61 protein-coding genes and 1 pseudogene (2 of these 62 cut by a window edge) are annotated in these 53,225 nt (G+C 70.2%); 30 read left to right on the forward strand and 32 right to left on the reverse strand.

Going from position 1 to position 53,225, the window contains the following annotated elements:
* Both IE325_RS42085 and IE325_RS42090 read left to right on the forward strand, forming a co-directional pair.
* Positions 1-61, forward strand: partial view of an undecaprenyl-diphosphate phosphatase gene (locus IE325_RS42085; RefSeq protein WP_190075484.1) — the final stretch only. Its footprint begins 815 nt before the window's first position; 61 of the gene's 876 nt are visible here — the last part of the coding sequence; the start codon falls outside the window, past its left edge; it ends in the stop codon at positions 59-61.
* A gap of 128 nt (positions 62-189) precedes the next feature.
* A complete protein-coding gene (locus tag IE325_RS42090) occupies positions 190-369 on the forward strand; it encodes a hypothetical protein (protein WP_078916819.1) in 180 nt (59 codons plus the stop codon).
* 13 nt (positions 370-382) lie between these two features.
* Here the strand turns inward: IE325_RS42090 and IE325_RS42095 are convergent, their stop codons facing one another.
* On the reverse strand, positions 383-736 hold the full coding sequence (locus tag IE325_RS42095) for a VOC family protein (RefSeq protein WP_190075485.1): 354 nt from the start codon (positions 734-736) through the stop codon (positions 383-385).
* A 357-nt stretch (positions 737-1,093) separates the two neighbouring features.
* Between IE325_RS42095 and IE325_RS42100 the strand changes: the two genes are divergently transcribed.
* Complete coding sequence (locus tag IE325_RS42100; protein ID WP_190075486.1) at positions 1,094-2,029, forward strand: hypothetical protein; 936 nt, start codon at positions 1,094-1,096, stop codon at positions 2,027-2,029.
* An 18-nt stretch (positions 2,030-2,047) separates the two neighbouring features.
* Here the strand turns inward: IE325_RS42100 and IE325_RS42105 are convergent, their stop codons facing one another.
* On the reverse strand, positions 2,048-3,325 hold the full coding sequence (locus tag IE325_RS42105) for a hypothetical protein (RefSeq protein ID WP_190075487.1): 1,278 nt from the start codon (positions 3,323-3,325) through the stop codon (positions 2,048-2,050).
* 193 nt (positions 3,326-3,518) lie between these two features.
* On the opposite strand from IE325_RS42105, the gene IE325_RS42110 reads away from it, so the two are divergent.
* Positions 3,519-4,004, forward strand: a complete 486-nt coding sequence (locus IE325_RS42110; RefSeq protein WP_190075488.1) for a nuclear transport factor 2 family protein — start codon at positions 3,519-3,521, stop codon at positions 4,002-4,004.
* Positions 4,005-4,074: 70 nt separating this feature from the next.
* Complete coding sequence (gene lnt / locus IE325_RS42115) at positions 4,075-5,658, forward strand: apolipoprotein N-acyltransferase (RefSeq protein WP_190075489.1); 1,584 nt, start codon at positions 4,075-4,077, stop codon at positions 5,656-5,658.
* Here the strand turns inward: lnt and IE325_RS42120 are convergent.
* Both IE325_RS42120 and IE325_RS42125 read right to left on the reverse strand, forming a co-directional pair.
* Positions 5,582-6,487: a Gfo/Idh/MocA family protein gene (locus IE325_RS42120; RefSeq protein WP_190075490.1), complete on the reverse strand. Its 906-nt coding sequence runs from the start codon at positions 6,485-6,487 to the stop codon at positions 5,582-5,584. The genes lnt and IE325_RS42120 overlap by 77 nt on opposite strands.
* On the reverse strand, positions 6,459-7,685 hold the full coding sequence (locus IE325_RS42125) for an FAD-dependent monooxygenase (RefSeq protein WP_190075491.1): 1,227 nt from the start codon (positions 7,683-7,685) through the stop codon (positions 6,459-6,461). The genes IE325_RS42120 and IE325_RS42125 overlap by 29 nt, the downstream gene beginning before the upstream one ends.
* 85 nt (positions 7,686-7,770) lie before the next feature.
* Here IE325_RS42125 and IE325_RS42130 point away from each other — a divergent pair, with 85 nt between their 5' ends.
* From IE325_RS42130 to IE325_RS42140, 3 genes are all read left to right on the forward strand, one after another.
* The gene (locus IE325_RS42130) at positions 7,771-8,397 is read left to right on the forward strand and encodes a TetR/AcrR family transcriptional regulator (protein WP_190075492.1); all 627 of its coding nucleotides are present in this window, start codon (positions 7,771-7,773) and stop codon (positions 8,395-8,397) included.
* A 19-nt stretch (positions 8,398-8,416) separates the two neighbouring features.
* Positions 8,417-8,929 (forward strand): DinB family protein, encoded by a 513-nt coding sequence (locus IE325_RS42135; protein WP_190075493.1) that lies wholly within the window; start codon positions 8,417-8,419, stop codon positions 8,927-8,929.
* Between the two features lie 113 nt (positions 8,930-9,042).
* Positions 9,043-9,525 (forward strand): hypothetical protein, encoded by a 483-nt coding sequence (locus IE325_RS42140; protein ID WP_190075494.1) that lies wholly within the window; start codon positions 9,043-9,045, stop codon positions 9,523-9,525.
* A 12-nt stretch (positions 9,526-9,537) separates the two neighbouring features.
* Here IE325_RS42140 and IE325_RS42145 read toward each other — a convergent pair whose 3' ends face one another.
* The 7 genes from IE325_RS42145 to IE325_RS42175 form a co-directional block, all read right to left on the reverse strand.
* On the reverse strand, positions 9,538-9,993 hold the full coding sequence (locus IE325_RS42145; protein WP_190075495.1) for a hypothetical protein: 456 nt from the start codon (positions 9,991-9,993) through the stop codon (positions 9,538-9,540).
* Between the two features lie 517 nt (positions 9,994-10,510).
* Positions 10,511-11,194, reverse strand: a complete 684-nt coding sequence (locus tag IE325_RS42150) for a uracil-DNA glycosylase (protein WP_190075496.1) — start codon at positions 11,192-11,194, stop codon at positions 10,511-10,513.
* Positions 11,195-11,314: 120 nt separating this feature from the next.
* Positions 11,315-12,895: an ABC transporter substrate-binding protein gene (locus IE325_RS42155; RefSeq protein ID WP_190075497.1), complete on the reverse strand. Its 1,581-nt coding sequence runs from the start codon at positions 12,893-12,895 to the stop codon at positions 11,315-11,317.
* A gap of 207 nt (positions 12,896-13,102) precedes the next feature.
* Positions 13,103-13,870, reverse strand: a complete 768-nt coding sequence (locus IE325_RS42160) for an SDR family oxidoreductase (RefSeq protein WP_190075498.1) — start codon at positions 13,868-13,870, stop codon at positions 13,103-13,105.
* Between the two features lie 12 nt (positions 13,871-13,882).
* Entirely contained in the window at positions 13,883-14,644 is a 762-nt protein-coding gene (fabG, locus tag IE325_RS42165) for a 3-oxoacyl-ACP reductase FabG (protein WP_190075499.1), read from the reverse strand.
* Between the two features lie 102 nt (positions 14,645-14,746).
* Positions 14,747-15,196 (reverse strand): DUF3037 domain-containing protein, encoded by a 450-nt coding sequence (locus IE325_RS42170; protein WP_190075500.1) that lies wholly within the window; start codon positions 15,194-15,196, stop codon positions 14,747-14,749.
* Complete coding sequence (locus IE325_RS42175; RefSeq protein ID WP_190075501.1) at positions 15,193-15,957, reverse strand: HipA family kinase; 765 nt, start codon at positions 15,955-15,957, stop codon at positions 15,193-15,195. Before IE325_RS42175 ends, IE325_RS42170 begins: the two co-directional genes overlap by 4 nt.
* A gap of 218 nt (positions 15,958-16,175) precedes the next feature.
* Here IE325_RS42175 and IE325_RS42180 point away from each other — a divergent pair, with 218 nt between their 5' ends.
* A complete protein-coding gene (locus IE325_RS42180; protein ID WP_190075502.1) occupies positions 16,176-16,658 on the forward strand; it encodes a Rieske (2Fe-2S) protein in 483 nt (160 codons plus the stop codon).
* On the opposite strand, the gene IE325_RS42185 is transcribed toward IE325_RS42180, so the two are convergent.
* On the reverse strand, positions 16,645-17,292 hold the full coding sequence (locus IE325_RS42185; RefSeq protein WP_190075503.1) for a cysteine hydrolase family protein: 648 nt from the start codon (positions 17,290-17,292) through the stop codon (positions 16,645-16,647). The two genes, IE325_RS42180 and IE325_RS42185, sit on opposite strands and share 14 nt — an antisense overlap.
* Positions 17,293-17,436: 144 nt before the next feature.
* Here IE325_RS42185 and IE325_RS42190 point away from each other — a divergent pair, with 144 nt between their 5' ends.
* A complete protein-coding gene (locus IE325_RS42190; protein WP_190075504.1) occupies positions 17,437-17,904 on the forward strand; it encodes a pyridoxamine 5'-phosphate oxidase family protein in 468 nt (155 codons plus the stop codon).
* 31 nt (positions 17,905-17,935) lie between these two features.
* On the opposite strand, the gene IE325_RS42195 is transcribed toward IE325_RS42190, so the two are convergent.
* Positions 17,936-18,838, reverse strand: coding sequence for a LysR family transcriptional regulator (locus IE325_RS42195; protein WP_190075505.1), 903 nt, complete (start codon positions 18,836-18,838; stop codon positions 17,936-17,938).
* A 74-nt stretch (positions 18,839-18,912) separates the two neighbouring features.
* On the opposite strand from IE325_RS42195, the gene IE325_RS42200 reads away from it, so the two are divergent.
* Entirely contained in the window at positions 18,913-19,863 is a 951-nt protein-coding gene (locus IE325_RS42200) for a DMT family transporter (protein ID WP_373315342.1), read from the forward strand.
* Between the two features lie 8 nt (positions 19,864-19,871).
* On the opposite strand, the gene IE325_RS42205 is transcribed toward IE325_RS42200, so the two are convergent.
* Both IE325_RS42205 and IE325_RS42210 read right to left on the reverse strand, forming a co-directional pair.
* The gene (locus tag IE325_RS42205) at positions 19,872-20,609 is read right to left on the reverse strand and encodes a hypothetical protein (protein ID WP_190075507.1); all 738 of its coding nucleotides are present in this window, start codon (positions 20,607-20,609) and stop codon (positions 19,872-19,874) included.
* Between the two features lie 157 nt (positions 20,610-20,766).
* On the reverse strand, positions 20,767-22,098 hold the full coding sequence (locus tag IE325_RS42210) for an aminotransferase class I/II-fold pyridoxal phosphate-dependent enzyme (RefSeq protein WP_190075508.1): 1,332 nt from the start codon (positions 22,096-22,098) through the stop codon (positions 20,767-20,769).
* A gap of 36 nt (positions 22,099-22,134) precedes the next feature.
* Here IE325_RS42210 and IE325_RS42215 point away from each other — a divergent pair, with 36 nt between their 5' ends.
* Positions 22,135-22,818: a pyridoxamine 5'-phosphate oxidase family protein gene (locus tag IE325_RS42215; RefSeq protein WP_190075509.1), complete on the forward strand. Its 684-nt coding sequence runs from the start codon at positions 22,135-22,137 to the stop codon at positions 22,816-22,818.
* Positions 22,818-23,450, forward strand: a complete 633-nt coding sequence (locus tag IE325_RS42220; protein ID WP_190075510.1) for an FMN-binding negative transcriptional regulator — start codon at positions 22,818-22,820, stop codon at positions 23,448-23,450. The genes IE325_RS42215 and IE325_RS42220 overlap by 1 nt, the downstream gene beginning before the upstream one ends.
* A gap of 46 nt (positions 23,451-23,496) precedes the next feature.
* Here IE325_RS42220 and IE325_RS42225 read toward each other — a convergent pair whose 3' ends face one another.
* The 3 genes from IE325_RS42225 to IE325_RS42235 form a co-directional block, all read right to left on the reverse strand.
* A complete protein-coding gene (locus IE325_RS42225) occupies positions 23,497-24,453 on the reverse strand; it encodes a DMT family transporter (RefSeq protein WP_190075511.1) in 957 nt (318 codons plus the stop codon).
* A 177-nt stretch (positions 24,454-24,630) separates the two neighbouring features.
* Positions 24,631-25,635 (reverse strand): EamA family transporter, encoded by a 1,005-nt coding sequence (locus IE325_RS42230; protein ID WP_190075512.1) that lies wholly within the window; start codon positions 25,633-25,635, stop codon positions 24,631-24,633.
* Between the two features lie 103 nt (positions 25,636-25,738).
* On the reverse strand, positions 25,739-26,299 hold the full coding sequence (locus IE325_RS42235; RefSeq protein WP_229912454.1) for a Clp protease N-terminal domain-containing protein: 561 nt from the start codon (positions 26,297-26,299) through the stop codon (positions 25,739-25,741).
* Positions 26,300-26,497: 198 nt separating this feature from the next.
* Between IE325_RS42235 and IE325_RS42240 the strand changes: the two genes are divergently transcribed.
* Positions 26,498-26,707 carry a hypothetical protein gene (locus IE325_RS42240; protein WP_190075576.1) on the forward strand — a complete coding sequence of 70 codons (210 nt, stop codon included), beginning with the start codon at positions 26,498-26,500 and terminating at the stop codon, positions 26,705-26,707.
* A gap of 114 nt (positions 26,708-26,821) precedes the next feature.
* Positions 26,822-27,253 (forward strand): type II toxin-antitoxin system Rv0910 family toxin, encoded by a 432-nt coding sequence (locus IE325_RS42245; RefSeq protein WP_190075514.1) that lies wholly within the window; start codon positions 26,822-26,824, stop codon positions 27,251-27,253.
* 106 nt (positions 27,254-27,359) lie between these two features.
* Here IE325_RS42245 and IE325_RS42250 read toward each other — a convergent pair whose 3' ends face one another.
* On the reverse strand, positions 27,360-27,980 hold the full coding sequence (locus tag IE325_RS42250) for a PadR family transcriptional regulator (protein ID WP_190075515.1): 621 nt from the start codon (positions 27,978-27,980) through the stop codon (positions 27,360-27,362).
* Between the two features lie 166 nt (positions 27,981-28,146).
* On the opposite strand from IE325_RS42250, the gene IE325_RS42255 reads away from it, so the two are divergent.
* Together IE325_RS42255 and IE325_RS42260 are read left to right on the forward strand one after the other, a co-directional pair.
* Positions 28,147-28,611 carry a DUF6188 family protein gene (locus IE325_RS42255; protein WP_268256394.1) on the forward strand — a complete coding sequence of 155 codons (465 nt, stop codon included), beginning with the start codon at positions 28,147-28,149 and terminating at the stop codon, positions 28,609-28,611.
* A gap of 249 nt (positions 28,612-28,860) precedes the next feature.
* On the forward strand, positions 28,861-29,310 hold the full coding sequence (locus IE325_RS42260; protein ID WP_229912455.1) for a DUF2199 domain-containing protein: 450 nt from the start codon (positions 28,861-28,863) through the stop codon (positions 29,308-29,310).
* Between the two features lie 1,076 nt (positions 29,311-30,386).
* On the opposite strand, the gene IE325_RS42265 is transcribed toward IE325_RS42260, so the two are convergent.
* Both IE325_RS42265 and IE325_RS42270 read right to left on the reverse strand, forming a co-directional pair.
* Positions 30,387-31,283 (reverse strand): aminoglycoside phosphotransferase family protein, encoded by an 897-nt coding sequence (locus tag IE325_RS42265; protein ID WP_190075574.1) that lies wholly within the window; start codon positions 31,281-31,283, stop codon positions 30,387-30,389.
* Between the two features lie 150 nt (positions 31,284-31,433).
* Positions 31,434-32,225 (reverse strand): class I SAM-dependent methyltransferase, encoded by a 792-nt coding sequence (locus tag IE325_RS42270; protein ID WP_190075518.1) that lies wholly within the window; start codon positions 32,223-32,225, stop codon positions 31,434-31,436.
* A gap of 128 nt (positions 32,226-32,353) precedes the next feature.
* On the opposite strand from IE325_RS42270, the gene IE325_RS42275 reads away from it, so the two are divergent.
* Positions 32,354-33,169, forward strand: coding sequence for a PhzF family phenazine biosynthesis protein (locus IE325_RS42275; RefSeq protein WP_190075519.1), 816 nt, complete (start codon positions 32,354-32,356; stop codon positions 33,167-33,169).
* A 15-nt stretch (positions 33,170-33,184) separates the two neighbouring features.
* Here the strand turns inward: IE325_RS42275 and IE325_RS42280 are convergent, their stop codons facing one another.
* Positions 33,185-33,964, reverse strand: coding sequence for a CPBP family intramembrane glutamic endopeptidase (locus tag IE325_RS42280; RefSeq protein WP_308437712.1), 780 nt, complete (start codon positions 33,962-33,964; stop codon positions 33,185-33,187).
* A 215-nt stretch (positions 33,965-34,179) separates the two neighbouring features.
* On the opposite strand from IE325_RS42280, the gene IE325_RS42285 reads away from it, so the two are divergent.
* From IE325_RS42285 to IE325_RS42295, 3 genes are all read left to right on the forward strand, one after another.
* Positions 34,180-35,952 (forward strand): substrate-binding and VWA domain-containing protein, encoded by a 1,773-nt coding sequence (locus IE325_RS42285; protein WP_190075521.1) that lies wholly within the window; start codon positions 34,180-34,182, stop codon positions 35,950-35,952.
* Between the two features lie 123 nt (positions 35,953-36,075).
* Complete coding sequence (locus tag IE325_RS42290; protein ID WP_190075522.1) at positions 36,076-36,498, forward strand: YciI family protein; 423 nt, start codon at positions 36,076-36,078, stop codon at positions 36,496-36,498.
* A complete protein-coding gene (locus tag IE325_RS42295) occupies positions 36,491-37,636 on the forward strand; it encodes an RNA polymerase sigma factor (RefSeq protein WP_190075523.1) in 1,146 nt (381 codons plus the stop codon). Before IE325_RS42290 ends, IE325_RS42295 begins: the two co-directional genes overlap by 8 nt.
* Before the next feature lie 19 nt (positions 37,637-37,655).
* On the opposite strand, the gene IE325_RS42300 is transcribed toward IE325_RS42295, so the two are convergent.
* On the reverse strand, positions 37,656-39,173 hold the full coding sequence (locus IE325_RS42300) for a glutamate-cysteine ligase family protein (RefSeq protein ID WP_190075524.1): 1,518 nt from the start codon (positions 39,171-39,173) through the stop codon (positions 37,656-37,658).
* A 569-nt stretch (positions 39,174-39,742) separates the two neighbouring features.
* Here IE325_RS42300 and IE325_RS42305 point away from each other — a divergent pair.
* Positions 39,743-40,354, forward strand: coding sequence for a hypothetical protein (locus IE325_RS42305; protein WP_190075525.1), 612 nt, complete (start codon positions 39,743-39,745; stop codon positions 40,352-40,354).
* Between the two features lie 430 nt (positions 40,355-40,784).
* The gene (locus IE325_RS42310; protein WP_190075526.1) at positions 40,785-40,991 is read left to right on the forward strand and encodes a DUF5999 family protein; all 207 of its coding nucleotides are present in this window, start codon (positions 40,785-40,787) and stop codon (positions 40,989-40,991) included.
* Positions 40,992-41,189: 198 nt separating this feature from the next.
* Here IE325_RS42310 and IE325_RS42315 read toward each other — a convergent pair whose 3' ends face one another.
* From IE325_RS42315 to IE325_RS42340, 6 genes are all read right to left on the reverse strand, one after another.
* Positions 41,190-42,224 carry an endo-1,4-beta-xylanase gene (locus IE325_RS42315; RefSeq protein ID WP_190075527.1) on the reverse strand — a complete coding sequence of 345 codons (1,035 nt, stop codon included), beginning with the start codon at positions 42,222-42,224 and terminating at the stop codon, positions 41,190-41,192.
* A gap of 57 nt (positions 42,225-42,281) precedes the next feature.
* On the reverse strand, positions 42,282-43,112 hold the full coding sequence (locus IE325_RS42320; protein WP_190075528.1) for a carbohydrate ABC transporter permease: 831 nt from the start codon (positions 43,110-43,112) through the stop codon (positions 42,282-42,284).
* Positions 43,109-44,113: a carbohydrate ABC transporter permease gene (locus IE325_RS42325; RefSeq protein WP_190075529.1), complete on the reverse strand. Its 1,005-nt coding sequence runs from the start codon at positions 44,111-44,113 to the stop codon at positions 43,109-43,111. Before IE325_RS42325 ends, IE325_RS42320 begins: the two co-directional genes overlap by 4 nt.
* A 6-nt stretch (positions 44,114-44,119) precedes the next feature.
* On the reverse strand, positions 44,120-45,415 hold the full coding sequence (locus IE325_RS42330; RefSeq protein ID WP_190075530.1) for an extracellular solute-binding protein: 1,296 nt from the start codon (positions 45,413-45,415) through the stop codon (positions 44,120-44,122).
* 269 nt (positions 45,416-45,684) lie between these two features.
* Positions 45,685-46,923 carry a cation:proton antiporter gene (locus IE325_RS42335; RefSeq protein WP_190075531.1) on the reverse strand — a complete coding sequence of 413 codons (1,239 nt, stop codon included), beginning with the start codon at positions 46,921-46,923 and terminating at the stop codon, positions 45,685-45,687.
* Between the two features lie 6 nt (positions 46,924-46,929).
* Positions 46,930-47,400 carry a cation:proton antiporter regulatory subunit gene (locus IE325_RS42340; RefSeq protein WP_190075532.1) on the reverse strand — a complete coding sequence of 157 codons (471 nt, stop codon included), beginning with the start codon at positions 47,398-47,400 and terminating at the stop codon, positions 46,930-46,932.
* Between the two features lie 269 nt (positions 47,401-47,669).
* Here IE325_RS42340 and IE325_RS42345 point away from each other — a divergent pair, with 269 nt between their 5' ends.
* From IE325_RS42345 to IE325_RS42355, 3 genes are all read left to right on the forward strand, one after another.
* Positions 47,670-48,641 (forward strand): sensor histidine kinase, encoded by a 972-nt coding sequence (locus IE325_RS42345; protein WP_190075533.1) that lies wholly within the window; start codon positions 47,670-47,672, stop codon positions 48,639-48,641.
* Complete coding sequence (locus tag IE325_RS42350) at positions 48,638-49,291, forward strand: response regulator (protein ID WP_190075534.1); 654 nt, start codon at positions 48,638-48,640, stop codon at positions 49,289-49,291. Before IE325_RS42345 ends, IE325_RS42350 begins: the two co-directional genes overlap by 4 nt.
* A gap of 92 nt (positions 49,292-49,383) precedes the next feature.
* Positions 49,384-49,830, forward strand: a complete 447-nt coding sequence (locus IE325_RS42355) for a hypothetical protein (RefSeq protein WP_190075535.1) — start codon at positions 49,384-49,386, stop codon at positions 49,828-49,830.
* A 33-nt stretch (positions 49,831-49,863) separates the two neighbouring features.
* On the opposite strand, the pseudogene IE325_RS46480 reads toward IE325_RS42355, so the two are convergent.
* Both IE325_RS46480 and IE325_RS42360 read right to left on the reverse strand, forming a co-directional pair.
* A pseudogene (locus IE325_RS46480) lies at positions 49,864-50,167 on the reverse strand (hypothetical protein); the annotation flags it as partial.
* Between the two features lie 35 nt (positions 50,168-50,202).
* Positions 50,203-50,562, reverse strand: coding sequence for a fluoride efflux transporter FluC (locus tag IE325_RS42360; RefSeq protein WP_229912458.1), 360 nt, complete (start codon positions 50,560-50,562; stop codon positions 50,203-50,205).
* A gap of 139 nt (positions 50,563-50,701) precedes the next feature.
* On the opposite strand from IE325_RS42360, the gene IE325_RS42365 reads away from it, so the two are divergent.
* The 4 genes from IE325_RS42365 (at position 50,702) to IE325_RS42380 (ending at position 52,955) form a co-directional block, all read left to right on the forward strand.
* Positions 50,702-51,646: an MIP/aquaporin family protein gene (locus tag IE325_RS42365; protein WP_190075537.1), complete on the forward strand. Its 945-nt coding sequence runs from the start codon at positions 50,702-50,704 to the stop codon at positions 51,644-51,646.
* A gap of 165 nt (positions 51,647-51,811) precedes the next feature.
* Positions 51,812-52,006, forward strand: a complete 195-nt coding sequence (locus IE325_RS42370; protein WP_190075538.1) for a hypothetical protein — start codon at positions 51,812-51,814, stop codon at positions 52,004-52,006.
* A 5-nt stretch (positions 52,007-52,011) separates the two neighbouring features.
* Positions 52,012-52,350 (forward strand): ArsR/SmtB family transcription factor, encoded by a 339-nt coding sequence (locus IE325_RS42375; RefSeq protein ID WP_190075539.1) that lies wholly within the window; start codon positions 52,012-52,014, stop codon positions 52,348-52,350.
* A gap of 59 nt (positions 52,351-52,409) precedes the next feature.
* The gene (locus IE325_RS42380; protein WP_190075540.1) at positions 52,410-52,955 is read left to right on the forward strand and encodes a GNAT family N-acetyltransferase; all 546 of its coding nucleotides are present in this window, start codon (positions 52,410-52,412) and stop codon (positions 52,953-52,955) included.
* A gap of 86 nt (positions 52,956-53,041) precedes the next feature.
* Here IE325_RS42380 and IE325_RS42385 read toward each other — a convergent pair whose 3' ends face one another.
* A protein-coding gene (locus IE325_RS42385) for an ArsR/SmtB family transcription factor (RefSeq protein WP_190075541.1) crosses the window boundary here: on the reverse strand, positions 53,042-53,225 show its 3' portion. The gene runs 170 nt beyond the window's last position; 184 of the gene's 354 nt are visible here — the last part of the coding sequence; the start codon falls outside the window, past its right edge — the gene reads right to left on this strand; it ends in the stop codon at positions 53,042-53,044.

A 53,225-nucleotide genomic window follows, 5' to 3' on the forward strand; every position in this document is an offset into this window, starting at 1 on the left:
CATCATCGTCCTGGTCACGGCGGGCGTCCTGAGCCCGCATGCCGCGGAGTCGGCGGGCTGACGCACCTGACCGGCGAGTCAGCAAGGACGCTCGCCGAAACCTCTCCCCGGAAATCCGTGACCAATCACATACGTTGTGCGTAGCCGTCCGGTAGCGCGCTGTCAGTCCTTGCCCCTAGGCTTGTCCGCATGTCCCCCCATTCCTTAGGCCCTGGTTCCGTGCGGTCTGCTGCCGAGGTGAACGAGGAGATCCGTGCCCTGTGGCTGCGCGCGGGCGGCTCGTTGTCCGCTCAGGAGCGCGCGGAGTACGAGCTGTTGGTGGTCGAGTGGGCAGCCGCCATCCGCGGCGAGATCATCGAGGCCGCTTGAAGAGACCCTTCGCTCACACGGGCTGCCACAGCTCCAGCCGATTCCCCTCGGGATCGGTGACCCAGCCGAACCGGCCGACGCCCTCCATGTCCTGAGTCTCCTCGGCCACATCCGCACCCTTGGCGCGCAGCTGCGCGAGCATCGCATCCAGGTCGCGGACCCGGAAGTTGAGCATGGTCCGCTGGGCAGGGGACCCGAAGTAGTCGGTCCCGGACTCGAACGTCGCGAACACCGTCGTCCCTGCCTCCTGACGCCACAGGCCGTACTCGTCCGCGTCCAGGCCCAGACAGTCGCGGTACCAAGCGCTCAGAGCCTCGGGGTCGGTGGCCCGCAGGAAGTATCCGCCGATTCCCAGCACACGTTCCATGACGCCATCCTGCCAGGACGACGCCAGGACGGACCCGACACCACACCATCGCCCTCCGCGCGCGAACCCGGTGCCCGGGAACCGGCTCCGGTCTCAGGGAAAATGCGCACGTGCCTGACCGATCTCCCGCGATATCCGCACCCTCGCCCCTGCCATCCGTGACCGCCCGGCAAGCGCATGCGCTCGCCGGCGACATGGCGGAGAGCTTCGCCTTCGGTACGGCCACGGTCGTCATCGGCGGCGCCGGCACGGTCATCCTGGTCGAGGCCGGGGACACCCCTCGGCGAGAGCGGCGTATGGAACGCCGACGAGGTCCGCCTCCTCGGCCACGCGCCGACGCCGGTCAGGAAGCGGCTCATGGAGGAACCCTGCGCGCCGGGCACACACGAAGCGGCCCTGCCTGTCCATCTCGTCGTCCGAGTCCCGGAAGGCCTCGTTCGTCTCGGCACCGGATCGGTCGCCCGAGCCGCGACGGAACTACGCCCGGGCGAGACCGAGCATGTCCTCACCAGTTGCACCCTGCGGCTCCGTTCCCCCTTGCGCAAAGCCGACCTGGACCGGGTCCGCCCGCTCCTCCCCCGGCCGGACCTGCCAAGTCTGGAGTGGCTCGCCCACGTCAACGACGATCGGGCAACGGCGCTCGAACAGTTCGTCACCGGCTGGTATCCCGCCGTGCCGGAGGCGCCCGAGCCGCCGTCCATGCGGCCGCCCGCCCTCGATCTACCGGAAGAGCTACGGCAGTTCCACCGACTGGCAAGGCAGCGCCCCCGCGCCATGGGAGTGCAGAACCGGATCCTCGCCGCTTCCGCCCGTCTGACCGATCCCCTGGGGGAGATGCTCGTCCTCGGCGAGGAGAACCAGGGCGGGTTCTACTGGTCGGTGCCGTGGACACTCGAAGGCGCCGAAGCGGATCCGGTCGTCTGGTTCCGTGAGTATGACGAGCCGCCCATCGCCGAGCAGGAGCCGCTCAGTGGTTTCCTCCTCCAATTCTCGCTGTACGAGGCCGCCATGGGCGCCGACTTTCTGGCCCTGCCGCGTCGGCTCACCGCGCGGCAGGCCGACCGGATCACCGCCGGGCTGCTCCCCGTCCCCCTGCGCCCGTTCTGGCCCGGGGCACCCACACGCTTCTACGTGGCGCCGGGACTCGTCCTGCACATCTCCGACGAAGGGGACGATGACGGGGACGGAGAGGGGGACGGGGCCCGCTTCAGCGCCTGGGCCGGCGCCCTCCATCGCAGTGCCCTGGCGCCGTTGGCCGACGCACCCGTCGAGTGGACGCGGTTCGACGGCTGAGGCCCTCTGTGCGACCGGTCAGCCCAGCAGGTCGAAGGCCTCGCGGTAGTCGTCGTAGGCCTCGCCGTACTGTTTGGCGGCGACGAGGAACATGGAGCGGTCGGTCAAGGCCTGCCCCAACACCCCCTGGCTTTCCGCCGTTTCCGCCATGTCGGCGTATCGGCGCGCGAGTGCGACGTTCTCGTTGAAGATCGGGCGGAGCGGCTTGAGGATGCGGTAGTTGCGGTTCTCCCGGTGGACGGCCGTCCGGATGGTGAGCCTTCGGTGCAGGGCCACCAGGGCGGGAAGGTGCTCGTGCGGGGCCGTTTCGGTCGCCTCGTTCTGGTCGGCGACCTCGGCCTCGAGGCGGGGCAGGCTGTCGAAGTAGGCCCGCTTGATGTCGGGTGACCAGTCGAGGAACGTGAAGCCGAACGCGGGCGCCGGCGCGCCCTGCACCGGCAGGGGCTCCGCCGTCCTGCCCGAGAGGGCGTACAGAGTGGTCCACCAGGTCAGGATGTTGCTCCAGCTCTTGCGCTCCCCGGTGCTGTCGAGCTCGGTGAGGAGGGCGAGCGCCTCCTGCCGGGCCCCGCGGGCCTCCGTATGGTGACCGGCTCGGTCCAACATCCCGGCCTGGTGGACCAGTTGCCAGGTCACGATGGCCAGTGCCGTGCCGTCCTCGGCGAGTTCGGCACGGCCGGCGTCCACGATCTCGGCGAAGGCGCTGAGGGCCGCCTCCCGGTGACCGGCGGCATCCAGCTCCGCCGCCCATGACAGCAGGGACCAGAAGGAGACCTGCCCCTGGTCTTCCGAGCCGGCGGCCCGCACCAGCTTCCCGCAGAGCTCCGCGGCCTCCTGGTGATCGCCGTTCTCGGCCAGTGCCGTGGCCAGAGGTCCGCTGCCGTACAGGGGACTCGGTACTTGTCCGTGCGCGAAACCCCACTCCCCGGCCGCGGCCATCTCCTCGCGGACGGCGAAGCCCTCGGTCCGTCGTCCGGCGGCATACAGCCCGTGCTGGTACGCGGACAGAGCCCGCACAAGCAGCTCGGTCCGCCGGGGATCGCCCGCGTCGATGCGCCGTGCCGTGGCGGCCGCCTCGGCGTGCCGTGCCAGTCGTATCTCCGGCCGGTCCCGGATCTCGGGCGCGTATCCGTAGGACAGCAGTGCCTCGGTCAGCTTGGGCACATAGGTCAGCGGACTGACCGACGAAAGCACCCGGTACGCCTCGACCTCCTGGTCGAGGGCCGGTCGGCTCGATCCGAGCAGCAGTGTGCGCGCCCGCAGTACCGCGTCATGGTCGATCTTGTCGGTGAGATCCATGGCGGGAATTGTGTGAGCCGGAGAAGAGCCTGGACAAGGCCGCTGAGCTGTGCGTTCAGTCCTACGAAAACGTGCTGTGAGCTGTCATGATGGAGACGGTTTCACCCCTGTGCGGCTCGGCCCGCCGGGGCGGCACGGGAATATCACCGTCCGCCCTCTTGGCTCCGTGCACCTCATGCCCAACACTGAGCCGATGACGCAGCGTGTGGAACTCGCCACCCTCAGGGACCGGCTGGCGGTAGACGGAGTGATCACCGACTACGCGGTGGCCGTGGACGACGGCGACTGGCCGGCCTACCGGAGCCTGTTCACCGCCGACGGGCGCGCGGACTACCGCTCGGCCGGGGGGATCGAGGGGGACGCCGGAAGCATCGCCTCCTGGCTCGCGGAGAGTCTCGGCATGTTCTCGATGCGCCAGCACCTCATCGTGAACCGGCGGGTGCGCTTCGGAGTGCTGGACCAGGACACCGGCGACACCGCCCGGGTGCAGGCCGACTACGTCAATCCGATGCGGTTCGCCGGGGACGGCGACGGCTCCTCGGCCCCCGACTTCGTGTGCGGCGGCCGGTACGCGTTCGGGCTGCTGCGGACGTACGAGGGCTGGCGGCTGCGCGAGGTCGTCGTCCAGGAGAAATGGCGCCGGCTGCCCGAGCGGACCGCGCCCGCGGTGATCGACTGAGCGGACGCCCACTGTCCCGTTGTCAGTGCCTGCGAGCACACTGGTAGGACCACGGGGTAGGAGGCGATGGATGAAGACGATCAGCCGCTGGCTCGCCTCGCCATGGCGGCGCTCGCTCGCCGCCACCGCGGCCGGTGCGCTACCGGTGCTCGCCTTCCCCCAGCCGTCGCTGTGGTGGTTCGCGTACGTCGCCCTCGTCCCGTGGATCGCCCTGATCCGTACCGCGCCGACCGCGAAGCGGGCGCTGTACGACGGCTGGTGGGGCGGGTTCGGCTTCATGCTGGCGATGCATCACTGGCTGCTGCCGAATCTGCATGTCTTTACGTTCGTCATCGCCGCCCTGCTCGGCGCCTTGTGGGCTCCTTGGGGCTGGCTGGTGCGGCGTTTCCTGGCCGCTTCGAGACCGTCCCCTGGCCGGGTGGCGGCGGCGCTGATCGTGCTGCCGTCCGGTTGGCTGATGGTGGAGATGGTGCGTTCCTGGCAGGGGCTCGGCGGGCCGTGGGGTGTGCTGGGCTCCAGTCAGTGGCAGGTGGAGCCCGCGCTGCGGCTGGCCTCGGTGGGCGGGGTGTGGCTGATCAGCTTCCTGATCGTGGCCGTCAATGTGGCGGTCGCGGTGCTGGTGACGGTACGTACGGCCCGGATCACGGCGGTGGCGGGGCTCACCGCGACGGCCGTGGCGACCTCGGCCGCCTGGGTGTGGTCCCCGCGCCCGGACGTCGAGGACCGGGTCCGGATAGCCGTCGTACAGCCCGGGGTCATCAAGGGCGCGGACACGGCCGACCGGCGTTTCGACCGGGAGGTGCAGCTCACCCGCGAGCTGGCCGGTCAGGGTGCCGACCTGATCGTCTGGGGCGAGAGCAGCGTCGGCTTCGACCTGGACGACCGGCCCGACTTCGCCCGGCGGCTGGCGGCGCTCTCGCGCGAGACGGGGACGAACATCCTGGTCAACGTGGACGCACGGCGCTCCGACAAGCCCGGCATCTACAAGAGCTCGATCCTCGTCGGCCCGGACGGCCCGACCGGGGCGCGCTACGACAAGATGCGGCTGGTCCCCTTCGGGGAGTACATACCGATGCGCTCGATGCTGGGCTGGGCCACCTCCGTGGGCCGGGCGGCCGACGAGGATCGCAGGCGCGGCACCCAGCAGGTCGTGATGGACGCCGGGCACGGGCTGAGGATCGGCCCGATGGTCTGCTTCGAGTCCGCGTTCCCCGACATGAGCCGCACTCTCGCGGACGACGGCGCCGAGGTGCTGATCGCCCAGTCGGCGACGTCGACGTTCCAGCAGAGCTGGGCCCCGGAGCAGCACGCCTCGCTGGCCGCGCTGCGCGCCGCCGAGACCGGCCGCCCGATGGTGCACGCGACTCTGACCGGGGTCTCTGCCGTGTACGGGCCGAGCGGGCAGCACATAGGCCCCTGGCTGGGCACGAGCGAGAGCGGCAGCGCGGTCTACGAGGTGCCGCTGTCCGGGGGCGTCACGCCGTTCGTCCGCTTCGGCGACTGGGTGGCGCTGGCCGCGCTGCTGATCGTCGCCGCGTGGTGCGCGGGCGAGGGCATCCGGATCCTGCGGCCCCGGCTCAGGCGGTCCGCTCCTGAACCGCACGCACGACCCGCTCGCACAACTCGTGAGTCGCCAGCGCGTCCCGGGCGCTGAGCACCTTGCCCGCGCGCACGGCGTCGAGGAAGGTGAGCACCGTCTGCTCGATGCCGCGCTGCCGGGCCACCGGCACCCAGTCACCGCGCCGGCGCAGGGTCGGCTGGCCCTTGTGGTCGATGACCTCGGCGAGGTTGAGGACCTGGCGCTTGGTGTCCTGTCCGGACACCTCCAGGATCTCCTCGGCCGAACCACTGAGCCGGTTCATCACTCCGAGCGCGGTGAAGCCGTCCCCGGCGAGCTGGAGCACGAGATGGTGCAGCAGCCCGCCCTCGACCCGGGCGCGCACGGTGATGTCGTCGATCGGGCCTGGCACGAGGAAGCGCAGTGTGTCGACGACGTGGATGAAGTCGTCGAGGATCATCGCGCGGGGCTCCTCCGGCAGCCCGATCCGGTTCTTCTGCATCAGGATCAGCTCACGCGGATGGTCGGCGCACTGCACATAGCCGGGGGCGTACCGCCGGTTGAAGCCGACGGCGAGGCTCACCTCGCGCCGCTCGGCGAGCGCCACCAGCCGCTCGGAGTCGGCGAGCCGGTAGGCGAGCGGCTTGTCGACGTACGTCGGTACGCCCGCCTCGAGCAGCCGGGTCACGATCTCCGGGTGCGCGACGGTCGGCGCGTGCACGAAGGCGGCGTCGAGGCCCTCGGCGAGAAGCGAGTCGAGATCCGTGTGCCGTTGCCCCGCCGGGAGGTGGTGGGCGTCGGCGACCCGGGCGAGGGTCGCGGGCGTACGGGTCTGGAGATGCAGTTCGACCCCGGGCTGCACACCGAGCACCGGCAGGTAGGCCTTCTGCGCGATGTCACCGAGTCCGATGCAGCCGACCTTCACGGGGTGTTCTCCTCTGGCGCTCGTCTGCCGTGGTCTTCCCGGCAGCATACGGCGCCTGCGGTGGCCGCCAGTCGGCGATGCCCTCGAAGCCCCGCAGGAACAGCAGCGGCGCGGCCTTGGACACCGCGGCCAGCGCCGTGTTCCGTACGGCGATGCCGGCACGGTTCGTCATCAGGTTGAGGCGGCCGATCCGCGCGGCCTGGCGGGCGATGGCGGTCGTACGCGGGAGGCGGGCCACCGTGTACGCGGCGAGGTCGTCGCAGTGGGCGGCGAGGACGATCGCGTCCTCGATGGCCTGGTTGCCGCCCTGCCCCAGCGTCGGCTGCATGGCGTGCGCGGCGTCCCCGATCAGGGCGACCCGGCCCCGGTGATAGGCGGGCAGCGGCTCGGTGATGTGGTGGACGTCGTGCCGCAGGACGTCGTCGGGGCGGGCGGCAGCGAGGATGGCGGGGATCGGGTCGTGCCAGTCGCCGTAGCGGCGCAGCAGTTCGGCCTTCTCGTCGTCGGGGGCGCGTCCCTCGGCGGGCGTGATCGCCGCGGCGTAGGCGTAGACGCGGCCGTCCTTGAGCGGGTGCGAGCCCCAGATACGGCCCCGGCCCCAGGTCTCGTGCGAGGCGAACTCCACGCCGGGCACCGGGATGACGACCCGCCAGGTGGTGAACCCGGAGTAGACGGCCCCGGGATGCCGCGGGAAGAGCGCCCGGCGTACGGCGGACTGGATGCCGTCGGCGGCCACCACGAGGTCGGCCTCCAGGTCGCCGTCCGCGGTGCTCACCCGCGCGGGCCGGTCGGCGTCGCCCGGGTCGGCCAGGCCCGCCGCGACCCCGGTGCGGACGGCCCCGGCCGGGAGGCGTGCGGCGAGGCTGGTGATGAGGGTGGCCCGGTGCAGCAGGACGAGGGGGCCGCCGAAGCGTTCGGCCACTGCACCGGCGTCGGTGCGGGAGAGCCAGCGCCCGGACGGGGTGCGCAGTCCCCCGTCGCCCTGCCAGGCGGCGAGGTCGCGGATCTCGTCGCCGAGGCCGATGACGTCCAGTGCGCGCAGGGAGTTGGGCGCGAGCGAGATGCCCGCGCCGATCGGCTCCAGGGCGGGTGCCCGCTCCAGCACGGTGACGTCCCAGCCGCCCTGATGCAGTGCGGCCGCGGCGGTAAGGCCTCCGATGCCGCCACCGACGACGACGGCGCGCTTCGACTGTGCCATGGCTACCTCCTGGGGTAACTACAGATGTAGTACCGGTATGCGCCGACTGTACTACAGGCGTAGTGCGGGAGGTAGGTTGATCTCCATGGCCCTGCCTTCCGACCGCGCCTCCCGCGCCGATCTCGTCGCCGACGCCGCCCTCGCGCTGCTCGCCGAGCGCGGTATGCGCGGGCTCACGCACCGGGCGGTCGACGAGGCGGCGGGGCTGCCGCAGGGCTCGACCTCGAATCTGGCGCGCACACGGCAGGCGCTGCTGGAACTGGCGGTGCGGCGGCTCGCCGAGCGTGAGGCGCGGGTGCTCGCGCTGGAGGAGATGCCCGATCCGCGGGGCGGCCTCGACTCGCTGGCCGACGGCCTGGCGCTGGCGACCCACCGCGCCCTGACCCGCAACCGCGACCTCACACTCGCCCGCTACGAACTCGCCCTGGAGGCCACGCGCCGCCCCGAGCTGCGCGCCTACTTCGACGCGACCGGCGCCCGCTTCCGCGACCAGCTCGGCGCCCTGGTCACCGCGATGGGGTCGACGGCACCGGACCGGCATGTGCTGTCCCTGGTGGCGTGGGCGGACGGGCTGATGTTCAGCTGTGTGGCGGGGTCGTTCGGCGCGCGGGTGCCGAGCCTGGAGGAGGTGCGGGCGGGGCTGCGCGAGCTTCTCGGCGGGATGTTCGGCGATGCCTCCGCCGCCGGGAAAACTCCTGGTGGACCGGCATGAGTTGAGCGACGATGCCGGTATGACGACCGAACGCGAAGAGCCCGCCACCACCGCCGACGAGCGCACCATGCTGGAGGGCTGGCTGGACTATCACCGCCGGACCCTCGCGTGGAAGTGCGAGGGCCTGACAGACGCCCAGCTCAGGACCGCGTCCGTGGAGCCGTCCGAGCTGAGCCTGATGGGGCTGGTGCGGCATATGGCGGAGGTGGAGCGGAGCTGGTTCCGCAGGGTGCTCGCGGCTGAGGACGCCCGCCCGATGTACTACACCGAGGAGGACCGGGACGGAGAGTTCCACCTCTCGGAGGCGGACACGTGGAAGGAGGCGTACGCCACCTGGCAGGCCGAGATCGACAGCGCCCGGCGCAACGCGGAGCGTTTCGCCCTCGACGACATCTCCGAGGGCACACACGCACGCACCGGCGAGCGGTTCAACCTCCGCTGGATCTACACGCACATGATCGAGGAGTACGCCCGTCACAACGGCCATGCCGACCTGATCCGCGAACGCCTCGACGGCGCCACCGGCGACTGACGTCAGCCGGGCGGGCCCGCACCGCCCGTACGGGGGCCCGGAGATCACCCATGTGGATCAACCTCTCCTCGTCCGCTGCCCCAACGGCTGTCCGACCCAGCAGAGTTGCGCGGGTGCATCGAACGACGACCACCGCAACGCTCCTGGTCACCGTGGCCGTCTCGGCCCTCTCCGGCTGTACGACGGTCCAGCGCCCGCAGGCGCCCGGGGCACCGACGGCACCCTCACTGCCGCCGGTGCCCCGGCCGAGCGGGCACACGGAGCCGGAGGTCGTACAGGCACCGGCCCGCGAGGCCCTGGCCCTGATCGGCCCGTCCCGCAGTCCGGAGCCCGGGCGGTCCACCGCACGCTCCACATCCACGACACCGCCGGCACCGACGCCGGCGAGGCCCGCACCCCCACCCCGCTCGCGCCCCGAGCCGGCCCCCAAGCCCCACGTCCCGAGACAGCCACCCGCCCCGGTCCCCGACCTGACGACGTCGCTGCCCGAAGCGCCCCAGGGCAACGGGGACATCTGCGCACTGGGCAAGAAGTACGGCGGCTGGCACCCGGACAGCCCCGAGTCGAGGATCTGCGAGCAGACGTACGGTCACTGAGGGCGCCGTCGCCTACACGCCCTCCCCCAACCACCCCTCCATCCGAAGAATCTCCGCCCGCACCCCGTCCCCGTAGCTGTCGTCCCTCAGTACCCCCGCCGCTCCTCGCGCCCGCCGCAGATGCACACGCGCGGCCTCCTCGCGGTCGAGCTTCACATAGTCGGCGGCCAGATTCAGATGCAGCGACGGGTACAGCGCCCGCACCGCCACCCCGCCCCCGGCGCCCTCCGCCTCCGTCAACGCCCGCAGATCCCAGGCCAGTTCATCTGTGGGGTCGTCCTGGGTGTCGGCGAGGTAGTGGGCCAGGGTGCACCGGTGCAGGGGGTCACCGTGCTCGCCGAGCTCCGTCCACAGCTCCAGCAGACGTCGCCGGGCCTCCTCCCGGTCCCCGGCGTGATGGAGCATCACGACCTGCCCGATCCGTGTCAGCACGGCATCCGGCGCCGTCCGCTCCTGTCGCTCCACCACAGCGTCCTCCGAGCCTCGTCGGCTGATCCCACCCGACGCTAACCGCCGTCACCGGCATTCCCGGTCAGGCGGCTCCGTGCGACATCGGGCAGGTCAGACGATGGACCGGCGCGGGTGAGGGCCGACCGGGCGTAGGGGGTGGGTGGGGAGGGACGAGGTGCCGGGGGGAGGTGAGGGACCGGAATGTGCGGGGAGGGAGGGACGGGCGTGCGTGGCGCGTGCCCTCCGGGTCCAAGGGCCGACAGCGCGTCGGACTGCCCAGCGAGCGGCCGAGCCTGCCAGAGACTGACCCACCGGGATCTCACCCCGCCTAGAACCCGCGCGTGCCCTCCGGTTCGACCGGCCGACAGCGCATGAGACATGCCCGGCGAGCGGCCGAGCCGGCCAGGGACTGCCCCACCGGGACCTCACCCCACCCAGAGCCCGCTCCCCCAAGAGGCCGCCCAGCGCGGAACCCCGTCCCGAACAAAACCGGCCCCCCTCGGGCTCCCCCCGGCTCCCCGCGACTCACCCAGCCTCAGCCCAAGTCAGGAATCCGCCAGTCGATCGCCTCATGCCCCTGCCGGGCCACCGCCTCATTGATCTGTGTGAACGGGTGGGACCCGAAGAACTTCTTCGCCGACAGCGGGGAGGGGTGCGCCCCCTTCACCACCACATGGCGGGTCTCGTCGATGAGGGGGAGCTTCTTCTGGGCGTAGTTGCCCCACAGGACGAACACCGCGGGGTCGGGGCGGCCGGCGACGGCCTTGATCACGGCGTCGGTGAACTTCTCCCAGCCCTTGCCCTTGTGGGAGTTGGCCTCGCCGGAGCGGACCGTCAGTACCGCGTTGAGGAGGAGGACGCCCTGTTCGGCCCACGGCATGAGATAGCCGTTGTCGGGGACGGGGTGGCCGAGCTCCTCCTTCATCTCCTTGTAGATGTTGCGCAGGGAGGGCGGGGTCTTCACGCCGGGGCGGACCGAGAAGCACAGGCCGTGTCCCTGTCCCTCGCCGTGATACGGGTCCTGGCCGAGGATGAGGACCTTCACCTGGTCGTACGGCGTGGCCTCCAGCGCGGCGAAGACCTCCTCGCGCGGCGGGTAGACGGGACCCTTCGCCCGCTCCTCCTCGACGAACTCCGTCAGCTCCTTGAAGTAGGTCTGCTGAAGCTCGTCGCCCAGAACCCCGCGCCAGGACTCGGGCAGCATGGCGATGTCGGTCACGTCAACTTCCTTACGATGTGCGGCGAACAGTGAGGGGCGACCGCGCAGCGGCCACTTCCAGTCCTGAAGAACCTACAGGCGGCCGCTGACAATCGCCCCGCCCACCGCACATCCCACCCGCTACCAGCTGGTCTTGCGGGACAACTCCCCCACCAGCATGATCGTCGACGGGTCCAGCGCCCGCTCCGCGCCCGAGACCTCCGAGCTCGCGGCGACATACTGCCGTCCCTGCCACAGCGGCAGCAGCCGCGCGTCGTCGACCAGGATGCGCTGGGCGTCCTCGAAGTCCTTCACGACATTGCCCCGGTCGCTCTGGGCGCGGGAGTTGGGCAGCAGTGTCTCGGTGATCTTGGGCGTGACGTAGGGCGTGCCGAGTGCGTTCTGCTCACCGACGAACGGCGCGATGAAATTGTCCGCGTCGGGGAAGTCGGGGAACCAGCCACGCCCGAACACCGGGTACTCGCCCTCCTGGTAGCCGGTGACGTATGTCTTCCAGGGGCGGGACTTGAGCGTGATCTTGAACAGGCCGGACGCGTCGAGCTGGCTCTTCAGTTCCTCGAACTCGGCCTTGGTGGCGGAGCCGTAGCGGTCGCTGGTGTACCAGAGGGTGAGCGCGACGGGGGTCGAGATGCCGGCCTCGGAGAGGATCTTGCGGGCCTTGGCCGTGCTGGGCTCGCCGTAGTCGTCGAAGAAGCCGGTGGTGTGTCCGGTGAGGCCCTTGGGGACCATGGAGTACAGCGGCTCGACGGTGTCCTTGTAGACCTTGTGGGCGATCGCGGGGCGGTCGACGACCTGGGCGATGGCCTTGCGGACGGCGGTCTTGCCGGCCATGGGGTCCTTGGGGTTGAAGACCAGGTAGTTGATCTCGGTGCCGGAGCCCTCGATCAGCTGGAGCTCGTCATCGTCGTCGGCCTGGATGTCGACGATGTCGTCGGCGGCGAGGCCGCGGAAGGCGACGTCCAGCTTCTTGTCGCGCAGGGCGGAGACCATGGTGGGCGAGTCCTGGTAGTAGCGGATGGTCACCGCACTGTTCTTGCGCTCGCCGACGCCCTTGTAGCTGTCGTTCTTGATGAGTTCGGCCTGGTTGCCCTCGTCGTAAGACGACAGGGTGTACGGACCGGACCCGACGATGGAGGTGTCCTCGCGGAGCTTGTCCTCCGGGTACTCCTCGGGGTCGACGATCGACATCGCGGGAGTGGCGAGGACGAACGGGAAGGTCGCGTCGGCCTTGTTGAGGTGGAAGACGATCTCGCGGTCGTTCAGCACCTGGACGCGTTCGAGGCTGCCCAGCAGACCGGCGGGGCCGCCGTTGACGTTGATCTTCCGGATGCGGTCGATCGAGTACTTGACCGCCTTCGCGTCCAGGGTGTGCCCGTCGGAGAAGGTCAGGCCCTCGCGCAGCTCGCACTCGTACTTCATGTTCGAGTTGTCGGAGAACCTGCAGTTCTCGGCGGCGTCGGGCTCGGGGGTGGTCGCGCCCGAGGGGTAACTGAGGAGTGTCTGGTAAATGTTGCGGAACAATTCCCAGGAGCTGTCCCAGGACGCGGCGGGATCTAGGGTGCTGGGGGCCGCCGTCGTCCCCACGACGATGGGGCCTTCCTCCTCCGTCGAATCGGACGAGAGGACGCCGCACCCTGCCACCAGGGACGATATGGACGCGATGGCCGCCACCTGCCGCAGGCGTCGGATCCGGTTGAACACGCGCACGCTCCTCGATCTGCCATACCAAGGGTCGGCAGACGATACCGCAGTGTTCCGGCCGTTGAACCTCCCGTCTCATAGAGCATCTGTTCGTTCTTCTGGTGACTACGTTGTCAATGTTTAATGATCTTCCTCTACGCCGACACGGGCGCCGCTGATGCCCAGCGGCGCCCGTGTCGATGTCGTCCTCGGTGTCGTGCCTGTGGGTCAGCCGACGCCCGCGTTGAGGAAGATCCCGCCGTCGATGACGAGGGTCTGGCCGGTGATCCAGTCCGACTGTTCCGAGGTGAGGAACGCGGCGGCCCCGCCGATGTCGGAGGGCACACCGAGCCGGCCCAGCGGGTACGCGGCCGCGGCCTCCGCCTCCCGGCCCTCGTACAGGGCCTGGGCGAACTTGGTCTTCACCACGGCCGGGGCGATGGCGTTGACCCGCACCTTGGGCGCGAACTCGTGCGCCATCTGCTGGGTGAGGTTGATCATTGCGGCCTTGCTGACGCCGTACGCGGCGATGAACGGCGAGGGCGAGATGCCCGCGACGGAGGCGATGTTGACGATTGCGCCGCCGTTGTCCTTCTGCCAGGCGTGCCAGGTCTTCTGCGCGAAGCCCAGCGCCGAGATCACATTGGTCTCGAAGACCTTGCGCGCGACCCCGAGGTCAAGGTCGGCGAGCGGCCCGAACACGGGGTTCGTACCGGCGTTGTTGACCAGGTGGTCGACGCGGCCGAAGGCCTCCATGGTGCGCTCGACGGCGACGGCCTGGTGGGCCTCGTCGTGCGCCTTGCCGGCGACGTAGATGGCGCGCTCGGCGCCGAGCTGCTCGACGGCCTCCTTGAGGGCGTCCTCGTTGCGGCCGGTGATGCAGACGCGGTCACCGCGCGCGATGAGCGCCTCGGCGACGCCGTAGCCGATGCCGCGGCTGGCGCCCGTGACGAGGGCGACCTTGCCGGAGAGCTCGGGCAGTTCAGTCGAAGTCATGTTCCCGGTCCCTTAGTCGAGCGGTCCGCCGGCGACGTACAGCACCTGGCCGGAGACGAAGCCGGCGGCCTCGCCGGTGAAGAAGGCGATGGCGTTGGCGATGTCCTCGGGCTCGCCGACGCGGGCCACCGGGATCTGGGTGGCGGCGGCGGCCTTGAAGTCCTCGAAGCCCATGCCGACGCGGTCGGCGGTGGCCTTGGTCATCTCGGTGGCGATGAAGCCGGGGGCGACGGCGTTGGCGGTGACGCCGAACTTGCCGAGTTCCTTGGCGAGGGTCTTGGTGAAGCCCTGGAGGCCGGCCTTGGCGGCGGAGTAGTTGACCTGGCCGCGGTTGCCGAGGGCGGAGGACGAGGAGAGGTTGACGATCCGGCCGAAGCCCGCGTCCACCATGTGCTTCTGGCAGGCCTTGGACATCAGGAAGGCGCCGCGCAGATGGACGTTCATGACGGTGTCCCAGTCGGAGACGCTCATCTTGAACAGCAGGTTGTCGCGCAGCACACCCGCGTTGTTGACCAGGATCGTCGGGGCGCCGAGCTCCGCGGCGATCCGCGCGATGGCGGCCTCGACCTGCGCCTCGTCGGAGACGTCGCAGCCGACCGCGATGGCCTTGCCGCCGGCCGCGGTGATCTTCTCCACGGTGTCCTTGCAGGCGGCCTCGTCGAGGTCGATCACGGCGACCGCGCGGCCCTCGGCGGCCAGTCGTACGGCGGTGGCGGCGCCGATGCCGCGCGCTGCGCCGGTGACGACGGCGACCCGCTGCTCAGTGGTGGACATGGGTGACTCTCCTCGGGTGAGCGACCGCTTAGTACCTTCGATGCAGGTGACGCTAGAAGTCCTGGCACGCGGTGTCAACGGTGACCGCGCGCATGTGATCCATTACCTCACCAAGAGACCCAGCAGCCGTTCCGTCTCGGCCGCCGGATCCAGGGTGAGCCCGGTGTGCACCGGCCCGGGCTGCACGACCGTCGAGCGCGGCGCGATCAGCCAGCGGAAACGCCGCCCGGCGTCGTCGCCGGCCGCCTGCCCCGCCGTCTCGCTGCCACCGCAGACCCGCTCCACGGCCCCGAGCGCGGCCCGGATGCCGGCCACGTCGGCCTCGGGGTCGAGGGCTAGCAGCCGCGCCTCGTCGAGGTGGGTGCGGGCACCGACGTAGGCCTGGGACCGGCAGTACACGAGCACGCCCGCGTTGATGCACTCGCCGCGTTCGACACGGGGGACGACGCGCACGAGGGCGTACTCGAAGACGTCCCGCTCGTTCGACTCGCTGCCCCGGATGATGTGGCGCTCGACCACATGCCCGGCCATGTGAATGTGGCGCTCGCTCACTTGCCCTCCTCGATTCCGGTGACGCGGTCATGGATGACGGCCGCGCGGGTCAGGAGCGGCGTCGCGTACGCCCGCCTCAGGTCGTCCGGGGTGTCGAAGCCGGGCTCGGTGGCCAGCCAGGCGTCGGGGACCGCGGCGGTCACCTCGGTGAGCAGTTCCTCGGTGACCAGCGGTGCCAACTCGGCGGCGGCGCCGCGTACATCGGGCGCGAAGGTGGCGAGGGCGTGGTCGGATGCGTCGTAGGGGCGCTCCGCCGAGGCCTGGGCACCGGGCCAGTTGTGATGCCAGATCATGGTCGCGCCGTGATCGATGAGCCACAGGTCGCCGCGCCACATCAGCAGGTTGGGGTTGCGCCAGGACCGGTCGACGTTGTTGACCAGCGCGTCGAACCAGAGGATCCGGCCGGCTTCCGCGGGGCTCACCTCGAAGGCGAGCGGGTCGAAGCCGAGCGCGCCGGAGAGGAAGTCCATGCCGAGGTTGGTGCCGCCGCTGGACCTGAGCAACTCCTGCACCTGCTGGTCGGGTTCGCCGAGGCCGAGCACCGGGTCGAGCTCGACCGTCACCAAGCGGGGCATCCTGAACCCGAGCCTGCGGGCGAGCTCGCCGCAGACGACCTCGGCGATCAGTGTCTTGCGGCCCTGTCCGGCTCCGGCGAACTTCATGACGTACGTCCCGAAGTCGTCGGCCTCGACGAGCCCCGGCAGCGAGCCGCCCTCACGCAGCGGCGTGATGAAGCGGGTCGCGATCACTTCCTTGAGCATCGCCCCAGGTTACTGGCGCAGGCAGGGGGCGAGGCGGCGGCGGTGTGTCGGGACCGACAGCCGATCGACAGCTCCGGACAGTGAACCGACAGCTCCGCTTTACCCACCTCCTGGCCGGACCAGGTCAGGATTTCGACAACGTCTGAACAGCCGGTCCGAAAGGACCGTACCTCTCGGCAGATCACGGCAGATCACGAATGACGGGAAGGAACGTCAGCATGACCAGCGAATCAGTTCAGCCGGTGTCGAAACCGAGCCGCCGTACCGTCGTGGCGGCGGTCGGCGCGGCGGGGCTCGCCGTCGCGCTGACCGCGTGCGGATCGGACGACGAGGCCTCGGGCTCGTCCACCGAACAGGGCGCCGCCGCGGGTGGCGGCGCGACCACCGAAGCGGGTGCGGGTGCCGGTGGGGGTGGCGCGGCGCTCGCCAAGACCGCCGACATCCCAGAGGGCAGCGGCAAGGTCTTCAGCGACGAGAAGGTTGTCGTGTCGCAGCCCGCGGCGGGCGACTTCAAGTGCTTCTCGACGATCTGCACCCACCAGAACTGCCCGATGACGGACCTCAAGGAGGACACCCTCTCCTGTGCCTGTCACGGCAGCCAGTTCTCCGTCCTCGACGGCAGTGTGAAGAAGGGGCCCGCGACCCAGCCGCTGGCCGCGAAGGAGATCAGCGTCTCCGGGGACTCGATCACGCTGGCCTGACCCGGCGGCGCTCCAGGCAGCCCAGTACCTCGTCCGTGGTCGCGACCGTGGCGACCAATGCGAGGGTGTGGCTGATCATCGCGGGGGTGTAGTCGGAGGGCACCCCCGCGATGGCGTCCGAGGGCACCACGGCCGTGTAGCCGCGGTTGACGGCGTCGAACACGGCGTTGGGGACGGCCACATTGGCCGAGACCCCGGTGATCACGAGTGTGCGGCAGCCTAGATTCCGCAACAGGGCGTCGACATCGGTGCCCTGGATCGGCGACAGGCCGTGCAGCCGCCGTACGACGAGGTCCTCCTCGGCGACTTCGATCGGCGCCGCCACGCGTACCGCCTCGGTGCCGGAGAGCTGTTGGACGGGGAGCCGTCCGGCGGCCCGGAAGAGGCGGGCGTTGTGGTTGGCGCCGCGGCCGTCAGGGCGGCGTTCGGCGATCGCGTGGATCACCTGGACGCCGCTGTCGTGGGCCGCGGCGACCAGCCGGGCCACGTTGGCGAGGACGCCCGACTCCCGGGCCTCCTTGGCGAGTTCGGGCAGCGCACTGTCCGGGCCGACGACGCCCTGCTGGCATTCGACGGTGAGCAGGACGGTGGTGGCGGGGTCGAGGAGTGCGCTGAGTCGGTCGTACGACGGCATGGGGTCCCCCTGTGCCCGACGGCGGCGGCGTGAGCGGGCGCGAGCGTAGCCACCATTGCGTGTGGAGGGAAGACGACTCATCCTTTTCTGACGTGATGTCAGAGGATCTCTCCTCTGGCACGACGTGAGAGAAGAGGGGGCCGTATGACCGTCACTCAGCGCCGGGGCCGGAAGATCATGATGACGCCCGGTGAGCTGGACGAGTTCCTGACCAGCCAGCGCACCTGCCGGGTCGCCACGGTGTCCGCCAACGGGTTTCCGCATGTCAGCGCCCTGTGGTTCGCCTGGGACGGCAACTCACTGTGGCTCTACTCGGTGGTCCGCAGCAAGCGGTGGACCGATCTGCGGCGCGATCCGCGGGTCGCGATCGTGATCGACACGGGCGAGGAGTACGAGCAGCTGCGCGGCGTCGAGCTGTCCGGCACCGTCGAGTTCGTGGGCGAGGCCCCGCGCGTGGGCGAGCTGCGGGCCGAACTCGACGTCCCCGAGACGCTGTTCGCCCGCAAGAACTTCGGCCTCGACGAGATGCCGCACGACGGCCGGCACGCGTGGATGCGGCTGACGCCGGAGAAGATCGTGTCCTGGGACTTCCGGAAACTGGGTTCACTGTGACCTGATGCCCCCCGAACGCCGTGAGGCCCTCTCAGTCGAGCTTCTCGCCCGCTGCCTGGAGGGCCTCGACCGCCGCTCGGATCGACGGGCGCCGGTCGGCGTCGGCGCGCCACACCGCGTAGATGTACCGGTGGACCCGGTCGCGCACCGGCACGGCCCGCACGCCCAGCGGCATCGGGTCGCGGCCCAGCCGGGGCGCCACGCACACGCCCAACCCGGCGGCGACCAGCGCGAGTTGGGTGTGGTGCTCCTCGGCCCGATGGGCGATGCGGGGCTCTATGCCCTTGGTGCGCAGCGTGAAGAGCAGCCACTCGTGGCAGAACTCGCCCTCCGGCCAGGCGACCCACTCGTCGCCCGCGAAGTCCTCCAGGTCCACCTCGCGCCGGCCGGCGAGCGGGTGCCCCTCGGGCATGGCGATCTCCACCCGGTCGTCGAGGATCGGGGCCTTGGCGAGACCCTCCGGCATGGGCAGCGGCTTGTTGTACCAGTCGAGGACGACGGCCAGATCGGCGTCGCCCCGGACCACCGCGTCCACCCCGTCCTCCGGCTCCAGCTCGCGCGACCGCAGCCGCAGCGCCGGATGGCCGTCGCGCAGCGCGGTGAGCGCGGCCGGGAACAGCCCCCGCAGGGCGGTGGGGAACGCGACCAGCCGCAGCTCGCCGACCACCTGCCCGCGCTGCGCCTCCAGATCGGACTGGGCCAGCTCGACCTGGGACAGGATGCGCGCGGCATGCTCCGCGAGCAGCCGGCCCGCGTCCGTGAGCCGCACCCCCCGGCCGTTCTTGGCGAGGAGCCGCTGACCGACCTCCCGCTCCAGCTTGGACATCTGCTGCGAGACGGCCGACGTCGTGATGTGCAGCCCCTCGGCGGCACCACTGACCGAGCCGTGCCGGGCGAGGGCGTCGAGGGTGCGCAGGCGCTCCAGATTCAACATGTAAGCAATGCTACGAGATACCGCGCGAAAAAACTCGATTGTGCTACGAGATCAAGGAGGGCATCGTTGCTGCCATGACCACCGCCACGACCGCGTCCGCCGCCTCGCCCCCTTCGTCCGCGTCCGCCGCGGCGCCGCGTCCCCGTGGCCGTCTCGACTGGCGGCTGCGTTTCGCCGCCCTCTCGCTGGTCTGGGGTTTCAGCTTCCTGCTCATCAAGGTGGGCACCGACGGTTACGCGCCCTTCCAGGTCACGCTGGGGCGGCTGGTGTTCGGTACGGCGGTCCTGGCGGTCGCGATGGCGCTCAAGCGGGAGCGGCTGCCGCGCGGGGTGCGGACATGGGGGCATCTCGCGGTGGCCGCGTTCCTGCTGAACGCGCTGCCGTTCTCCCTGTTCGCCTATTCCGAGTTGACCATTCCGTCCACGCTGGCGGGCATCTGCAACGCGACCTCACCGCTGTGGGGCATGGCCCTGTCCATGGTCGCGCTGTCGGAGGACCGGCCCACGCGGGTCCGGGTGGCCGGGCTGGGGATCGGGTTCCTCGGTGTCCTCACGGTGCTCGGGGCATGGGAAGGGTTTCACGGGCTGGACGCCATGGGGACGGCGATGGCACTGCTCGCCTCCCTGAGCTATCCGATCGGCTGGATATACGTGCGTCGAACGCTGGCGGGCTCCGGTGAGTCACATCTGTCGCTGACGGGTGCGCAGTTGCTGCTGGCGACGGTTCAACTCGCCGTCGTCACGCCCCTGTTCACCTCCGTGCCTTCGCGGTTGCCGGTGCTGCCGTTGCTGGCGATCGTGGCATTGGGGGCGCTGGGCACCGGGTTCGCCGTGCTGGTCCAGTACGGGCTGGTCGCGGAGGTGGGGCCGACAACGGCTCAGATGGTCACGTATTTCATTCCGGTGATCGCCACGGCTGCGGGGGTTGCGGTGCTGGGTGAGTCGCTTCGGTGGTCGACGCCGGTGGGAGCGGTGGTGGTGTTGTTGGGAGCGGCGCTTACGCAAGTTCGGCGTAAAGGCGCCTAGGGCCACCCCTATTGCGGTCGCATGAGGTTGATGTCCTCACCCCAGGCGTCGAGCACCTCCCCGTGTCCGGCCCGGCGCGTCGCCGTCTCGACCAGAGCGAACAGGCGGCGCTGCTGGGATACGTCGCCTGTCGCCGAGATGCGATCCACGGCGTGGAGCAGCGCCCCGGTGTCCCAACCCGGCAGCGGATATCGGGTGAGTTCCCACTCCAGGTACTTGTTGTAGGGGCGGGGGCGGCGGTCGAGGGCGAAGAGGAGTTCCAGTAGGAATCCGATGCTGTCGGTGGCGTCGAGGCGGGCGGCGAGAGGGTGGCCGTCACGGTCGTTCTTCACCGACCGGTACAGGGAATTGGCGTAGGCGTCGAGCCGGCCGCCGGAGTCACGGAACGCCTCCTCGGCATCCAGCCGCGCCTTCTCGGCGAGGATCCGGGCGATGCCTCCGTCGAGCCGGTCGAGCACGATCCGGGCCCGGGCGAAGGCGTAGCGCTCGAAACCGGGCATCCCTGCCGCGCGGAACGCGGTGAGGGAGAGGACGACGAGATCGAGTTCGGGGGTGCGATGGCCCGCGTACCGGGTGAGGTCGGTCGTCGCGTCGTCGGCGAGGACGACGTACAGGTCATGATCGGAGTGCCTGGTGGTCATGCCGTCGTGGGCGCGGGAGCCCTTGAGGACGAGGCCGACGACGGCCGGATCGGCGGTGGCCAGGGCGACGAACGCGTCGTAGGTGAGCGGCGGCTGCGAGGACATGGTGTGGATCTCCGGTGGGGTGGTGACGGGCAGGCCTGCGGGGCGGTCCCGTGTCGCGGGACGCGCCCCGTACCGTCTGCGGCTGCTCAGGGCCGCCGCCCGGACGATCAACGCACGGCTCGGACTCTACCTTCGGAGTGCGCCGTGACGCCCCTGGTTATACGTAACTCCTGGTCGGCGCCGGTCCGACCGCCGCCGCCACCGCGTCCGCCAGGGGGGTGACCTCCTCCTCGGTGAGCGTGGAGACGGTGATCCTGATGCCGGGGCGTGCGCTCGTGCGGAAGCGGGCCCCGGGGGCGACCGCCCAGCCGGCGTGGAGCAGGCGGGACACGGCACCGGTCTCGTCGGGGACCGGGATCCAGACGTTGAGGCCGCTGCGGCCATGGGCCTCGACGGCGCGTTCGGCCAGCGCCTCGATCAGCAGAGAGCGGCGTGCGCCGTACGTCGCCGCCACCGCCGCCGGATCCACCGCGCCGTCGCTCCACAACCGCACCACGGCCCGCTGCACCAGCCGGCTCACCCACCCGGCGCCGAGCCGCTGCCGCCCCCGCACCCGGTCCACGGTCACCTCGTCGCCGGTGAGCACGGCGAGGCGCAGGTCGGGGCCGTAGGCCTTGGCCACCGAGCGGACGAAGGCCCAGTGCCGGGTGGTGCCGGCCAGGGGGTGCACGGGCAGGTCGACGATGCCGTGCCCGTGGTCGTCCTCGATCAGCAGGATCTCCGGGTGCCGGCACAGGGCGGCGCGCAGGGCACGCGCGCGCGTGGCGCTCACGACGGCCCCGGTGGGGTTCTGCACCCGGTCGGTCACGATCAGGGCGCGCGCCCCGGAGTCGAGGACGCGCCGTACGTCGTCGGGCAGCGGGCCCTCGTCGTCCACCCCGACCGGGGTCATCCGCAGTCCGAGCGCCGGGATCAGATCGAGCAGGCTGCCCCAGCCCGGGTCCTCGACGGCGACGGTGTCCCCGGGCTTGAGGTGGGCCACGAGGACGCGCTCGATGGCGTCGAGCGACCCGGAGGCGACGGCCAGCGGCCCTTCGGGCACTCCGTCGGCGTCGAGCCAGCCCCGCGCGATCCGCGCCAGCTCCGGCTCGACGGGGTCGTCCCCGTACAGCACCGGCTCACGGTCGGCCTTCTCGGCCGCGGCCGAGAAGGCCCGCGCCAGCGGCGGCAGCAGCGCCGGATCGGGGTTGCCGCTCGCCACGTCGCGGACTCCCTCGGGCACGTCCACCCGGACGTACTCGCGCCCAGTCGTGGCGGGCCTCGGACGCACCCGGCTCCCCCGGCGGCCCGCGGTCTCGATGACTCCGCGCTCCCGCAGGATGCGATAGGCGGCGGCGACCGTATTGGGATTCACTCCCAGGTCAGTCGCCAACTCCCGCATGGGCGGCAGCAGTTGGCCCGGCTCCAGATCACCGGAGCCGACCGCGCCCTCGACACTCGACGCGATGTCGGCTGCGCGACGGCCCTCGATCCGATATTCTCCTAGCACAAACCACATTATGCACTAGTGCAATGGAGACCGCAAATGCAGGGGACCTCGCAGGCGACAGCGCAGTCCGCCGCCTACACGCCCACCGACCGCACCGTTCCCACCCGCTCCGCCGACCGTGCGTCGTACGACAGGGAACTGGTGCACTCGATACTCGACGAGGCCTACGTCTGCCACCTCGGCTTCGTCCGCGACGGCCTGCCGGTCGTGCTGCCCACGCTGTTCGGGCGGGTCGGGGAGACGCTCTACGTCCATGGCTCGACGGGCTCTCGTCCCCTGCGGATGACCGGCAGGGCCGACCCGGGGCTACCGGTGTGCCTGACCGTCACACACGTCGACGCGCTGGTCCTGGCCCGTTCCGCCTTCCACCACTCGATCAACTACCGGTCGGTGGTGGTGCACGGCATGGCGTACGACGTGACCGACCCGGAGGAGAAGCGGACCGCCCTGGACGCGCTGGTCGACCATGTCGTGGCGGGCCGGTCCCGTGACTCGCGGCCCGCCGACAAGAAGGAACTGGCCGCGACCGCCGTGATCCGCCTCGACCTGAACGAGGTCTCCGCCAAGCTCCGCACCGGCGGCGTCAACGACGAACCCGAGGATCTCGCCCTCCCCCACTGGGCCGGCCTCGTCCCGCTGCGCAAGGGCTACGAGGCACCGGTCGACGCCCCCGACCTCACCCCCGGCATCGAACTCCCCGGCTACCTCAGGGAGCTGTGATGCTGATCCACCCCTGGGACGCGCCGCGCGACGACACCGAGTGGCAGCGGTGGCTGGACGATCACGACTTCGGGGAACTCGCGGTCAACGGCCTGGACGGCGAGCCGCCGTATGTCCAGCCGCTGCACTTCACGTACGACGCCGGGCTTGGCGAAGTCGTCACGCATCTTGCCCGGCCCAATCCGATGTGGCCGGCGCTGCTCGCGAACCCGGACGTCGTCCTGAGCGTGGTCGACGACTATGTGTATGTGCCCGGCCCCTGGCAGGCGGCACCCGACGAGCCGCCGGAGCACGGCACGCCGACCAGCTTCTACGCGGCGGTCCAACTCCGTTGCCGGGCCAATGTCGTGGATGACCCGGCCGAGAAGGCCGAGCTACTCAACCGCCAGGTCGGCCACTTCCAGCCGGAGGGCGGCTCGGCCGAGGTGGCGGTCGGGCAGGTGCCGTACGGCAGGCTGTTGTCGGGTATTCGCGGGCTCCGGCTCGAAGTGACCGGTGTGCGCGCCAAGTTCAAGTTCGGGGGGCGGCGGACGGAAGAGGTGCAGGACCGGATCGCCGTGCGGCTGGCGGGGCGGGGTGGGGCACGTGATGAGGGGGCGCGCGAGCATATGGTGCGGCGACGCCCGGCCTGAGCCGGAGGGGGCCCGCACCATGTGCGATGCGGGCCCCCTCCAACCGTCACGCCGACAAGGGTTCCCGCCGTGCCCCGCGCGTCTCGGCCACCGCGAGGCCGGCGACCGAGCCGAGCATCAGCAGGGTGCCGGCGAGGGTCGGGGCCGTCAGGTGTTCCCCGAGCAGGACGACGGCGAGCACCGCCGCGCTGACCGGCTCAAGCAGCATGATCACGGACACGGTGGCCGACCGTACGGCGGCCGCGCCCGCGAAGTAGAGGGCGTAGGCGAGGGCCGTGGGGACGGCCGCGATGTACACCAGCAGCCAGCCGAGCCGGAGCGGATCGGCCGTGTGCGGCAGGATCCCCTCGGCCAGGGCCAACGGCAGCAGACACAGGCTGGTGACGGCGAAGGCCCACACGGACGTGGCGGAGGCGTCGGCCCCGCCGTCGCGGCCCCACTTGCGGGTCACCAGGGTCAACGCGCAGTACCCGGCGGCGGACACCAGCGCGAGCAGCACGCCCCACGGCCGTACGGTCGCGCCACCGCCGCCGAGCGCGAGCACCGCGAGCCCGGTGAGCGCACCGGCCACCGCCGCCACGCCTCCGCGCCCGAGCCGCTCCCCCAGCGTCAGCCGGGCGCCGAGCGCGATGAGGACGGGGCCCGCGCCGAGGGTGACGACGGTGCCCACGGCGAGTCCGGTGGCCTGCACCGCGGCGAAGTAGGCGGTCTGGAACACGGCGAGCCCGACACCCGTCGCACCTGCCCGCAGGGCCTTGCGGGCGAGGGGCTCGGAGACGGTACGCCGGGGAAGGGGACGGGGACGGGGCCGCAGCAGGCGGACGCCGAGCAGCAGCACGAAGCCGACCGCGCAGCGCCAGAAGGACAGGGCGATCGGTCCCATGTCACTGGTCCGGTAGACCAGTGAGGCGGCCGCGCCCGCGGTGCCCCAGGCGACTCCGGCGACGATCAGATAGAGGAGGCCTCGCCCGATGGGCAGGCCGGAGACAGGAGTGTTCGACACGAGATGTTCTCCGCAGACTTGCAGAAGTGCTGGTGGGAGCCCGGATCAGCGGGTTCCGTGGACTTCTTCTGCGGGCAGCGCCGTTCCGCCCGGCGTGCTGCCGGGCGGTTGTACCGGAGGGCCCGCCTCAGGCGGCCGGAGGCGGAAGAACGAGTGTCGTAGGCATGATCGCGCAGCCTAGGCGACGTTTCCGCGGGTGGACAACTCGCGCTCGGGCCCACCGGCGGCCACCGGTTCTGCGGATGTCTTGGCGGGTGCGGACGACTGCGCGATGAACGCCCCGGCCAGGACGACCGCGCCGCCGACGATCTGCGGCGCGGAGAGATGCTCGCCGAGCAGGAACCAGGCGAGAACGGTCGCGATGACCGCTTCGAGACACGCCACCACACCCGCGACCTGCGGCGAGAGCCGTCGGACCGAGACCACGCCGGTGACGTACGCGATCACCGTGGCGATCAGCACGATCCAGGCCAGCAGGAGGGTGGCCGCGACCGGGGTGCCGTTCATGTCGGCGGTGCCCGCGAGGACCGACCAGTCCATGGTCCAGGGACGGGCCACGACGGTGAGGACGGCGGCGCCGACCAGCAGGCCGTACGCGATGACGCCGAGCGGGTCGGGCGCCTGGTCGCCGGAGTCGCTGCCCTGGTCGGACAGGACGAAGTAGCCGACCTGGCAGCAGGCGGCGCCGAGCGCGAGGAGCAGCCCGAGGGCGTCGACGCTCAGTCCCGACCAGACCTCGACGACACAGGCGAGGCCACCGACCGCGAGGACCACGCCGACGGCCGCGGCGCGGGTCACCGGCCGCCGCTGCACGAACCGCACCCAGCCGAGGACGAGCGCCGGCGCCAGATACTCGACGAGCAGCGCGACGCCGACCGGCATGCGGGATATCGAGGCGAAGTAGAACGCCTGCACCCCGGCGACGCCGAGCAGCCCGAACCCGGCGAGCAGCGCGGGACGGCTGCGCAGCAGCGCACGGTGGCGCACGGCGAGCGGCAGCATCACCAGGGCGGCGCCCGCCACGCGCAGCCACACCACATGGAGCGGGTCGAGCCCCGCCTCGATCAGCGGCTTGGCCGCGACCCCGGAACCGCCGAAGGCGATCGCCGACCCGATCGCCAGACCGAGCCCGACACCCTTGCCGCGGCCGACGTGACCGCTCTCAGACTTACGCACCGGCACATGATGACAGGCGATGACATGAGCGTCATCCCCTTTGACACCTGTCTCGGCTGATGGACGGGTGGGCCCGTTGCCGGTGCTGCCGGTGCAGGGCGGGCGGGACCTATCGGGACGCCTCGCCGCCGGCGGCGTACTCGTCCCGGTGTTCGTCGATGCGGGCCCGCACGGCGCTCGCTTCGATGCCGGCGCGGGCGAGTACCTCGACGGCGCGCGCCTGGGGGTCCGCGACGATCTCCGCGAGCAGGTCGACGCCCCGGGCCTGGGTGTCGCCGCGTCCGGTGGCGCGTCGGCAGGCGTGTTCCATGGCGCTCGCGGCCAGCGGGGAGAAGCCCTCGCCGTGCATCACGACGGGTACGGCGCCGGAGTCCTCGACGGTGCCCTGCCAGCGGAGGCCGTAGCCGATGGTGCGCTGGACGAGGTAGCCGAGCAGTCGGGCCATGTGGGGTCCCTCGCCGAAGACGGCGTAGGCGTCCGGGTCGTGTTCCAGGAGCGAGTGCAGCAGATGGGCCGTGTCGATCTGGCGGTCCCCGTCCCTGACGGCGCGGCGGCGGGCACCGGAGACCACCGCTGCCAGTTCGTCGCTGAGCCTGGCATCGTCCGCCGGGGTGTCCGGACGCCGACAGTCCTGTTCCTGGGCCGACTGCCGGGGGATACGGGGTTGCACATCCCCCACCCCATCAGCCACATCGAGCCACGTCATCGCCGAGGGGGAGCATTTTCGCGTCCCACACAGAGTGGACCCCGGCGGCCGGTATCTCCTCCTTACGGATGAGATCACGCCGAACGACCCGCAAGGGCGCGCGCCGCCTTGCAGTGCGCTCCGTACGCAACCATGACGCCGCGTCACAACGTCCACAGGGGCATGGACAGGTCCCACAGGGACTCGGAGAGCAGGTGCTGGCTGGTGGCGCTGCCCGCCGTGGACGGCAGACAGTACGTCTACCGGGTGTACGCCCCCGAGGACGCCCTGCTCGCCGACCTGTTCTGGGAGGCCTGGCACTGCCATGAGGACAGCGCGCTGCCGCGGGCGTGGGATCTGTTCGACGCGGCGGTGATCAGGCTGGTGGGCTGAGCGGACGGGACGGCTCCGCACCTCCACATTTCCTGACGGTTCATCAGTATTGAATGTTCCGGCCCCCGCGGCTACGTTCCGCGACACCGTAGCCCGAGTCGAAGGGGTGGTCGCATGGCCGAAGTCAGCGCGGAGTCACACATCGAGGCACCGGCCGAGAAGGTCTGGGCACAGCTGACGGACTGGTCGGCTTACGGGCAGTGGAACGCGACCCACACCAGCTTCCCGGGCGGCGGCCCCACGGCTCTGGAGGTGGGCGGAACCTTCCAGGAGAACATGAAGCTGATGGGGTTCCCGGCCGAGGTCGACTGGACCGTCGAGGAACTGGAACCGGCGCGGGTGCTGGCGATCCGCGGCAAGGGCCCGATGGCCGTGACCGTGGCCACCCGCTACACCCTCACCCCGGACGGCGACGGCGCCACGACGGTACGGATCGACGGCGAGTTCACGGGCGCGGCGGTGTCCCTGATGGCGGGCAAGCTCAAGGACTCGGCGACGGCGGCACTGAACGAGTCGCTGCGCAAGCTGGCGGGGTTGGTGACCTGAGCGCCATGGCCGTACGCACGAGGGCGCCCCGCGGATCGCTCCGCGAGGCGCCCTCGTGCGTAAGTTGGGGAGGACGCCGATAACGGTCCGCCCCGTCCGATCTCGCTCAGTCCTCGTCGGCGAGGATCAGATACAGCTTCTTGCGGGCGTCGTTGATGACAGCCAGCGCCTTGTCGCGCTGGTCCTTGCTGCCCGTCTTCCAGACCTGCCCGAAGGCCTCCATCAGACCGAAGCCGGCCTGACGGATCTCACCGAGGGCTTCCCAGTCGACACCACGGGAGGCTTCCTCCCAGGGCGCCTCGGGACCACCCTCGGCCGCCTCGAGGCCCGCCTCGGTGAGCGAGAACAGCTTCTTGCCGCCCTCGGACTCACTGGCGATCAGGCCCTCGTCCTCCAGCAGCTGGAGGGTGGGGTACACCGAGCCGGGGCTGGGCTTCCACGCCCCGCCGCTGCGCTCGGCGATCTCCTGGATCATCTCGTAGCCGTGCATCGGGCGGTCCTTCAGCAGGGCGAGGATCGACGCCCGCACATCACCGCGCCGCGCCCTCCCTCGCGGTCCGCCCCGCCCCCTTGGCCCCCAGGGGCCGGGCCCGAATCCGGGCCCACCGAAACCGGGACCGCCACCACCGGGACCGAACGGCCCGAAAGCACCGCGAAGCCCTTCGAAGCCACCTCGGCCGTGGTGACCGTGCCCACCATGTCCACGCTCGTATCCGTGGGAACGCATCGCAATCACTCCATTCCATCGTTGACCTGTCGCGATGCCTCAACGATATATCGGAATAGTTCGGCTGGCAAGGCCCGAGGTCGGGCGGGGTCTGGGTGTCCCGTTCCACGCAATCGAGGGCGTCCGCTACAGGACTGGGTGACGGGCCGGTGACGCTGGATATCCCATGACTCTCGGCCGTCGAATCAGCCAAGGTGCAGGAGTGAGCGCTGAAGCGAGTCCCGTCGAGCACGAGGATCGGTGGACCCTGAACCTTCGCGGCATGAGCGTCACCAAGATCAGCGTGGACTTCCGGCTCGTGCTGGCCCTCGACTCCGACTGGGAAGTCGCATTGGAAGCACCCGCCAACCTCTCGCACGGGACAGCCCACGCCAACCCGTCCGTGCTCTTGAACCCGGAATCACAGGACGTCGCAGCGGCCCTCACACTCTTCGGAGCGAAGGTCTTGTCGGCGGTCGCGTTCAAGTCCGGCACCTTGCGTCTCGTTTTCGACACAGGCCACCACCTGACCTGCTCCTCCGATCCATCCTTCGAAGCGTGGCAGGTCACGGGCCCGGCGGGATGGCGCTTCGCATCACTGCCTGGAGGCGACATCGCCGTCTGGTCCGGCTCAGGAGCGAGCGAGTCCTAGCCGCGGCATGCGATGCGGCAGGCACAAGAGATGCGGTCTGTCTCAACGAACTGAGTCCACGCGTCTCACCCAATCCAGTCCATGCAGGTCAGCAGCACGCGGACGACTTACTTCGATGAAACAGGACAGGTGTGTTCGAGCACTGGGCGGCGGGGAAACCCCTGTACGGCGGCTCGCTAGGCTCACGCCATGTCCAACGATCTCGGTTTCACGTGCTCATGCTGCGGCGACCATCACGCAGAGGTCCCCATGAGCTACTCGACCATGGCCCCTGACGTTTGGGATCCCAGCTTCAAGAGTGATCCGGACAGCATGCTGTCGTCCGACCAGTGCGTGATCAGGAATCAGCACTTCTTCATCAGAGGGCTGATCGAGATACCCGTGATCGGCAGCCAGGACGTCTTCTCCTGGGGCGTCTGGGTCTCTCTGAGCAAGCACAATTTCACCCGCGCTCTTGAGATGTGGAACACGGAAGGCCGCGAGGCCGAGGGACCGTACTTCGGCTGGCTCAGCACCGAGCTCGCGCTCTATTCCGAGGACACCACCAACCTGAAGACCAACGCCCACACGCGACCGGTCGGCAAGCGGCCCTTCATCGAGCTGGAACCCACCGACCACCCGCTCGCCATCGAACAGCGCTCCGGGATCACGCGGGAGCGGGTGCGTGAGATCGCCATGGCCGTGCTGCATGCGGCCTGAGTCAACGCAGGTCAAGTCTGGGCGAGGGCCCGCGGTTGCGGAGGGATCCGGACGGTTTCCTCTCGGCGAGCGACCTGTTCAGCCAGCCAGCCGATGTGTCCGGACTGTCTGGCTCTCCGGATCCACTCCGCGTGGGCCAGGAGCCCTCTGAGCGTGACGATCTGCGGGTGGAAGACGCGTAGGTGGGACTGCGCCTCGGTGAGGATCCCGAAGGGGTCGGCGCAGTAGTCTTCGACCAGACCGATGAAGGCCGATCTGGCCCCGGAGAAGCCGTCCCTGACCCAGCGTCGGCCATCGCGGGGAACAAGGATTCGGTGGTGGCGCTGAGCCTTGAGGGTGTGGGCAGAACGCTGATGTGACGATGCTGAGAGGCTCGACGAGCGCGGTGATAGTCGTCTGCTTCAGCGTCCGAACGCCCAACAGCTCACTGAGATCCCTGTTGGACACATGGTCGGCAGCCGCGACTCCGCGAATGAACGAATCCACGGTCTCGTCGTGGAAGGGCGGGACCACACGCGGCAGCCGGCGGCGGAGGGATGGCTACTCCGCCTCGGGAGCGTCACCGACGCCCCACGACCACCGAGCCTTGCCCCGGACTGCCCGTGATCTTCCGAAGCAGGTCGAGGAAGCTGTCTTGCACCTGTCCACCAGCCATGGAGGATGGATCCGCCGAACGCCGAAAGTAGACAGCACAGGAGACCGCAGCAGGCCCAAGACGGGAGTCCTCAGCCAAGCTTCCACTGGGAGTCACTGGCCGCATACCTTGGACGATCGCCTCACCCAGAGGACGCGTGTCGACAGCTGCCAGGATTCGGATGGCACAGGCGTACTCAGCCGGGCTCGGCTCCCATCCGCTGCTGTCGAATGCGGCATGCAGACCACGTATCTGTGTCGCTAACTGCTCGATGTCGGCTGCCATGAGCCGACCATACTGATTCTGCCGCTGGCGCGCCGATACCTCCGCACGCCACCGCTGCACGACCATCGTTGGTGACGCCCGACGGCCAGACTTCACTACCACAGGACACCCGTTCGATTACTGCACAGCGGCGAGCGGGGAGGTCTCAGCCGCGGCATCACTCCATCGACGCAAGAATGCGGTCGAGTGTCCGGCGGCCCATTTCGCTCATCGTCGGGTTGCTCTCGACGTAGTACCAGACGACACCCATCGCCTGTTCGAACGCCCAGGCCTTGCCGCGCTCCCACTCCAGATCGTCACAGGCCAGCGTCCGCCGGAGGACTTCCCGTGGGCCTGGCTGCAACAGGTGCCAGGCGCTGACGAGATCCAGCGCAGGGTCGGCCGGGCCGAAGCCGCCGGTGTCGAGTACGCCGCTGAGCCGGTCTCCCGTGATCAGTACGTTGCCGGGGATCAAGTCACCATGGCTCATCACGTCGGCACCCGTGCGCGGCAACTCCCGGAAGTGGCTCCACACCTGGCGCACCCGGGGCACGTCGAGCAGCCCCTCACTCTCCTCGAAGCACTTCGCCATCCAGTCGTCGTGGTGAGTGAGAACGCCGCCACGATTCTCGCCGCTGAAAAGCCGGCCTCGCGTCTCGGCGTTCCGCAGGGCCGCGATGAAGGCCGCGAGGTCCTCGGCGAATGCGTCCGACCCGCTCGGGTCGGCCTCGGAGGCGATCGTTCCCGGCAGCCATGTCTGGACCGACCACGGCATGGGGTAACCCGCTCCGGGCTGTCCCAAGGCGACGGGTACCGGGGCGGGGAAGCGAGACACCTGTGCCAGCTCCGCGCTCGCCCGGGCCTCCTGTTCCAGAACCGCCAGCGCCTCGGCGGCATCGGCCATGCGCAGGGGGAAACGTGCGGAGAGGTCGTTGCCGATACGGAAGATGGCGTTGACCGTCCCGGTCGACGCCAGGGGTCGGATCGCCTTGCCGCTCCACTGGGGGAATTGTTCCTGGATCAAGGTCGCGACGATCTCGGTGGTCACGTCCACCTGGTCATCGTGCATGGTCATCTCTCGCAGCCCCCTCCGCCAGTCCCATTTGAAGGGCCGGAAGGAGTCCGGATCAACCGAGATTCCCGGGCACGCCCGGCGGCGACCACGCGCGGAGGCGACCACGTGCGTAGACCCGCACCAAGGCCCGCACCACCCCTCGCCCCGGCGTCAGGCCTTGCGGCCGACGGCGATGAAGTTGGCGGCGAAGAAGCGCAGCCCGCCGCGGGTCGGCTCGGTGCGTTCGAAGGCCTCGTCCCAGCGGGCGACGTCGTCCGGGGTGGCCAGGCCCTCCGCGATCAGGGTGTCGCGGGCGGCCCAGGCGGGGCCGCGCATGCCGGGCGGTGGGGTGAGGACGGTGGTGTGCCCCTCGAAGGCGATGACGTCCAGGCCGGCCGCGGTGAGCAGTTCGTCGAGGCGGGTGCCGACGGTCAGGTCGTTTCCGCGCCGCCGGTGCATCTCGCGGTACCGCCGGTCCATCTCCTCGAACTCGGGCGGCGCACCCCGCAGCCGGAAGCTGCTCGCGTCGATGTCGACGAGGTACACGGCGCCGCCGGGCCCGGCCAGTGCGGCCAGATGGTCGACGATGGCCTGCTCGTGGCCGCCGTTGTGGGCCAGGACGTGCCGGAGCATCACCAGGTCGAAGGTGCCCTCGGGCAGTCCGGTGGCCTCGGCGGATCCGACGCCGGTGTGCACCGGCAGCCCGGAGCGTTCGGCGAGCGCCGAGGCGACGGCGAGGGCGTCGCCGTCACGGTCGACGGCCCACACGGCTCCGTCCGGGGCGACGATGTCCGCCAGCCGCACCGAGATCGCGCCCGGCCCGCATCCCACATCGGCGATCCGCGCACCGGGCACCGCGCCCGCGGCGGTCCACAGCTCGCGCTCCCGCCGTTCGGCGGTCTGGGCCATGAGCCGGTAGCGCTCGATCTCCTGATCGCTGAGCGTCAACGAGTAGTCGGTCACTTCGATGTCTCCTGGGATCGAGCATAGGGAGGAAGCGGAGCTCCAGCGACATGGTGCCCCCGAAATCGGTCCAGCGCCCCCGAATTGGCCTTGGCCGCCCCCTCCCCGCGGCCCCTACGGTCGGCGACATGCGGATTCGAATCGTCGACGCCTTCGCCGACCGTCCCTTCACCGGCAACCCGGCCGGGGTCCTGCTGCTCGAAGAGAGCGGGTTCCCCGAGGACGCCTGGCTCCAGAACGTGGCCATGGAGGTCAATCACGCCGAGACGGCGTTCGCGCACCCGTTGCCCGAGGGCAGCGAGGCCGACTGGGCGCTGCGGTGGTTCACACCGGTCACGGAGGTGGCGATGTGCGGTCACGCCACCCTCGCCACGGCCCACGTACTGCACAGCACGGGCGCTCACGAGGGGCTCGTACGGTTCGCCACCCTCAGCGGCGTGCTCGTCGCGACGCCCCGCGAGGACGGGTCGATCACCCTCGACTTCCCGACCGCCCCGCTCACTCCCGTCACCGCCCCCGACGGCGTCGCCGAGGCACTGGGTGCCGAGCCCCTCGCCGTCCTCGACACCGGCCCGAACATCGGCGACCTGCTCCTCGAACTCCCCGACGAGAAGACGGTCCTCGGTCTGCGCCCCGACCTGAAGTCCCTCGGCGCCTACTCACAGCGCGGCATCATCGCCACCGCCCGCGCCGAGGACCCCACGCGTGGCTACGACTTCGTCTCCCGCTGCTTCTTCCCGAACGTCGGTATCGACGAGGATCCCGTCACGGGCAGTGCCCACACGGCCCTCGCCCCCTTCTGGTCCGAGCGCCTCGGCCGGGCGGAGCTCACCGGCCTCCAGGCCTCCCGCCGCTCCGGCCGCGTCCGCACGGAGCTGCGCGGCGACCGCACGCTGCTGACCGGGCGCGCCGTGACCGCCATCGAGGGCGAGCTGATCGCGTAACCGGCAGGACACCCCTCACGCCGTCGGCAGCCATCCCACCTTCCCCGCGAGCAGCGCGTAACCGACGAACGCCCCTATGTCCAGCAGGGAATGCGCCACCACCAGCGGCCCCACCCGACCCCATCGCCGGTAGAGGTACACGAACACCACGCCCATCGCCATGTTGCCGAGGAAGCCCCCGATGCCCTGGTAGAGGTGGTACGAGCCGCGCAGTACGGAACTGGCCACCAGCGCGGTGCCGGGCGTCCAGCCCAACTGGCCCAAGCGGCGCAGCAGATAGCCGACGACGATGACCTCTTCGAGGATCGCGTTCTGCAGCGCCGAGAGGATCAGTACGGGGTACTTCCACCACACCTCGGGCAGCGCCTCCGGCACCACGGTGAGGTTGAAGCCGAGTCCGCGTGCGGCCAGGTAGAAGGCGATCCCGGTGCTGCCGATCACCGCCGCGATCGCCGCGCCCCGGCCGAGGTCGGGCCAGGGGCGGGTGCGGTCGAAGCCGAGGGTGCGCAGGCTCTGCCCCTCGCGCATCAGGAAGTGCGCGACCAGGGCCACAGGGATCAGCGCGGTGGTGATCCCGAAGAGCTGCCAGGCGAGATCCAGCCAGGGGCGACCCGGCGCGGCAGAGGCGTTGAGAGTGGCGGCCTGGTCCTTGAGGCCACCCGGTTTGGTGACGGAGCCGACAAAACTGATCAGGGCGGACACACCGCTCGCACCGAGCGAAAGCCCCAGAACGAGCAGCGTCTCATCACGGAAAATCCGTCGCGAGGGCCGCTCATGAGGAAAAGAATCGGCCATGGGGCCTGCCTCGCCCTGCACTCCTGCCTCCAGTTGAGTAATCCCGCCTCATCCTCATCGTCGCCCCGCTAGGGTCTCGAAAGCAGTTACGAAGACCGTGCGCGACAGGCCGTTGGGGGGACGGGCGCCGTACGGGGCGTGCCGCCCCTCTGCCTGCCATACGGCCGGAATCCGGCGTGTGGTTCAGCACGGCGACAGGGAGGGGCACGACCGACATGGGACGTCACAGCTTGCCCGATCAGTATGGGGCGGGCGTCAGCGACCCCCGTCGACGGGCGCGACGCCGTACGGTCGCCATCGCGACGGCCCTCGTCCTGGCCGTCGCCGGTGGTACGGCCGCCGCGGTCAGAGGCGGACTGCTCTCGTTCGGCACCTCCTGCCAGGACGATCCGGTACGGCTGACCCTGGCCGTCTCCCCCGACATGGCCCCCGCCCTGGAGAGCGCGGCGAAGCGGGCCCGGGAGGCCGACCTCACCTCCGACGGGCGGTGCGTCGCCGTGACGGTGAGCCCGCGCGAGCCGTACAAGGTCACGGACACGCTGCTCGCGGGCAAGGACCCGGGCGCCGAGGTGTGGGTTCCGGACTCGGAGGTGTGGCTGCAGCGGCTCACGGCGAACGGCGGCACGGCCGACGTGTCCACGGTGGGCCATGTCGCCTCCACCCCGGTCGGGGTCGGGATGGTGCCGACCGCCGCGAAGTCGCTGGGCTGGCCCAAGAAGACGTACGGCTGGCTGGAGCTGGCCGGCGCCGCGCTGGGCGACGACTCGCTGCGGCTCGGTGCGGCCGATCCCGCGCGCAGCGCGACCGGGCTGCTCGCCCTGACCCGGCTGAGCACGGCCGCCGCCGGGGCCGAGGGCGGGGACACACAGGCCGCGGCGATGATGAAGGCGCTGTCGCAGCGTGTCTCCGACAGCGACGGCCAGGTCCTGGAGACGCTGCCGCGCGACTCGTCCGGCACCGAGCAGGGCAATCCGAAGCGCAATCAGGCGCTGGTCGTCAGCGAGCAGACGGCGTACATGTACAACTCCGCGGCGGACGGCGGCGCCGGCCTGGACTTCTTCTATCCGAAGGACGGCTCGCCCCGGCTCGACTACCCGTACGCCCTCCTCGACCAGACCGGGCTGACCACCGACGAGAGCCGGGCCGCGATCCGCTTCATGAGCTATCTCAGCGATGCCCCGCAGCGGCGGCTGCTGGAGCGGTACGGCTTCCGCACCTCCGACGACGCGGTCCCGGACGCGCTGGTCGCGAAGGCCGGGGGCAGCGGTCCGCAGCCGTACAAGGAGCCCGCGGCCCGGCCCGCCTCGGCGACCGCGCTGCAGGAGACCCTCGGCGTATGGACGATCACCGTGCAGAGCGCGCGGATCACCACGGTGGTGGACGCCTCCGCCTCCATGTCCGAGCCGGTGCCGGGCAACGGGCGATCGCGGATGGACGTCACCAAGGCGGCGCTCCAGCAGGCCCTCGCCACGTTCACGGCCGAGGACGAGATCGGCCTGTGGGACTTCTCCACCAAGCTCGACGGCGGCAAGGACTACCGCGTCCTGGTGCCGACCGAGCGGCTCGGCAACGCCAAGGGCACGGGCACCCAGCGCGACCGGCTGTCGGCGGCGTTCGGCGATCTGGCGCCGGTACCGGACGGTGCGACGGGGCTGTACGACACGACGCTCGCCGCATACAAGGCGGCGACCGGCTCCTACGCCGAGGGCAAGTTCAACGCACTGGTCATCCTCACCGACGGCCGGAACGAGGACCCGGGCAGCGTCTCGCGCGCCGACCTCATCGCCCAGCTGGAGCGCCTCACCAACCCCGAGCGGCCGGTGCCCCTCATCATGATCGCCGTAGGCCCGGACGCCGACCGCGAGGAGGCGAACCGTATCGCCGGGGCCACGGGCGGCTCGGGCCAGGAGGTGAGCGACCCGGCGCAGATCCAGTCGGTGATCCTCAAGGCGATCGTGGAGGCGGCTTCACGGGACGGACAGGGCTGAGCCGGCCCACCGGAAAAAATCTTCGGGCAATTCCGTACGGCGATGTCGAGAACCCATGTCCCGCTCCGTCCCCGTGGTGAACGCGACGACAATGGGTCGCACCAGCATCGAGGAGAGATCACGATGGCCAAGTACCTGCTGCTGAAGCACTACCGCGGCGCCCCGTCGGCCGTGAACGACGTGCCGATGGACCAGTGGACGCCGGAGGAGATCTCCGCGCATGTGCAGTACATGAACGACTTCGCGGCCCGGCTGGAGAAGACCGGCGAGTTCGTCGAAGGTCAGGCGCTCGCTCCCGAGGGGTCGTGGGTCCGGTACGACGGTGAGGGGCGCCCGCCGGTCACGGACGGGCCGTTCGCCGAGACCAAGGACCTCATCGCCGGCTGGATGGTGATCGACGTCGACAGCCATGAGCGTGCCGTCGAGCTGGCCGGGGAGCTGTCGGCCGCGCCGGGTGCGGGCGGGAAGCCGATCCACGAGTGGCTGGAGCTGCGCCCGTTCCTGACCGCGCATCCCTCCGGCGAGGAGTGCCTCGGCCATGGATGAGGCCTTGCTCAGAGGCCTCACACCGAGTGTGCTCACCGTCCTCGTCCGCCGCGGAGCCGACTTCGCGGCGGCCGAGGACGCCGTGCAGGACGCGCTGGTCGAGGCGGTCCGCGGCTGGCCGGACGATCCGCCGCGCGACCCGAAGGGCTGGCTGATCACCGTCGCCTGGCGCAAGTTCCTCGACGCGACCCGGGCGGACACCGCGCGCCGCCGGCGTGAGGACCTCGTGGAGGAGGAGCCGCCGCCGGGCCCCGCGCCCTCGGCGGACGACACGCTCCAGCTCTACTTCCTCTGTGCCCACCCGTCCCTCACGCCGTCGTCCGCGGTCGCGCTCACGCTGCGCGCGGTCGGCGGTCTCACCACCCGTCAGATCGCGCGGGCGTATCTGGTGCCGGAGGCGACCATGGCGCAGCGCATCAGCCGCGCCAAGCGCACCGTCTCCACCGTGCGGTTCGACCGGCCCGGCGATGTCGCCACCGTGCTGCGCGTGCTGTACCTGGTCTTCAACGAGGGCTACTCCGGCGATGTCGACCTGTCCGCCGAGGCCATCCGGCTCACCCGGCAGCTGGCAGCCGCGATCGACCACCCCGAGGTGTCGGGTCTGCTCGCCCTGATGCTGCTCCATCACGCCCGGCGGGCCTCCCGCACCGCGCCGGACGGCAGCCTGGTCCCGCTCGCCGAGCAGGACCGGCGCCGCTGGGACACGAAGTCGATCGCCGAGGGCATCGGGATCCTTCAAGCGGCCCTCGCCCGCGACCGGCTGGGCGAGTTCCAGGCGCAGGCCGCCATCGCCGCCCTCCACGCCGACGCGCCCACCGCCGAGGAGACCGACTGGGTGCAGATCGTCGAGTGGTACGACGAGCTCACTCGCCTCACCGACAGCCCGGTCGTCCGGCTCAACCGCGCGGTGGCCGTGGGTGAGGCGGACGGCCCGCGCGCCGGCCTTGCGGCACTCGCGGAGCTGGACGACACCCTGCCCCGCCACACCGCGGCGGCGGCCTATCTCCACGAGCGCGACGGCGATCCGAAGACGGCGGCCCGGCTGTACACCGAGGCGGCCGGCAGGGCGTCGAATCTCGCCGAGCGGGACTATCTGACCCGTCAGGCGGCCCGCCTCAACGCTCTTCTGCGCGGCTGAGGGGCAGCACCGGCAACCCTCACCTCAGCGCCACCGGCGTCGGCAACCCCACCGGCCATGTGTGCACCGGGTCCCCCTGATGCATCAGCTCGCGGTAACGGCGTGTCGTCGCCGCCAGGGCCGCGTCCCTGGAGAGGCCCGACTCCAGTGCCTGGTGGAAGGTGGCCGCCTGCCAGGACGCGCCGTTCATGCGCCTGCGGCACCGCTCCTCGATGACGCCGAGGTAGAGGTCCCGGTCGGCCGGCTCCACGCCCCAGGCGTCCAGGCCCGCTTCCGCGAGCGGCAGCAGTTCGTCGCGTACGAGGCTCACCGCGTCGACCTCCGCGAGGCCTCCGTACCGGCCGCGCCGGGGCCAGCGCATACGCGCGTCGATGCCGTCCCTGCACGCCGCGTCGAAGTTGGCGGCCGCCGCCTCGAAGGGCATCCGGGTCCACACGGGCCGGGTCTCCTCGGCGAGGGCGCGGACGACGCCGTAGTAGAAGGCCGCGTTGGCGATGACGTCCGTGACGGTGGGTCCGGCCGGCAGCACGCGGTTCTCCACGCGGAGGTGCGGGACGCCGTCGGCGATGCCGTAGACCGGGCGGTTCCAGCGGTACACGGTGCCGTTGTGCAGGACAAGTTCGGCGAGGGTCGGCACACCGCCGGAGTCGAGGACGTCGAGGGGGTCCTCGTCGTCGCAGATCGGCAGCAGGGCCGGGAAATAGCGCAGGTTCTCCTCGAATAGGTCGTACGCCGAGGTGACCCAGCGCTCCCCGAACCAGGTGCGCGGCCGTACGCCCTGGGCCTGGAGCTCGGGCGGGCGGGTGTCGGTGGACTGCTGGAACAGCGGCGGGCGGGACTCGCGCCACAGCTCACGCCCGAACAGGAAGGGTGAGTTGGCGCCCACGGCGACCTGGGCAGCGGCGACGGCCTGGGCGGCGTTCCAGACGTCGGCGAAGCGGCCGGGGGTGACCTGGAGGTGCAGTTGTACGGAGGTGCAGGCTGCCTCGGGGGCGATCGACTTCGACGTGCACGTCAGACGCTCGACCCCGTCGATGTCGAGCATGAAGTCCTCGCCGCGGGCCGCCACGATCTGATCGTTGAGCAGGGCGTAGCGGTCCACGTCGGAGAGGTTGGAGGAGACCAGGTCGTCGCGGTCGAGCGTCGGCAGAATGCCGATCATCACGATTCCCGCGTCGACCTCACCGGCTTTTCGGTCGGCATATGCCAGTGACGTACGGAGTTCCTCGGCCAGCTGGTCGAATACCCGGCTCTGCAAGCGGTGTGGGGCTATGTTGACTTCCAGATTGAACATGGCCAGTTCTGTTTGGAAATCACGGCTGGCGATACGCTCCAGTACCTGCGCATTCAACATTTTCGGCATGCCGTCGGCGCCGGTGATGTTCAATTCGATCTCCAGCCCCATGAGGTTCTTGGGGCGATCGAACCGCTTCTGAGCCAGCAGCCGCTCCAGGCCCGTCAGGCACCGCCGCAGCTTCTCGCGGTAGTGCTGCCGATCGGACAGATCGAACCGACCTGCCACGACCTTCTCCCCCATCGAAGCGTCCCTCCTCGGATGGGCGGGCCCCCAGGTCCTGCCCTGGATCCGGCCGCCCGGTCTCCCGGGTCAGGTTGGATGATGCCCAGCCGAGGCGATCGATAACGTCCCGCGCGAACCCGGCGCCCGCTACTCTGATGGATGTGACCGGTGGCACATTCAGCGGGCATGGAGCACTGTGCAGTTTCGGACGCCGCGCCAACTCGTGAAAAACGCCGACGACAATTGGCCGACCGCGCCGAAGGCATTTCCCGAGGTCATCGCCGCGACGCCGCCAGGAAATCGGGATGATTCCCGCATATCACCGGCCGAATGACTCCTTGCCGAGTGCACCGAAAGCGGTTAGACGAAACACCGTCGGAACCCCCGTCGTATAAACTCCGCAATCAAGGCAGAGGGTTGGCGCCCGCGGTCCCGGACCTGCCGTCCACGTGACGTGCGGCAGGCCTCACCCATCCCCCTTGGCTCCCAGACCCCGGCCCCCGCCTCTCTGACCTTCGTGAGCAGACAGCGCCGTCCGCCCCCGCCCCGCCCTCGCGCCATGCCTGTCGAATGAGAGGCGACCCATCATGCCGCTGCATGTCCCCCCGGCTCCCGCGCCCGCACTTCGCTCCGTCCTCACCGCACTCGGCTCGCCCACCGCGGTCCGCGAGGCCCGAACGCCCACGCTGCGCGCCGCCCAGGGGCCCGCCACACCCGAACTCCCGCTGCCCGTCCATGTCCTGGACGAGTTCACCCCGGCGGGCGTGTCCGCGACCCGGCTGGCCGGCTGGCGCTTCCTGATCCGGTGCGGGGAACGCGCGGTGGCCGCGGCCGAGACCCGGCTGACCCCGGACGGCTGGGCGTTCTCGCACTTCTTCGAGGGGCCGTACATCGACTCGACCGAGCGCGCGCTGCGCCAGGCGGAGACGATCACCCAGCCCTACCAGCCACGTCTGCTGTCGTTCCCGGGCCTGTACATGCTCGCGCTCTGGCTGCACGGCGACTGCACCGCCGACGGCGCCACCGGACACCCCGATCCCGCCGACATCCTGGTGCCGCTGGCCCCGGCCCCGCCCGGCATCGCCGCCCATGTGCCGCACCGGGTCGCCGAACTGCTCCCGGTGCTCACCCACCGGGCGACCCCCGCCGCGCCGACCTCACTGCCACCGCTGCCGCCGCTGCTGGGCTCCCCCGCCTGATCCGACTCCCCCGCGTACCCCGCCTCCCCTTTCCGGGTCGCGGGGTACGCCTGTGTCCGGTGAGGGGATTAGTCTCGTAACGGACAAAAGAAAACCGCATCGACAAACTAATTCGCTCGCCCGAGCGACAATGCGCTCGAACGAGCCCTGAGAACCGCCAAGGGCACCTGACCCGCACGGACTAGCCCCATCCGACCACTGCGAACCACCCGAATTGATAGTGGAGTTGGGATGAACCATCCACGCGGGTGAAGCGTCATCAACCTGTGAGAAAGCGGTGCTGCCAAATCCCTGCGGATTGACGCCCGTGGGGCAACACTGGGTTCCGACCGACTTATCACAACGGGGGGCGGCCATGAACGAAGCTTCACGCCGCGAAACAGACACACCAGCCATCTCACAGATCACGACAGAGCGAAAGACACCATCCATGTGCCAGCACCAGCCACCGTGTCCCGAAGCCAACTCCGCCGACCGGGAGTCCGCCCGCCTCATGGCGCACCACCCGGAGCAGGGATGGAGCCTGCTGTGCAACGGCGTTCTGCTCTTCGAGGACACCGGTGAGCTCCTGCCCGACGGCCAGATCATCGCCCCGCACCGCCCGCTGGGCGCCGGCAAGGTGATGACCGCCGCGTAGCGCCGCCCGGCGCACGACGCGGAAAGGCCCTGCACGACCGGGCGGCACGACGGACGCCCGGAGTACTCCCAGGGGCCGGTCGCAGACCCTGACTGCGAGCCGGCCCCGATGTGTGTCCGGGGGCGCTCACGCACCGTAGTGCGCCGTGCGTCCCGGGCGACCCTCGTACGGACGCCCGGGACACCTGGCGCGGGCGGCCTACTTCAGCGCCTGGCGCAGCGCGAAGTAGGCGGGCTTCGGCCGCAGTTCCTCGTCCCAGGGCAGGGCCGCGCCCTCACCCGGGAAGAACGCCGGGATCCAGCTGTACTTGTCCGTGTAGTCCCAGACCGTGATCCCCACACATCGGCGCACCGCCAGGCAGGCCTCGGTCATGTCCCGGTACCAGTCGGCCTGCTGGTCCAGCTTCTCCTCGGTGGCGGGCAGCTGCATCCGTACGTCGACCTCGGTGAGCGCCGTGTCGAGGCCGAGCCGGGCGAAGCGGCGGAGGTTGTCCTCCAGCGTGGTCGGATATCCGTACTGGAGCGCCAGATGGGTCTGGAGGCCGAAGCCGTGCAGCGGGACGCCCTGGGCCTCCAGCTGCTTGGCCAGCTCGTAGTAGGCGTCGCTCTTCGGGCCCGTCGCCTCGACGTTGTAGTCGTTCAGGTACAGCCTGGCCTTCGGGTCGGCCTGGTGGGCCCAGCGCAGGGCGTCGGCGATGTAGCCGGGGCCGAGCGTCTTGTAGAAGACCGTCTCGCGGTAGGTGCCGTCCTCGTTGAACGCCTCGTTGACGACGTCCCAGGCGTAGATCTTGCCGCGGTAGTGCCGCACCTCGGTCTGGATGTGCTTCTTCAGCACGGCCCGCAGCTCGGGTGCCGTCCACTCCCGGCTCGTGAGCCAGTCGGGCAGTTGGCTGTGCCAGACGAGGGTGTGGCCGCGTACCTTCTGATGGTTGGCGCGGGCGAGGTTCACTATCTCGTCGCCCTTGGTGAAGTCGAAGACGCCCTGCTGGGGTTCGGTGGCGTACCACTTCATGCCGTTGCCGGGCGTGATCTGGTCGAACTCGCTGCCCAGGAGCTTCTTGTACGGCTCGTCGACGAGTTCGGGATTGTCGGTCGCGCTGCCGAAGTAGCGGCCGTGGCGCTCGGCGAGGTCGGCGAGGGTGGGTGGCCGGTGATCCGCCTGAGCGGGCGTGCCGGTGACCGCGACCAGGGCGGCCGCGAGGGCGCCGACGAGTCTGAGCCGGTTCTTGCGCATGGTGCGACTCCTCACTGGGTGGATGGTGGGTGAGCCGTACGTCCGCCTGTGCGCGTGCTAGCCCTTGGTCGCGCCGGCGGTGAGGCCGCCGACGAGCTGGCGTTCGGCGACCGAGTAGAAGGCGAGGGCGGGGACCATGGCCAGCACGAGGTAGGCGAAGACGCGGGCGTAGTCCGCGGAGTACTGGCCCTGGAACTGCTGGACGCCGATCGGGATGGTCCACCAGGTGGAGTCGGTGAACACCAGCAGCGGCAGGAAGAAGTTGTTCCAGCTGGTGACGACGGCGAGGACCGAGACGGTGCCCAGCGCGGGCCGTGCCATGGGCAGCAGCACCCGCCAGAAGAACCCGAAGGGGCTGCATCCGTCGAGCGTGGCCGCCTCCTCCAGCTCGCCGGGGATCTCCCGGAAGAAGCCGCGCAGGATGATGATGGTCATGGGCAGCCCGAAGGCGGCCTGCGGGAGGATCACGCCGAGCGGGTTGTCCAGCAGGCCCATGGAGCGCAGCAGCAGGAACAGCGGCAGGGCGGCCACCGCGAAGGGGAACATCAGCCCCATGGTGAAGAGCGTGAACAGTCCCTCCCGGCCGCGGAAGGCGAAGCGCGCGAAGGAGAACGCGGAGAGCGCGGAGACCGCGACGACCAGGACGGTCGTACCGATCGCGATCAGGGTGCTGTTGCCGATCAGCCGCCAGAAGTCCCCGGAGCCGAGGATGTCCGTGTAGTTGCCGGCCACCCAGGACTCCGGCAGCCCGACGGGGTTGCGGGACAGCTCGTCGGTGGACTTGAAGCCGGACAGCACGGCGTACAGCAGTGGCACGACCATCACGGCGCCGACGACGACGAGGATCACATGCAGCGGCAGGTTCTTCCTGCCGGACCTGGCCGTCACTTGGCGCCTCCGCGCATCGTGGTGGTGGCTCCCTGGAGATCGCGGCGGAGCACGAACCGCTGGTAGGCGAGGGCGAAGACGAGGCTGATGCCGAACATGGCCACGCTGATCGCGCTGGCGTAGCCGACCTGGTAGCGCTTGAAGCCGTACTGGAACATGGTCACGGCCATCGTCTCGGAGTGATGGTCGGGGCCGCCCGCGGTGGTCACCCAGACCAGGTCGAAGAGCTGGATCGACCCGATCACGGACAGGAACACGCTGATCCTGAGGGTGGGCGCGAGCAGGGGCAGGGTGACACTGCGGAAGCGCTGCCAGGCGTTCGCGCCGTCGATGAGCGCGGCCTCGGTCAACTCGGCCGGGATGGACTGGAGTCCGGCCAGGTAGAGCATCATGTGGAAGCCGAAGTACTTCCAGGTCATGACCAGGAAGAGGGTGGCCATGACGTTCGACGGGTCGGCGAACCACTCGCCGCCGAGCCCGTCGAGACCGATGCCGCCGAGGATCCGGTCGGCGAGGCCGTCGTCCGGGGCGAAGATCATGCCGAACAGGACGCCGGTGATCGCCTCGGACAGGACGTAGGGCCCGAAGAACAGCATCCGGTAGAAGGCCCGGCCGCGCAGCTTCTGGTTGAGCAGGACGGCCATGGCGAGCGCGAACGGCAGCTGGATCGCGAGGGACAGCAGGACGAGGAGCAGACAGCGCCACAGGTCGCCGAGGAAGACGGGGTCCTGGAAGAGCCGGGTGAAGTTGTCGCCGCCGATGTAGTCGGACGGCATCCCGAAGCCGCCCCAGCGGAAGAAGGCCGCGTACAGCGCGAACAGCATCGGCAGCAGCACCAGGACGAGGAACAGCACCAGGGCGGGCACCTGGAAGCCGACCGCGGTGAGCCAGTGCAGCAGGCGCCGCCGGGCCCGCCCCCGGGCCGCGCCGGCGGACGGGGGCGGGCGGTCGACGCCGGGGCCGGGCTGCTTGTCGGCGGACGGCAGGTACGTGGAGGTCATCGCCGGCTACTGCTCTTCCTTCGCGGTCTTCGTGATCGACTCGGCGACCTGCTGCGGGGACTTGGACCCGGCGATGAGCGCGCCGACGCTGTCGTTGACCTCCTGGCCGACCGCGGGCGCGTAGGCCTGGTCGAGGTAGAGCTGGAAGCCGGTGGCGGCCTTCAACTGGGCCTGTACGGCCTTGATGTTGGGGTCGGTGAGGGCGCTCTCGGCGGCCGGGACGACCGGGATGACGCCGGTCTTCTTGACCAGCTCCACATCGGTGGCCTCGGAGGCGAAGAACTTCAGGAAGTCCACGGCCTCCTGCGGGGCTCCGCTGCGCAGGGCGTGTCCGCCGCCCCCGCCGAACACCTCGGTGATCGTGCCCTTGCCGCCCTCGACCGCGGGGAACGGGAAGAAGCCGAGGTCGTCGCCGAGGCCCTTGCCGGCGTCGGCCTGGACGACCGGGGCCCACTGGCCCATGAGCTCCATCGCGGCCTTGCCGTTGCCGACGGTCGCGGCCTGGCCGGTGGGGCTGGAGTAGGCGGCGCCGAGGAAGCCCTTCTGGAACGGCTGGAGGTCGACCAGCTCCTGGAGGTGCTGTCCGGCCTGGACGAACGAGTCGCCGGTGAAGTCCTTGTCGTCGTACGCCTTCTGGAGGGCGGAGGCGCCGGCGGTGCGCATCGAGAGATAGGCCCAGAAGTACATGCCGGGCCACTTCTCCTTGCCCGCGAGAGCGAGCGGGGTGGTGCCCTTGGCCTTCAACTTCCGTACGGCGTCGAGGAAGCCGCTCCAGGTGGTCGGGGGTTCGGCGATGCCCGCGTCCTTGAAGAGCGCCTTGTTGTACCAGAAGCCGATCATGCCGATGTCGAAGGGGATGCCGTACACCTTCTCGTCCAGCAGGTACGGCTCCTTCGCTACCGGCAGCAGGCCCTCGGCGAAATCCTTCGTACGGTCCGTGAGGTCCTCGACCAGCCCGGCGTCGACCTGCTGCTTGAGGACGCCGCCGCCCCAGGTGTGGAAGATGTCGGGCAGCTTCCCGGAGGCGGTCAGCGCGGTCATCTTCGATTTGTAGGCGTCGTTCTCCAGCTGGACGATCTTCACCTTGACCTTGGGGTTCTGGGCCTCGAACTTCTTGGCCAGCGCCGCCCAGACGCTCTTGGTCGGCTCGGTGGTGGAGATGTTCCACCACTCGATGGTGGTCGTGCCGTCCGACGACCCTCCGTCCGAGTCGCCACCGCAACCGCTCAGTGCCGTCATGCCCACACCGGCCGCGGCGGAGGCCGCGAGAAAACCTCTGCGGGACAGTCCCGGGTCGCCCATCTTGCGCTCCTTGATGATTCGAAAGTTTCGAAGCTGATCCAGAAAGCTGCGTTGCTGCCGCACCCTAGAGACAGCTGCCGAAGGGTGGCAACCCCTTGTACAAGGTGAATCATTGCGGCACAGACGGTGGACGGGTCCTCGCGGCTGAGAGATCGAAACATTCGGGTAGCTCGGCGAACCTTACGGCGCGGGCAAACAGCAAGGGCGGCGATCATCGACCCGGTCTCCCGGCTGATGATCGCCGCCCAAGTGGCGCTTGCTTCTACGAGTCAGGCAGGACCGTTGCCCTGAACCGCCTTCGGGGTCTCGTCCGGGGCGGGCGCCTGCGCCGGGCGCGGTTCCGACGGGGTGCGGCGCCGTGCGATCCAGGCGGCGGCCGGTTCGGTGTAGCGGGCCGTGAGGGGGCCCACGATCACCAGGAGCAGCACATACGCGGTGGCCAACGGCCCGAGCGACGGCTCGATTCCCGCGGTCACGGCGAGGCCGGCGATCACGATCGAGAACTCACCCCGGGCCACCAGCGTCCCGCCCGCACGCCACCGCCCCTTCGCCGACACCCCGGCACGCTTCGCGGCCCAGTACCCGGTCGCGATCTTCGTGAACGCCGTGACCACGGCCAGCGCCAACGCCGGCAGCAGTACCGGAGGGATGCTCGCCGGATCGGTGTGCAGCCCGAAGAAGACGAAGAACACCGCCGCGAACAGATCCCGCAGCGGTGCCAGCAGATTGTGCGCGCCCTCCGCCACTTCCCCGGACAGGGCGATGCCCACCAGGAACGCCCCCACCGCGGCCGAGACCTGCAACTGCTGCGCGACCCCCGCCACCACCAGCGTCAGACCCAGCACCACCAGCAGCAGCTTCTCCGGATCATCGCTGGAGACGAAGCGAGAGATATGGCGGCCGAACCGCACCGCGAGCAGCAGAACCAGCCCCGCCACTCCCAGTGCGATGGCCAGCGTGGCACTGCCCGCCGCGAGACCCGCCCCGGCCAGCAGAGCCGTCACGATCGGCAGATACACCGCCATCGACAGGTCTTCCAGCACGAGGATGCTCAGGACCACCGGTGTCTCACGATTGCCCAGCCGCCCCAGATCGCCGAGCACCTTCGCGATCACACCGGACGACGAGATCCAGGTCACCCCGGCAAGGACCACCGCCGCGACCGGGCCCCATCCCAGCAGCAGCGCCATCAACGCGCCCGGCACCGCGTTCAGCCCGGCGTCGACCAGACCCGCCGGATACTGCGTCTTGAGATTGGAGACCAGATCGCTGGCCGTGTACTCGAGGCCGAGCATCAGCAACAGCAGGATCACCCCGATCTCGGCCCCGATCGCGACGAACTCCTCACTGGTGCCCAGCGGAAGGAGCCCGCCCTCCCCGAACGCCAGCCCGGCCAGCAGATACAGGGGTATCGGCGAGAACTGGAACCGCCCGGCGAACCGGCCCAGCAGACCGAGGCCCAGGATGATCGCACCGAACTCGATCAGGAAAACCGCGGAAGAATGCATCGCGGCTCACACCCGCCCGAGTATCTCGGCGGCCGACTCCACACCTTCACGAGTCCCGATCACGATCAGGATGTCGCCACCGGCCAGCCGGAAGTCCGGCGTCGGCGAAGGAATCGCCTGGGCCCGCCTGAGCACCGCGACGAGGGAGGCGCCGGTCTCCGTACGCATTCTGGTGTCGCCGAGGACACGCCCGTTCCAGTACGAGTTCGAGGACAGCTCGATGCGCTCCGCCACCAGTCCCAGGTCGGTGGTGGACAGCAGGTTCGGGCTGTGGTGCGAGGGGGCCAGCGCATCGATCAGCGAGGCCGTCTCCGGCTCGGTCAGATGCAGCGACTGGGCGCAGGCGTCGGGGTCGTCGGACCGGTAGATGTTCACCGTCCGAGTGCCGTCCCGATGGGCGATCACCGACATATGGCGGTGTTCACGCGTGGTGAGGTCGTACTGGACACCGATCCCCGGCAAGGGGGTGGCGCTCATCCGCGGAGCAGGCACAACCCCTCCCTCCCTGTTCGTCGCGACGCTGGTGCGGGCCGCGGACCGGCCCGGTCGGGCGCCGCGGCGAGGATCATCGTGCCAGGTGCGCACGGGCCCGGAACATGGGTGTCAGCACGGATGGACACGCGGTGTGCGCACCGGTCAGAGTGGTGCGGGGCAGTGGGCCCCGTCGCAGGTCAGACCCCGGAATGGGGCTTTCGGTGACGGCAGGGGACAGTGGAGGTGAGGGTCACCGGGAAGGGAACGCGATCATGACGTTGTACTGGCGGATCTTCCTTCTCAACGCGGCGGTGTTCCTCGCCGCCGTCCTGCTGCTCCTGGGCCCGGTCACCGTCTCCACTCCGGTGCTCCTCGGTGAGGCGCTGGTCCTGCTCGCCGGACTGGTCGTGATGCTGATCGCGAACGCCCTGCTGCTGAGGATCGGACTCGCGCCGCTGGCCCGGCTGAACCGGGCGATGGCGACCGCCGATCTCCTCCGGCCCGGGAGTCGCACGACCGTCACCGGGCCCCATGAGATCGCCGAACTCACCCAGACCTTCAACGCCATGCTCGCCCGCCTGGAGACCGAGCGGGCCACGAGTTCCGGCAGGGCCCTGTCCGCGCAGGAGGCCGAACGCCACCGGCTCGCCCAGGAACTCCACGACGAGATCGGCCAGACCCTCACCGCCGTACTGCTCCAGCTCAAGCACGCCGCCGACAACGCCCCGCGGTCCGTGCGCGCCGACCTCCACCAGGCGCAGGAGACCACCCGCTCCGGCCTGGACGAGATCCGGCGCATCGCCCGCCGTCTGCGCCCTGGTGTCCTGGAGGAACTCGGTCTGCACAGCGCCCTGCGCGCCCTGACGACCGAGTTCACGACGTCGAGTCTCAGCGCCACGGCCCACCTCACACCGGGCCTGCCGCCCCTCGACCCCGCCACCGAACTCGTCCTCTACCGCATCGCCCAGGAAGGGCTCACCAACACCGCGCGCCACGCCCGCGCCACCCGCGTCGAGGTCCATCTGCGCCCCCTGCCCGACGCCCAGGTGGCTCTGCTCGTCCGCGACAACGGCAGGGGAATCGGTACGGCACCGGAAGGCGCCGGCATCAGCGGCATGCGGGAACGCGCCCTCCTCATCGGAGCCGACCTCGCCATCGGCCGGGGCCCGCACGGCGGCACCGACATACGTCTGCACGTCACCGGCAGCACCACCGCACCCCGTCCTCAGGAGAACGCGCGATGAACGCACCGGCCCGCATCCTGCTCGCCGACGACCACGCCCTGGTCCGCCGCGGCGTCCGCCTCATCCTCGACGCCGAACCGGATCTGACGGTGGTGGCCGAGGCGGCCGACGGCGCGGAAGCGCTGGCCCAGGCCCGCGGCGACGACATCGACCTGGCCATCCTCGACATCGCCATGCCCCGCCTGACCGGTCTGCAGGCGGCCCGCGAACTCGCCCGTGTCCGCCCCGGGCTGCGCACGCTGATGCTGACGATGTACGACAACGAGCAGTACTTCTTCGAAGCGCTCAAGGCCGGAGCCTCCGGCTACGTCCCGAAGTCCGTCGCCGACCGCGATCTCGTCGAGGCCTGCCGTGCCGCCCTGCGCGACGAACCCTTCATCTACCCCGGCGCCGAGTCCACCCTCATCCGCACCTACCTCGACCGCGCCCGCAACGGCGGCCGGCTGCCGGCCCGTCCCATCACCGAGCGCGAGGAGGAGATCCTCAAGCTCGTCGCCGAGGGCCACTCCTCGAAGGAGATCGCCCAACTCCTCGTCATCAGCGTGAAGACGGTGGAACGCCACCGCGCCAACCTGCTCCAGAAACTCGGACTCCGCGACCGTCTGGAACTCACCCGGTACGCCATCCGCGTCGGCCTGATCGAGCCCTAGGCACCGGCTCGGCGGAACGCGCATGGGCGACCCGGCCGGCTGGGACAATCGACCTCCAGGGCCAGTTCGCCGGACCGGAAGGAAGCGCCAGCATGATCGAGTGGAGGACACTCAGCACCGGTGCCCGTCCTGTCCCCCGTCCGTTCGCCACACCGCTGGTGTGGTTCGCGGCGTTCGGCGGGGCCCTGGTCGTCGTGGCGCTCCTCAACACCGTCGTCGGGACCGACCGCCCCGAACCCGCCGTGGCCGCGGTGTCCTTGCTGGCGGCCCTGCTGAGTTTCGGAGCACGCTTCACCGCGGTCCCCGGTACGACCGTGCTGTGCTGGCTGATCCTCAACGGCTTCGCCATACCGCCCGCGGGAGTCCTCACCTGGACCGGTCAGCGCGACATACTGTGGCTCGCGTGCCTGGGCACTGCGGCCGCCGCCGGCACCGTGACCGCCCGGCTCATCCATGCCCGGGTCGCCTACCGTCGCGTCGGCACCGGAGTCGACGCCGAGCCGGCACCGCGGCCCGACGAGGATCTCCGTACCGGCTGACCTGGCGTCAGAGTCCGCTGACCCCACCGCGGATCACAGGGGCCGGGCCGGCCAGTCCAGCAACCGGGCCCCGATGACCGCGATCTGCAGCGTGTTCCGGACAAGGTCCATCAACGCCTACCGGTCCCGGGCGAGTACGGGGAAGACCAGCAGGTCGGCGGCGCGCAGCAGAGGGTCGTCGAAGCCCATGCGCTGTGCCACGTCCAGGGCGTTGAGTGCTTCCTCGTAGCTGTCGGCCGTCCTTGGTGGTGATCAGGATGCGGCGGTCCTCGAAGCGGCCGAACACGGCGTCCGCCACCTGACGGGGAACGGGGTCGGTCTCGTCGTAATCGGTGGGGCTCCAGTGGGCCAGGTGGCACGGCTGGCAACGCATTAGCGCATGCTCACCACCACACCGACCACGGCCGCGCCCGTTCCGACGAGCCATCCCGTGAACGCCCGCAACCCGGCAAGGCCGTACAGCCGGCTCTGTGTCAATTCTACGAGCTGGAGGCTGAAAATGCTGAATGCGGTGATGACCCCGCCGAGGAGCACGTAGTAGGTGGCCGGCAGGTCATGGCGGATGAGTTTTCCCAGCAGGACGCCGAGCGCGAAGCACCCGGCGAAGTTGACGGCGAATTGGGCCCGAGGGAACGCCCGGGGCAGGGAACTTGCAGGCGACATTCTGAGAACGCCCTTCTCCATGGAGAAGCGAAGCACCGTTCCGGCCACTCCACCGACCATCAGCAGCATCAACTCCACGACACGTCCTCCCTCATCAGGACCCATTGTTATCCGAATGGACGCGCTCGGCTCGCCGCGCCCGGGCCGACGCGATACGCATAGGAAGAATGACCGGACGAATGACCGGACGAATGCGTGGGAGGATCACATGGCCGTGGAGATCCCGCCTTTGGTGAAACCCTCTAGGCTCAGGCGTCGAGCGGGCCTGGGGGGCGAATGCCTGGCTGAATTCCTGGGGACTTTCGTCCTTATCTCCTTCGGTTGCGGTGTGGTGGCGATGGCGGTCGCGGCATTGCCCGGCTCCGGTCGCACCGCGGGCCCCACCACGTTCTTCCTCGGTACCGGCGACTGGCTGCTGATCACCTGGGGCTGGGCCATGGCCGTGGTCTTCGGCATCTACGTGGCCGGCGGGGTCAGCGGCGCTCACCTCAACCCGGCCGTGACCCTCGCGTTCGCGGTGCGCCGCAAGTTCCCCTGGGTCAAGGTCCTTCCGTACTGGGCGTCACAGGTGGCCGGTGCCCTCGCCGGGGCGGCGCTCGTCTTCGCGGTGTATCACGACGCGATCGACGCGTTCGACGCCGCCATGAAGGGGCCCAAGACGGGCGGTCACACCCTCGCCTCGTTCTCGATCTTCGCCACCTTCCCGGCCCCGTACTTCAACGGTGGCATCTGGGGTCCGCTGATCGACCAGATCGTGGGCACCGCCTTTCTGGTCATGCTGGTCGTGGCCGTCATCGACCTGCGCAACACCGCCGTGAAGGCGAACCTCGGCCCCCTGGTGATCGGTTTCGTCGTGGCGGCCATCGGCATGTCGTACGGGGCGAACGCCGGGTACGCCATCAACCCGGCCCGCGACTTCGGACCCCGCCTGCTCACCTGGCTGGCCGGCTGGAAGGATCTGGCGTTCCCCGGCAGTCTGTCCGGGGCCTTCAGCGCCTACTGGTGGATTCCCATCGTGGGCCCGCTCGTCGGTGGCGTGATCGGCGTGCTGGTGTACGACCTGTTCATCGGGGACGTCCTGCACGTCCGCGCCCAGAAGGGCCTCCCGCCGGAGCCGGGCCGCACCCGCCCCACGACCTCCGACGACGAGTAAAGACGAGTAAGGACGAGTAAAGCGGAGTAGACAGGCCCCGGAATCCATGGGGGGACGCCGAGCGCGTCCCCCCCATGGATTCCGGGGCCGCTCCATCCCCTACGATTGAAGAGTTCTTCAATTCATCAGTTGCCGTGAGGTGCGGCCGTCGGGGAGGAGGCCCGGATGAGCGGGTCCGTGTTCGCCGAGGCATTGCTGGAGCGGGTACGTCAGGCACGGGCATCGCTCGATGCGGCGCTGGCGGCCGGGGACGCCTATGCGATCGCGGTGGCCGAGGACGAGCTGGACGACGCCGTGCGGGTCGCACACCGGCACGGGGTCGCCGTCGATGCCGTCGAGGCGCGGACGGAAGGGGAGTGATCCGGATGCCGGTTCCCCTCTACGAGGCGAAGGCCGAGTTCTTCCGCATGCTGGGGCACCCGGTGCGCATACGGGTGCTGGAGCTGCTGCAGGACGGGCCGAAGCCGGTGCGCGATCTGCTCGCGGAGATCGAGGTCGAACCGTCGAACCTCTCGCAGCAGCTGGCGGTGCTGCGCCGCTCCGGGATCGTGACGGCGACGCGCACCGGGTCGACGGTCGTGTACAAGCTGGCCGGCGGGGATGTCGCGGAACTCCTGGCCGCGGCCCGGCGGATCCTGTCCGAACTGTTGGCGGGGCGCCAGGACCTGCTCCACGAACTGCGCCGTACCGACGTACCGCGGTGACCGAGGATGCTGTGACAATCTCCTACTCCCCCGTACCTCCCGTCGTACCCGCCGGCCGGATGGCCCGGAACCCGCAGCCGGTACTCGGCCTCGACGGTGGGCTGGAGCTCCGTCCCTGGGAACCGCGTGACGCCGACGCCCTGGTGACAGCGGGTCAGGACCCCGCCATCCGGCTGTGGAACCGTCTGGCCGTGGAGTCACCGGAGCACGCGCGGCAGAGGATCGAGCGCATGCACCGGCGCTGGCAGGCCGAGCAGGCCGCGATCTGGGCCATCGCGCGGACGGGCGGCGGGGAGGCTCTGGGGCTGATCGGCTGGGGGGACATCGACCTGGCGGACGGGAACGCCGAGATCGTCTACTGGCTTCTGCCCGCCGCACGAGGCGGCGGAGTCGCCGTCGAGGCGACCAGGCGGGTCAGCCGGTGGGCCCTGGAGGAACTGGGGCTGCATCGCCTGCGGCTGTGCCACTCGACAGCGAACCCGGCGTCCTGCCGGGTGGCGGAGAAGGCCGGCTACTCCTTCGAGGGCACCATGCGCGGAGCACTGCTGCACGAGGACGGGTGGCACGACGAGCACCTGCACTCCCTCGTCGCGGGTGACCTGTAGGCGACGTGCGGCGGCAGTCGAAGCGACCCGGGCGACGGAGGACCGCGTTGTCGGACTCCCCGGGAGACGGCCTCCGATCGGAGGCGTCACCGGGACGGCGGCTCGGCCTCCCCCTGCGCGCTCCTGAGGTCGGCGAGGAGTTCGGCCTGTCCGGCCAGCACCCCCGACAGGATCGTGCGCGCGACCTGGAGGAGCTCGGCCACCTGCGGGCTGGTCAGCGAGTAGTACACGGTCGAGCCCTCCTTGCGGGTCACGACCAGATTCGCCCGG

The sequence above is a fragment of the Streptomyces lanatus genome, assembly GCF_014655715.1.
GTDB lineage: Bacteria > Actinomycetota > Actinomycetes > Streptomycetales > Streptomycetaceae > Streptomyces > Streptomyces lanatus.

What these genes read in the sequence shown, in the direction of transcription:
- IE325_RS42215 (WP_190075509.1), top strand. Translation starts at nt 22,135, where the DNA reads ATGCAGGGGACCTCGCAGGCGACAGCGCAGTCCGCCGCCTACACGCCC.
- IE325_RS42240 (WP_190075576.1), top strand. Translation starts at nt 26,498, where the DNA reads ATGGACAGGTCCCACAGGGACTCGGAGAGCAGGTGCTGGCTGGTGGCG.
- IE325_RS42350 (WP_190075534.1), top strand. Translation starts at nt 48,638, where the DNA reads ATGAACGCACCGGCCCGCATCCTGCTCGCCGACGACCACGCCCTGGTC.
- IE325_RS42370 (WP_190075538.1), top strand. Translation starts at nt 51,812, where the DNA reads ATGAGCGGGTCCGTGTTCGCCGAGGCATTGCTGGAGCGGGTACGTCAG.
- IE325_RS42335 (WP_190075531.1), bottom strand. Translation starts at nt 46,923, where the DNA reads ATGCATTCTTCCGCGGTTTTCCTGATCGAGTTCGGTGCGATCATCCTG.
- IE325_RS42180 (WP_190075502.1), top strand. Translation starts at nt 16,176, where the DNA reads ATGACCAGCGAATCAGTTCAGCCGGTGTCGAAACCGAGCCGCCGTACC.
- IE325_RS42365 (WP_190075537.1), top strand. Translation starts at nt 50,702, where the DNA reads ATGGCCGTGGAGATCCCGCCTTTGGTGAAACCCTCTAGGCTCAGGCGT.
- IE325_RS42250 (WP_190075515.1), bottom strand. Translation starts at nt 27,980, where the DNA reads ATGCGTTCCCACGGATACGAGCGTGGACATGGTGGGCACGGTCACCAC.
- IE325_RS42205 (WP_190075507.1), bottom strand. Translation starts at nt 20,609, where the DNA reads ATGTCCTCGCAGCCGCCGCTCACCTACGACGCGTTCGTCGCCCTGGCC.
- IE325_RS42290 (WP_190075522.1), top strand. Translation starts at nt 36,076, where the DNA reads ATGGCCAAGTACCTGCTGCTGAAGCACTACCGCGGCGCCCCGTCGGCC.
- IE325_RS42360 (WP_229912458.1), bottom strand. Translation starts at nt 50,562, where the DNA reads ATGCTGCTGATGGTCGGTGGAGTGGCCGGAACGGTGCTTCGCTTCTCC.
- IE325_RS42245 (WP_190075514.1), top strand. Translation starts at nt 26,822, where the DNA reads ATGGCCGAAGTCAGCGCGGAGTCACACATCGAGGCACCGGCCGAGAAG.
- IE325_RS42255 (WP_268256394.1), top strand. Translation starts at nt 28,147, where the DNA reads ATGACTCTCGGCCGTCGAATCAGCCAAGGTGCAGGAGTGAGCGCTGAA.
- IE325_RS42305 (WP_190075525.1), top strand. Translation starts at nt 39,743, where the DNA reads ATGCCGCTGCATGTCCCCCCGGCTCCCGCGCCCGCACTTCGCTCCGTC.
- lnt (WP_190075489.1), top strand. Translation starts at nt 4,075, where the DNA reads ATGAAGACGATCAGCCGCTGGCTCGCCTCGCCATGGCGGCGCTCGCTC.
- IE325_RS42280 (WP_308437712.1), bottom strand. Translation starts at nt 33,964, where the DNA reads ATGGCCGATTCTTTTCCTCATGAGCGGCCCTCGCGACGGATTTTCCGT.
- IE325_RS42090 (WP_078916819.1), top strand. Translation starts at nt 190, where the DNA reads ATGTCCCCCCATTCCTTAGGCCCTGGTTCCGTGCGGTCTGCTGCCGAG.
- IE325_RS42110 (WP_190075488.1), top strand. Translation starts at nt 3,519, where the DNA reads ATGACGCAGCGTGTGGAACTCGCCACCCTCAGGGACCGGCTGGCGGTA.
- IE325_RS42200 (WP_373315342.1), top strand. Translation starts at nt 18,913, where the DNA reads ATGACCACCGCCACGACCGCGTCCGCCGCCTCGCCCCCTTCGTCCGCG.
- IE325_RS42125 (WP_190075491.1), bottom strand. Translation starts at nt 7,685, where the DNA reads ATGGCACAGTCGAAGCGCGCCGTCGTCGTCGGTGGCGGCATCGGAGGC.
- fabG (WP_190075499.1), bottom strand. Translation starts at nt 14,644, where the DNA reads ATGTCCACCACTGAGCAGCGGGTCGCCGTCGTCACCGGCGCAGCGCGC.
- IE325_RS42105 (WP_190075487.1), bottom strand. Translation starts at nt 3,325, where the DNA reads ATGGATCTCACCGACAAGATCGACCATGACGCGGTACTGCGGGCGCGC.
- IE325_RS42380 (WP_190075540.1), top strand. Translation starts at nt 52,410, where the DNA reads ATGGCCCGGAACCCGCAGCCGGTACTCGGCCTCGACGGTGGGCTGGAG.
- IE325_RS42265 (WP_190075574.1), bottom strand. Translation starts at nt 31,283, where the DNA reads ATGACCATGCACGATGACCAGGTGGACGTGACCACCGAGATCGTCGCG.
- IE325_RS42185 (WP_190075503.1), bottom strand. Translation starts at nt 17,292, where the DNA reads ATGCCGTCGTACGACCGACTCAGCGCACTCCTCGACCCCGCCACCACC.
- IE325_RS42095 (WP_190075485.1), bottom strand. Translation starts at nt 736, where the DNA reads ATGGAACGTGTGCTGGGAATCGGCGGATACTTCCTGCGGGCCACCGAC.
- IE325_RS42195 (WP_190075505.1), bottom strand. Translation starts at nt 18,838, where the DNA reads ATGTTGAATCTGGAGCGCCTGCGCACCCTCGACGCCCTCGCCCGGCAC.
- IE325_RS42300 (WP_190075524.1), bottom strand. Translation starts at nt 39,173, where the DNA reads ATGGGGGAGAAGGTCGTGGCAGGTCGGTTCGATCTGTCCGATCGGCAG.
- IE325_RS42190 (WP_190075504.1), top strand. Translation starts at nt 17,437, where the DNA reads ATGACCGTCACTCAGCGCCGGGGCCGGAAGATCATGATGACGCCCGGT.
- IE325_RS42135 (WP_190075493.1), top strand. Translation starts at nt 8,417, where the DNA reads ATGACGACCGAACGCGAAGAGCCCGCCACCACCGCCGACGAGCGCACC.
- IE325_RS42160 (WP_190075498.1), bottom strand. Translation starts at nt 13,870, where the DNA reads ATGACTTCGACTGAACTGCCCGAGCTCTCCGGCAAGGTCGCCCTCGTC.
- IE325_RS42325 (WP_190075529.1), bottom strand. Translation starts at nt 44,113, where the DNA reads ATGACCTCCACGTACCTGCCGTCCGCCGACAAGCAGCCCGGCCCCGGC.
- IE325_RS42375 (WP_190075539.1), top strand. Translation starts at nt 52,012, where the DNA reads ATGCCGGTTCCCCTCTACGAGGCGAAGGCCGAGTTCTTCCGCATGCTG.
- IE325_RS42100 (WP_190075486.1), top strand. Translation starts at nt 1,094, where the DNA reads ATGGAGGAACCCTGCGCGCCGGGCACACACGAAGCGGCCCTGCCTGTC.
- IE325_RS42275 (WP_190075519.1), top strand. Translation starts at nt 32,354, where the DNA reads ATGCGGATTCGAATCGTCGACGCCTTCGCCGACCGTCCCTTCACCGGC.
- IE325_RS42340 (WP_190075532.1), bottom strand. Translation starts at nt 47,400, where the DNA reads ATGAGCGCCACCCCCTTGCCGGGGATCGGTGTCCAGTACGACCTCACC.
- IE325_RS42345 (WP_190075533.1), top strand. Translation starts at nt 47,670, where the DNA reads ATGACGTTGTACTGGCGGATCTTCCTTCTCAACGCGGCGGTGTTCCTC.
- IE325_RS42130 (WP_190075492.1), top strand. Translation starts at nt 7,771, where the DNA reads ATGGCCCTGCCTTCCGACCGCGCCTCCCGCGCCGATCTCGTCGCCGAC.
- IE325_RS42310 (WP_190075526.1), top strand. Translation starts at nt 40,785, where the DNA reads ATGTGCCAGCACCAGCCACCGTGTCCCGAAGCCAACTCCGCCGACCGG.
- IE325_RS42220 (WP_190075510.1), top strand. Translation starts at nt 22,818, where the DNA reads ATGCTGATCCACCCCTGGGACGCGCCGCGCGACGACACCGAGTGGCAG.
- IE325_RS42260 (WP_229912455.1), top strand. Translation starts at nt 28,861, where the DNA reads ATGAGCTACTCGACCATGGCCCCTGACGTTTGGGATCCCAGCTTCAAG.
- IE325_RS42330 (WP_190075530.1), bottom strand. Translation starts at nt 45,415, where the DNA reads ATGGGCGACCCGGGACTGTCCCGCAGAGGTTTTCTCGCGGCCTCCGCC.
- IE325_RS42355 (WP_190075535.1), top strand. Translation starts at nt 49,384, where the DNA reads ATGATCGAGTGGAGGACACTCAGCACCGGTGCCCGTCCTGTCCCCCGT.
- IE325_RS42295 (WP_190075523.1), top strand. Translation starts at nt 36,491, where the DNA reads ATGGATGAGGCCTTGCTCAGAGGCCTCACACCGAGTGTGCTCACCGTC.
- IE325_RS42285 (WP_190075521.1), top strand. Translation starts at nt 34,180, where the DNA reads ATGGGACGTCACAGCTTGCCCGATCAGTATGGGGCGGGCGTCAGCGAC.
- IE325_RS42315 (WP_190075527.1), bottom strand. Translation starts at nt 42,224, where the DNA reads ATGCGCAAGAACCGGCTCAGACTCGTCGGCGCCCTCGCGGCCGCCCTG.
- IE325_RS42175 (WP_190075501.1), bottom strand. Translation starts at nt 15,957, where the DNA reads ATGCTCAAGGAAGTGATCGCGACCCGCTTCATCACGCCGCTGCGTGAG.